Raw genomic sequence first — 53,983 nt, forward strand, 5'->3', positions numbered from 1 at the left:
CCGGCGGCGTCGGTGACCACGACGGCGTCGCCGCCGATCACGGGCAGGCCCTTGTAGGTGCGCTCGTAGGCGACGTAGAACATGTCGCCGGCGCCGGGGGTGACTCTGAGGCGGCTGTAGGCCTCGTCGGGGCCTCTGCTGAGGTTGTCGAGCTGGCTGGAGACCGCCCGGTCGGCGACCGCCGCGGCGACCGCTGCGGCGACCGCTGCGGGGTCTGCCGCCGCTGATGCGGTGGCGCCGAGGTCTTGTCCGGGGGTGACTCCGGGCGGGGCGGCGCTGACGGGAGACGCGGGGAGCGTCAGGGTCGCGGCCGTGGCCAGGCCGGCGACCGCCGCGAGTAAGGCTTTGCGTTTCACGCTGTGGTGCTCCTTTCGGCAGGCTCCCTTCGGGCCGTTGCCGCCTTTGGGCGTGCGCGGGTCACCACGCGGTCAGGGGTCTCCTGGGTCGCGGGAGGTGAAAGGGGGCATGGGGGGGTGATAAAGGGTGACGGAAACAGCAAGCGAACCGTTTCGCCTTGTGCCGCCAGACGCTAAGCGCTCGTTGACTGCTCGAAAATACGTATGTTCATCGGTAGGTATACCGACATTTCTGTTACCGCTGGTCACACCCATCCACATGCAAGAATCGGCCGTCAGGCCGGACAATCGGGCAGGGAAAGTCCGGCATTCCGGGCCCACTGAAGGGCGAATCGGCCGGCGGCGACCGACTCGGCGACGCCCGATAGGGGCGGCGGCGTCACCGCCATTCGGCGGGACCGGAACCTGCGTCGGCGCATCCGCCCGCGTCCCCGTGACCCCCGTCTCACCGGCACCGGACGGAAACGTCACGCCCAGGATGCATTCGGCACGGCCCGGGTGTTCAGTGCGGTTCCGGGGCGAGACAGCTGCCGCTCTCATGGACCTGGTCCTGCGGCGGCGGCTCGACGGGCACGTCGTTGCCCCAGTCGGTGAAGTCGATCTCGGTCACGCTGCTCCTGGGCACGCCCTCCCCGGCCGAGGGGTCGGCCGTGACGAGACGGACCCGGCGGGGAAGCCGGTCCGGCCCGACCCACAACTGCCACGAGACCCGTGCCGAGCGGTACCGCTCCCGCAGCACTTCCGCCTTGCCGGCGGGAACGTCCCTCCGGTCGGCTCGCTGACGTTCTTCAGGTCTTCGGGGACGTCGGTCCGGTGGAAGGTCGTGGTCAGATCGGAGGCGGCCGTACCGAGGCGCAGGATCCCGGTGGTCCGGCTCTCGCTGTACTCACCGATGCCGACCGGCACGATGAGGTCCTCCGCCGCCCAAGGCGCGTCAGAGAAGGCGGGAACGGCGAGGCAACCTGATCGCGCCGGCACCGCGTCAGTACGTGTGTGCCAGACAGGAAGCTCTTTGACGACTTCGTGGCCTCGCGGTCCGACCGGTTGCTGCGGACGGCGTACCTGCTGACCCGCGACTGGGGAACGGCCGAGGACCTGCTCCAGGAGTGCCTGGCCAAGGCGTGGTTCGCCTGGTCGCGCATCGAGGAGCCCGAGGCGTACGTGCGACGGGTCCTCGTGACGACCTGCACCTCGTGGTGGCGGCGCCGATGGCGCGGCGAGGTGCCGAGCGGCACGCTGCCCGACGAGGGGACGCCCGATGCCGAGCGGTCCGGACGGGAGGAGCTGTGGGAGGCGGTGGGAAGGCTGCCCGCCAGACAGCGCGCGGTGATCGTGCTGCGGTTCTACGAGGACCTGTCGGTGCAGGAGGTGGCCAGGATCCTGGGCTGCCATGACGGCACGGTCAAGAGCCAGACCGCCAAGGCGCTGGCCAAGCTGCGCGTGGACGAGTCGATCGTGAAGGAGTGCCGATGAGCGTGCAGGACCTGCGTGAGATGTTGCGGGAGCGGGCGCAGGGCCCCGCGCCCGCGATCCCGGACCGCCACGAGCTCGTCCGCCGCCGGGTGCGGCGTATCCGGCGGCGCAGGGTCCTGGCGTCCGCAGCCGCGACGGTGGCCGCGACGGTGGCCGCGGGCGCGGCCGTGCTCTCCCTGCTGCCCGGGGGCGCCGTGCCGCGGCACGAGCCCGCGACCTCGGCCTCCGCCGTCGCGCCCGCCCGGGAGCTGCCGGAACGCTTCACCGCCCGCGACGGCACCGGCTACCGGCGGCTGGCGACGGCGACGGTCAGGACGGACGGCGCGCGCAAGACGTCGGTCACGATCCCGGTCACCGGCAGGCCGCTGGACGTGGCCGCGCTGTGCGACGGCTCGTTCGGCGCCACGGCGCCGAGGATCTCCGTGCCGGGCCGCGCCGCCGGCGCCTCCCCGTCCTTCTCCCCCTGCCCGAAGGGCATGGAGCTGGTCCCGCTGCTGGTGCCCGCGGGGGCCGGCCAGGTCACGGTGACGTTCGACACGACCACCAGGGGCGGGGGGTGTACGCGTGCGGAGAAGGGGGCGCCGTGCGTGACCCCGGAGCCCGTCGAGGCGGTCTGGAGCCTGGCCGTCTACGAATGGACGCCTCCCGCGCGGCCGGTCGATCCCCAACCTCTCAGAGCCTTCCCCGAGCGGCTGGCGAGCTGGGAGCTGGCCGGCGCGACGCGGGACCGGATCTGGCCGCAGGACGGGACGGCCACGGTCACGGTCCGGGGCGACGGCCGCAGGATGGGCGTCGAGGCGCTCTGCGCCGGTGACCTGGCCAGGCGGATGTGGTTCACGTACCGGATCGAGGGCGGCGACGAGGGGACGGTCACCTGCGGCCAGTGGACGAGCGGCCCGTACCCGATGGCGATGACCGAGCTGGCCGTGCCGGAGGGCAGGCGGGTCACCGTCACCGTCCGGGCGGGCATCTGGGGCGAGGACGCCAACCGCCCGGTCCGCTGGGCCATGGCCGTCTACCGCAAGCGCTCCTGATCGCCGCCCCCGGGTCGGCGGCCGGCCGTCGTCGCCGATGCAGCCTCCCGGCCCGATGACGACGGCTCCTCTGCCCCCCAGGTCACCCCGAGGACTGCGACGGGCCCAGATCGTTGAAGAAGCACGCGTCGGAGATCTCGGTCAGGTGCCCGAGCTTGTCCTTCGTCACCGCCTGCCGGTACGTGTCGACGTCGTCGGCGCGAAGCGCCTTGAGCGCCTTCCCGGCGGTGTCGATGTCGTTCTGGAGCGCGGCCTTGAGCGCCGGGCGAACCGCCTTGGCCAGGTTGGCCTGCTGCAGATCGAGGATCTCGTTGAGGAGGTTCTCGGTCGGCGGCAGCGGCACCGTTCCGCTGACCGGGACCTGCGTCCACTTCTCCATGACGCCGGTCTGGTTCTCACACCCCGGCGGCATCCCCTGGCCTTTCGTGCCGGGCTGCTCGGCGGCGGACGCCGTCCGCTCCGCCGCCCCGGACGAGCCCGCCTGCGGGGTCTGACCGCCCTCTCCCGAGGTGGCCACGACGACGGCGACCGCGGCGATCGCCACGGCGAGCCCGGCGCCGCCCGCGATGAGCAGTTTGCGGTTCCGCGGCCCGCGCGGCTGGTCGGGCAAGGCGGGCGCCTGCTCCTGCAACGTGGGCGGCGGCGGAGGCGGGACGTTCTCGGTGCGCGCCGATGGGCCGGCCGGAGCGGAACCGGTGTCCGGGAAGGGCTGCCGCGGCGGCACGGAGCGGGGGCCGGCCGGGGGCGGAGGGGTGTCCGGCACGCGAGGCTGCCCGAGGGCGTCGATCATCGCCAGGGCCTCGGCGGCGGTGGGACGGTTGGCCGGGGTCTTGTCCAGCAGGCGGGTGATCAGCGTCCCGAGGCCGCCGGCGTCGCGGGGCACGGGCGGCTCCCCCAGCAGCACCGCGGTGAGCGTCTCCGTCGGGGTGTCCCGGTGGAACGGGGACACCCCCTCCAGCGCCTGGTACAGCGTCACCCCGAGCGAGTACAGGTCGCCGGCGCCGCCGCCGTCCACGCCGTTGAACCGTTCCGGCGCGATGTACTCCAGCGAGCCCATCAGCCCGCCGCTCCCGGTGAGGGCGGTGTCGCCCTGTTGCACGGCGATGCCGAAGTCGGTGAGCAGCACGCGGCCGTCCCGGGCGATCAGCACGTTTGCCGGTTTCACGTCCCGGTGCACGATGCCGGAGGCGTGCGCCGTGCCCAGGGCGTCCAGCAGGCCCCTGGCGGCCGACGTGACGGCGCCGGGCGGCAGGGGGCCGTCCCGGGCGATCAGTTCGGCGAGGGTGCCGCCGTCGACCAGTTCCATGACGATCCACGGCGCCTGGTCCTCGATCACCACGTCGTGGACGGTGACGATGTGCGGGTGCGAGCGCAGCCGGGCGGCGTTGCGCGCCTCCCGCTCGGCGCGGCGCAGCCGCTGCGCGTGCTCCTCGTCGGAGGTGGCCGACGGGAGCCGGACCTCCTTCACCGCCACGGACACGTCGAGCGACTCGTCGTGCGCCTTCCAGACCCGTCCGAAGCCTCCGCCGCCCAGGACGGACTCCAGCCGGTACCGTCCGCCGATCACACGCCCTGGTTGTGTCTGCGCGGCCACCATGCTCCCTCGTCGGTGATCAAGTTGTGGCAGCCTATCCATGCGTGCTCGGGCGTATCTGCCGAATGTCCAGACTCGTGATCCGTTCGCCCGCCGCCGGAGCGGGCGACGCGCCCGTCACCCGTCCCGCTCGGCCGCTGGCTATCCTGTGGCAGGTCGAGCCGGGCACGGCTCCCCCACCACGAGCCCACCGGAAGGCGACGACCGACCGTGACAGCCCCTCTGCGCCGGAGCGCCTGGCCGGCCACGACGGTGGCGGCGCACGCGGTCCCGGCGCTCCTGACGGTGATCATCCTGGTGGGCGCCTGGTATCTGGGCGCGGCCTGGTGGCAGGTCCTGGCCGCGGCGGGCGCCGCCGTCCTGCTCCACGCGGGGGCGGGGGTGGCCGCCGGGCGGCCGTGGGCGGGGTACGCGATCGGCGCGCTGGCCATGCTCGTCCTGGTGCTGACGCCCTCCCCGGGATGGTCGCTGCACCTGCTGCCCTCGGCGGTGTGCTTCCCCTTCGCGTTGTGGCGCCTGACCGGCCTGGTCCCGGTCAGGTCCTCGGTGACGGCGTTGGCGGTCGCGGCGTTCGGGATCGTCCTGAGCGAGGTGGTGGGGTGGGCGCGGCTGCCCGCCGGCCCGCTGTGGGCCCGCCTGGCCGAGGGCGGGCCGCTGATGCTCGTGGTCGGCGGGGTGTGGCTCGCGGCCCTGCTGGTCCGGCGCAGGCGGGAGGCCGCCCGACGGGCCGAGGGCGAACGGCTGGCCGCGGCGCTCGCCGGCGAACGGGCCGGCATCCGACGCGACCTGCACGACGTGATCGCCCACACGGTCACCGTCATGGTCGCCCGGATCGAGGCCGCGGCGGTGACGACGGCGGATGCGGCGACCCGGCGCGAACTCGGCGACATCGCCGAGACCGGCCGGGACGCCCACCAGGGTCTGCGCGCGATGCTGGCCACCCTGGGCCCGTCCGCCGTGGGCCCGTCCGCCGTGGGCGCGGCGTCGCGCGCCGGGTCCCGGCCCGGCCGGGTGCCGATCTCGCTCGACGTGCTGCCCGACCTGGTGGCCTCGGCGGCGAGCCCGCTGCACGCGGTGACGCTGGCCGAGGCGGGCGAGCGGCGGCCGCTGAGCCTCAGCGCCGAGGTCGCGGCGGTGCGGACCGTGCAGGAGGGCATCACCAACGCGCTGCGCCACCTGGAACCGCCGGTTGCGGTGAGCGTCAGCCTGCGCTGGAGCCCGGCCGAGATGGTGGTGGAGGTCCGCGACGACGGCGGCAGCGCGCTTCGCGGCGCCCGCGGCCAGGGGACCGGCTTGATGGGCATCGAGGAACGGGTGCGCACCGCGGGCGGCACGCTGTCGATCGACGACGGGGACGACGGATGGGTGCTGCGGGCGCGGCTCCCCACGAAGGAGGGGGCATGAACGCGATCCGGGTCATGCTCGTCGACGATCAGGAGCTGCTGCGGGCCTCGCTGCGCACGGTCCTGTCGGCCGACGAACGCATCGAGGTCACCCACGACGTCGCCGACGGCGGCCAGGCGGTCGAGGTCGTCCGGCGGCACCGCCTCGACGTGGTGCTGATGGACATCCGCATGCCGCGCCTGGACGGCGTCGCCGCCACGGCGGAGATCGTGCGGATCGCTCCGGCGACCCGGGTGCTCATGCTGACGACGTTCGACGACGACGAGCTGGTCGTGGCGGCCGTCCGGGCCGGCGCCAGCGGCTACCTGACCAAGGACGTCCGGCCCGCCGCGCTGGCCCAGGCGGTGTGCGACGTCGCGTCCGGCACGGCGGCGCTGGCCCCGGGGGTGGCCGCGACGATCCTGGGCCTGCTGCGGCAGACGCCGATGCGCAGGACGGCGGCCCTGGACGGCCTCACCCCGCGCGAGGTCGAGATCTTCGGCCTGCTGGCCCGCGGCAGGTCCAACGCCGAGATCCGCGCGGAGCTGGTGCTGAGCGAGAACACGGTGAAGTCGCACGTCCGGGCCGTCCTGCAGAAGCTGGGCCTGCGCGACCGCGTGCACGCGGTGATCCACGCCTACGAGAACGGGCTCGTGGGCCGCGACGATCTGCCCGGCTGAGATCCCGCCCCGATGGTCTTCTCCCCCGCCACCTGCGGGGATGACCGCGCCGGCGGCCGGGCGGGCGCGGCGTCAGGGCCGGTATCCGATGTGGTCCAGCAGAGCCCGCAACCGGCGCTCGATCTGTGCGGCGGTCACGTCGTCGGCGTGCTGGAGCAGGACGGATCCGATCGAGCCGGCCAGGATGTCCTGGACGATGCCCGGGTCGGTGCCCGCCGGAAGGTGACCGGCCTCGACGGCCTGCCGGGCGACCTGGGCCACGGCGTCCAGGCGTGGCCGCAGGTAGCGCTCGGTGTAGGCGGCCACGAGCTTCGGGTAGTCGACCGAGGCGCCGATGACGCGGGCCATCAGCGCGCGGAAGCGGGGACGGCTGAGCAGCTCGGCGACGGAGCGGACCAGTTCGTCGATCGACCGCCCGGCCGGGGCGGCGTCGATGTCGGGGGCGCGGGCGTGCTCCAGGGCGGCCATCAGGAGGTCCTCCTTGGCCCGCCAGCGCCGGTAGACGGTCAGTTTCGCCACGCCGGCGCGCTGGGCGACCGCTTCCATGCTGGTGCCCGCCGCGCCGCGTTCGATCAGCAGGTCCAGCGCCGCCTCCAGGATGGCGGCGTCGTTTCCCGGATCGCGGGGACGGCCGTGGCGTTCTACGCCGGCCACAGCACCTGGTTCAGCCATGTGGTCAGTCTGTCGGGTGCCGGATGGTGACGCCAACCGATGTGCCCGTCGGGGCGGATCAGCGTCACGTCGGGCGAGCCGGGCTCCACCGGCGTGAGCGCGAGGACCAGGTCGGCGCCCAGTCGCGCCGCGGCGGCCTCGGCGTGGCGGGCGGCGACGTGCCGATCGTCGGCGAGCACGACCCAGCGTCCGCGGATGGCGGCGTGCAGGGTGGTGCCGCTGCCGTCCGGACGCCGGCAGGCGAGGTCGGGCATCCGGTCGCCGGGACGCAGTCCGGGCGACCACCGGTGCTCGGCGGCGGCCAGCGGTCCTCCCCGGTAGCTGACGCCGAGCTGGGAGGCGGCCAGCCACAGCCGGCGCTGCACGGCGGGCAGCCGCACGACCGGCAGGACGACGTGGTCGCGCAGCAGACGTTTCCAGGGGGCGTTCGGCAGCATGATGCCCACGGCGGTGCTGGTGGCGCGCAGGACCTTGCGGGCCAGCGGCCGGCGTTCGCCTTCGTAGGTGTCGAGCAGCCGCCGGCCGGCGCGGCCCCGGGCGACCAGCACCAGCTTCCAGGCCAGGTTCTCGGCGTCGCCGAGCCCGGTGTTCTGTCCCTGGCCGCCGGTGGGGCTCTGGATGTGCGCCGCGTCGCCGGCCAGGAGGATCCGGCCGCGCCGGTAGGCGTCGGCCAGCCGCCGGTGGATGCGGAACTCCGAGGCCCAGCGGATGTCGGTGACCGTGTCGAGGCCGATCCCGCTGCGGCGGGAGAACTCGCTCAGCACCCGGTCGCCGATCTCGCGTTCGGACAGCTGGTCCGGCAGCTGCGACGGCGGTTCGGTGAACACCCGCCAGGTGTCGTCGGGCAGCGCGGTGACCGACAGCATGTGACCGGCCTCCATCCAGGTCGTGCTGCCGTTCCCGTCCAGCGGCCACCGGGCCCGCACGTCGACCATCAGCAGGCGTTCGAGGAGTTTGCGGCCGGGGAAGCCGATGCCGGCGAGCCCGCGTACGGTGCTGTGCGCGCCGTCACAGCCGATCAGCCAGTGGGTCCGGATCGGGCGCTCGGCGCCGCCGGCCGGGCGGACGGTGGCGGTGACGCCGGCGTCGTCCTGCCGGGCCGCGACCAGGCGGGTGTCCCACTCCACCTGGCCGCCCAGTTCGGCCAGACGTCGCCGCAGCGTGCCCTCGACCTCGGCCTGCGAGATCAGCAGCGCCTGCTTCGGCTGGTCGGCGACGGCCTGGCCGACGTGGAGGCGCAGCACGGTGCGCCTGCCCTCGTTGTAGGACATGGTGAGCGAGGACCGGGAGCGCTGGGGCAGGTCGCCGAGCGCGCCGATGCGTTCCAGGACCTCCATGCCGCGTGGTTGCAGGCCGAGGGCGCGGGAGGTGGTGGCGGGGGCGGGGGCGGCGTCGATGACGCGGACGGGGATGTCGTGCAGGGCCAGGTGGACGGCCAGGGCCAGCCCGGTGGGGCCGGCGCCCGCGATGAGCACGGTGTCAGTCACTTAGTAAACGATACGGTACCGATTACTAAGTCGTGGTGGGCTCGGTCGGCGTCCGCGCTCGGTGATCCAGCCCTCACCATGGCACGGGCGTACCGTCCCAGGACAGGAACTGCCCGGAGGGCCCGTCGTCGGCCAGCAGCGCCAGCCGTACCGCGCCCGCCGCGGCCTCGGCGGGATCGCCGCCGCCCGCCGCCGTGGCGTTGAGGTCGGTGCGGCGCAGGCCCGGCGCCAGCGCGTTCACCTTGACGCCGTCGCCGGCCAGGGCGTGGGCGTAGAACACGGTCAGCGCGTTCAGCGCGGACTTGGACGAGCGGTAGGCGGCGTAGGCGCCCTGGTGCGGGAACTGCGGCCCGGTGGCCCAGGTCAGCGAGCCCGTACCGGAGGAGATGTTCACGATCCGGGGGTGCGCGGAGCGGCGCAGCGCCGGCAGGAAGGCGTTGGTGACCGCGACGACCCCGAAGACGTTGGTCTCGTAGATGCGGCGGAAGGTGGCGATATCCTCCAGATCGGGCGTTCTGTCCTCGCCGGAGATGCCGGCGTTGTTGACCAGGATGTCCAGCGTGTCCACCTGGCTCGCGGCGTCGGCGATGCTCGCGGGGTCCGTCACGTCGAGGACGAGCGGGCGGGCGCCGCCGCCGATCTCCTCCACGGCGCGCTCACCGCGCGCGGCGTCGCGCGAGCCGAGGTAAACGGTGAGACCCGCGCCCGCGAGCAGGCGCGCGATCTCCTTGCCGATGCCCTTGTTGGCGCCGGTGACCAGTGCGATCGAGTTGTCCATGCCATCGAGGGTGCCCGCGGGCGGGCCGGTCGATCCAGGCACAATCGATACCAGGGAGGTACAGAATGGCAAGAGGCGAACTGGCCCGGTTCCTGCGCGACCGCCGGGAGGCACTGCGCCCCGACGGCGTCGGCCTGCCCGCCGGACCCCGTCGCCGCACGCCGGGCCTGCGCCGCGAGGAGGTCGCCGACCTGGCCGGCATGTCGGTCGACTACTACGTACGGCTGGAGCAGGCCCGCGGGCCACGCCCGTCGCCGCGCATCCTGGAGTCCCTGGCCGGCGCGCTGCGGCTCGCGCCCGCCGAGCGGACACACCTGTTCCGCCTGGCCGGCGTGACCCCGCAGCCGCCCGCCGCACCGCCGCGCACGGTCCGTCCGTACGTGGCCGGCCTGTTGCACCGCCTCCCGCAGACCGGCGTCGTCGTCACCGCGGCCACCTACGACGTGATCGCCTGGAACCCGCTCGCGGAAGCACTGCTCGGCAACCTCCGTGACCGGCCCAACCTGGCCCGGCGGCGCTTCCTGCTCCGCGAGGAGGTGCTGACCACGGGCCACGAGGAGTTCGGCGAGTACGCGGTGGCCCGATTGCGCGCCGCCGCCGACCGCTACCCTCGCGACCGCGCCCTGGCCGCCCTGCTGGCCGAGCTCAGGGCGGGCAGCGCCGAGTTCGACCAGATCTGGGCCACCAATCCGGTACGCGCCCCCGGCCACCGTACGAAGACCATGATCCACCCCGAACTCGGCCCGCTGCGCATCAACTGCGACGTCCTCCCCATCCCGGACGACGACCAGCAGGTCGTCTTCATGACCGCCGACCCGGACACCCCGACCGCCCGCGCCCTGCGCCACCTGTCCGCCCTGCTCCCGGCCTGAGGTCACCGTGCACGCTCCGGGCTCCAGGAAGCTGACACCACGTACACGCGGGCGCGTTGAGCTTGGTCAGTGCGTACGGCGGCGGGTTTGACGTGGCGGCATGGCGGTGCGGGGGTTCTCGTGGCGGGTCCTGCCCATTCTGAGCCGCAGCGGGATCTCGGCGTCGCCAGCGGCGCTGCGGCGCAGCCCGCCGCGGCGCCGCTGCGGGCCCGACTCCCGTTGAGCCCGGCGGCCGGTGCCCGGCCCTCGTCACGGGCGCCGGCCAGGGGCTCGACTACGGAAGGTCGCCCGCCTCGTCGACGATGCCGACGGACACCCGGGCCCTGGAGGTGATCACCTCACCCTCGGGCAACCCGCTGTAGTACGGGTCGGGCGACGTGGCCCCGCCGACGTAGACGCGGCGCGCCCCGAGCAGGTCGAAGGTGGTCGGGTCGATGATGACCTCCTGACGGACCCCGTCGTCGTCGCGGGTGTAGATCGCCACGCCCTGCCGGCCCAGCAGATCGCGCACCGTCTCCACGCCGACGTCGTCCAGCCGGGACAGGACGGTGTAGAGGGCGGCCCGCAGGCGAGCCGCCGGAGCGCCCTCCTCCAGGATGCTCAGGATCTGACGGGACACCGCCCGCGCCGGCGGCAGAGCGATCTCGCTGGTGTCCTTCTTCAGGCGTTCGGCCAGGGCGGACGGCTCCAGCGGCAGCGAGCGCAGGTAGGCGGGGTCGAACCGCAGACGGGGGTCCGCCCCGCCCCGGCGCCGTTCGATCGTCTTGCTGCCTTCGGTCCGCATCGCCCGTTCCTGGCCGTCGCCCCGCGTCCATCTCTCGACGGTCTCCCGCGACTCTGTCCGGCCTGCGCCCCCGGGTGGCGTGGCGGCTTTGGCCGTCAGCTTGGGCGAGGTGTAGGTGTCCCATTTGACGTAGAGCCACTGGTCGGCTCGCGGGTAGACGTCGGGCTGCCCGGCGGCCGCCGCCGTCGCGTGCTCGGCCAGGGTCTGCGCGTTCGCCACCGGCAGCCACGCCGGGGGGCCGGTGGTCTCCGTCCCCCGTCCGTCCGTGGCGAGGCTCTGCACCACCGTGACGCCCGCCGCGATCGTGACGCCGAACGCGCCCACCGCGGCCACCCGCAGCACCATACGCCGGACCCGGCGGGCCGGCGGCTCCGGAGCCAGCGCGGCCAGCATCCGCCGCCGGGCGTCACGCAGATCGCCTGCCTCGCTCTGCCGCACCTCCGAGCGCAGGTCGCGGACCATGTCCAGATCGTTCATCAGACCTCCTCGATCACGTCAGTGGGGTTGCTGCCGCCCAGGGCGTGGGCGATCTTGCGGCGGGCGCGCGATAGCCGGGATCGCACGGTGCCGATGGGCACGTTCAGCGCCTGCGCCGTCTCCTCGTAGCTGAGGTCGCCCCAGGAGACCAGCAGCAGGACGTCGCGCTCGCCCTTGCCCAGCGCGGCCAGGGCGGCCGCGAGCGGTCGGCGGGTCTCCGAGGCGGAGACGCGGGCGACCACCCGCTCGTCGAAGGCCACCGCCACGGGGTCCTCCCCGGTGCGGGCGAGTGCCCGGTATCCGCGCGTCTCGGCCCTTCGATGGGTGCCGATGATGTTCGTGGCGATGCCGTACAGCCAGGGCAGGGCGTCCTGGCGGTCCAGGGCGTACTTGTGGCGCTTCTCGAACGCTCTGGTGAACGTCTCGGCCACCACGTCCTCGGCCTGATCGGGCCCGAGCCGCCGGACGACGTAACGATGCAGGACGGCGGCATGCCGCTCGAACAGCTCGGCGAAACGCTCCGGCTCGGCCAGCGACGCCTCGATGACCGCCGAGTCCTGCGCGGGCACTTCGAGGACGGTTTCGAGGACGGTTTCGACGGCTGTTCCGAGGACTGTGGGGACCTTCGGCTGGACCGGTGCCGGGACGTCCGCCCGGAGCGGCGCTCGCGCGTCCGCCGGAGGACCTGCCAGGACGGGTTCATCGTGTGGAAGGGATGTCACGACGGTACTTATCCGCATGCGGGAGAAAGGTTCCATGCGAGGTTTTGGTCCCCTCCCCCGGGCCGCCTTCGGGCGCGGCCCCCGGAGGAGGTTACTGCCGGCGGTGGATCAGGTCGCCGCCCAGCCGGGTGAGCCGGTGGATGACCATGTTGGCGTGCCGGGTGCTGGTGATGAGCCCGGCCCGTTGCAGGACCTGGGCGTGCGCGCCGGCCGACGACGATGGGCGGCAGGCTGGGGTCGGCCATCGCGACCTGGCGCGCTCACGTCCCAGGGTGTCCTCCATGGCGGTACGGCGCGAGCCGAAGGCGACCTGGCAGTACCGCTCGCTCAGCCGGGCCAGGCCGCGGATGGAGCGCCGGTCGCCGCGGGCCAGGTCGTCCAGCGTCGCGGGCACGTACGGACGCAACCGTTCAACCTCGTGCCGCACCCGCGCCGACGAGGTGTCGGCCAGGACGTCCAGGCCCTGCCGGAACCCGCTCAGCAGGACACGGGGCAGCGCCGCTTCGGGCTGATTTGTGCGAACTATCACATTGATCACGAGTCGCGTGTAGCAGAAGTGAGCCGGTGGTACTCAAGATCACAACACTGGGCAATCGAAGGGATCTTCGTGCGAGCACGCAAGCTGGCGATCCTCCTGGCCGCCGCGGCCCTGACCGCCACCACGACCCTGGCGGCGACCGCCGGCCCGGCCGCCGCGGCCGGACCCTGCGGCAGCGGCTACACCCGGGTCGGCGTCTACAACATCGGCATCGAGAAGTACGGCTACCGCACCGGCATCCTGGAGGTGTACTACAGCTCCGCCACCGGCAAGAACTGCGCACTCACCTACGGCGACGGCCCCTACGCCAACACCACGAGCTGGAAGGGCGTCGTGATCTCCAGGGGCGACGGCAGCGGCAAGGACAGCGACGCCGGAAACTACCAGTACTACGCCGGCCCCGTGTACGTCTCGGCGGCCGGGCAGTGCATCGACGTCGAGGGCATCTCGCCGTCGTGGACGAGCGTCAAGCTCAACAACGTGCACTGCGGCTGAGACCAGCCTGACCGGCGGGCCCGCCTCGTTGAGCGGCGCCCCGCGGACGGCGCCCGGTTGACCCGCCACCACTCCCGCCAAGCACGCCACCGGTCCGTTGAAGGACGGCGAGGGCGTGCCCCCAGCAGGGGGTTCGAGAAGAGCCCGCACCCCAGAATCGAGGGCACTGGCGTGCACCATGGGCTCTGACGGCTCAGTGCGTCATCACCGATGTCCGCGTCGATGACGCACTGAGCACCGCACCACACATAGACGCGGCTCATGGCTCCAGTCGTTGATCGGCCGGCCCGGGAGCTTGGGAGCCTCCATAAACGCGCAACTCAGGCATATTCGGGCATCAAGCTTGAAAGCACGCCTCCCGCCTGATGCCGCGATCGAAGGGTTATCTCCAGAGAGACCCACCATCGATTCCCCTTCAGGAAGGGAGCCGGGAGCGGGGATCCTGGATAGCATGATGAGACTTTCATGGTCGAGGCTGGAGCGATGATACGACGCCCGCGAGTACCGAAGCCCCGGCGGGTCCGGGATGCTTCTACACGAAAGCCAACCAAGCCGGGCAAGGCCAACCGGAAAGAGAAGAAGTCGGGTACGAGCTTTTGGGGAATAGCGGGAGGCATTGCAGCCGCCGTAGTGGGCGCAATACTGATCGGCTGGCTGACAAAGTTCGGAATCATCCCAAAAACCGATGAAAAGACAGCCACTCCCACCCCCACACAAAGGCCGGCTCAGGTACCGACTCCACAGAAAACAGCATCCGCCCCGTTCACGGTTTCCGTAGGCAACCTGGCCGCCGACTGCACCGATTGGATCGCGCACCGCACTCCCGTCGAGCTACGCCACGTCCCCATTGAAAGCGTACGCGAATGGGTGACAGCGAACGCGGGAGGCATTTCAAACAATCCCATTGAGTTCACGATACAAGGGACGTCGGCGGCGGCAGTAACCTTGCTGGACATGCGCGCCAAGGTCACTCTGCGCAAGCCTCTTCCACCTGCGAGCGCAATCGTGCAGATGGAATGCAACGGCGGACCTCCCGCATTCCGCTGGATGACCCTGAATCTGGACAGGCAGCCGCCGAAGTTGACGGCGGAGGTGCCCACCGAAAAGGCCGTGCTCGACTTCTTCAACACGAAGGAGATCACACCCATCAGATTTCCCTACAAGGTGTCCGTCAGCAAGCCGGAGAGCTTCATGTTGATGCCGCAAACGCTTGACTGCGACTGCCTGTGGGAGATCTACGTCGACTGGACATCGGAAGGGAAGCGCGGCTCGCTGAAGATTGACAACAACGGAAAGCCGTTCCGTACCATCGCGGACAGGGGCGTCAGGTGGCGATGTTCCGTCTACGGGCAATGGAATTGCCAGGAATTCACGCCTACCACGAAGCCTTGATCCAGATTCCTTGTGACCGATGAACAAGGCGGTCCGTGGCGGTAGGACGCCATTGCAGGCCCCCCTTGCCCCCGTGCTTCCTACTCGAAGAAGCGGACCCCTGGACCTGGGCCGGCCATTCCAGGTCGACGACATCCGCCAGTTCGTCGCAAGTGGCGATCGTGTGCCCTCGTCGCCTGCTTCACGGATATGGGCGGGGATGTCGTTGCCGGAGGATTCTGCCTCCCTGACCTTGATCAGCCTGGCGGGCTGCCCTCGTCGCGTCGGCCGCACGGCGAGTCAGTCCAGCGGTGTCCCGCCCACGGCCGCGAGCAACAGGACGGGGAACTCCGGATCGGCCTGACCGACGGCGAGCGCGACCCATCGGTCCGCGTCCGGCCGGCGCCAGACGAGCATCGTGCTGGTGAGCGGGCCGAGCTCGTCCAGCGGCGGGACGGGCGCTGCGGCCTCGCCTTCCGCGTACGGCCACAGATCGACCTCCCGAGGGGAACCCCAGCGCGTCGTCAGGACGGTCGCCAGCTCCTGGAGGGCGGCGTCGATCTCCGCCTGGGCCGCCTCGACGACCTCCTCGCCACGGTCGTCCCAGAAGTCACGGCTGGCCATCACATAGCACACGTGGTGGTGCGGCCCGCTGGAACGGTATCCCTCCCACGCCTCCCGGGACGCGCCCTCCCGTTCCGTCGTCTCCGGGAAGGGGCGGGCCAGAAGGGCGTCCACGACGGCGAGCCGATCACGCAGAGCCATCCCATGAGGATAGAGGCGACCGCGACCCGTGAGCTCACGCGCTCCGGCGGAGTTCACTTGTAGTACTGCACCCAGTACTCGACCGTGTGCTTCTTGTCGAGGGAGAAGGTCGCCCAGTACTGCGAGTGGCCGGCGTTGCTGATGCGGACGATGCCGTACTTGCCGTTGCAGCGCCACCTGCCGGACTTGGCGACCTTCTCGCCACCGCCCCAGCGGCGCAGGAACCACAGGTCGACCTTGATCCCCGTGTCGTTGCCCCAGCAGCGGGCCTTGACCTGCATCACGCGCACGCCCGAGGGCCGCTTCCACTCCGCGGTCGAGAAATATCCCTTGTACGGGCCCAGCGCCTCGTGCCGCAGGGTGTGCCAGCTCGCCAGGGCGGTCCTGGCCTCGGCGGTGCTCGCCTGGGACGTGACCTGGCTGCGCGCGGCCGGCGCGGCGACGGCGGGAGCGGCCGTCAGCACGGCCAGGCTGGAGACGGTGGCCGCGAGGGCGAGGGCGGTTCTCGTGGGACGCATCAGCGCCTGCCTTTCGAGGTCGAATCAGGTGTTCTGCTCGAACGCGAAGGTATGACCGCAGGTGTTGAGAATGCGTTGAGCGCACGTTGAACCGGCTCGCGACGATCATCCGGCCAGGCGGCGTCGCCGTCAGCCGGCGTGCGGGGAGCCGTTCAGGAGGGCCTGGCCGAGCGGCGTCAGGGTGTGCAGGACCGAGCTGCCCGTACGGACGGTCGAGACGAGCCCGGCGTTGCGCAGGACCGTGGTGTGCTGGCTGGCCGAGCCGAGGGAGACACCGACGCGTTCGGCCACGACCGTGGTGGTGGCCGGGCTGCGCAACGTGGCCAGCACCGCCGCACGGGTACGGCCCAGCAGAGGCACCAGCACGTCGTCCGCGCCGGCGGAGCGGCCCGTGGCGCAGATCGGGTACACCAGCACCGTGGGCGCGTCCGGCCGGTCCATCACCATCGGGCGGGGCGCGAAGTAGGACGGGATCAGCAGCAGCCCCTGCCCGCGCAGCGCGATGTCGTGATCGCCGTCGACCGGGATGTGCAGGGTCGGCGGCCGCCAACGGCACCCGGGGTGCAGCGTGGCCAGCAGGGCGTCCACCCCGCCGCGCAGCAGGGTCTCCGAGCGCAGGGCCCGGTCGGCGCCGGCCTCCGCCTGGATCTGCGACCACAAGGGCTCCACCGACGAGCCGAAGAAGCTGCGCAGGTCGTCGGCGAGGGTCTGGCGCGCCCCGCGGCTGCCGCCGGCCAGTTCCCGCGCCCAGCGCCCCGCCCGCTGGGCGGGCGACAAAGCGCCCAGGTCGACCTCCAGGTAGGAGCTCGGCGTGCGACTGGCCAGCTCGACGCCGGCGGCGAAGTCACCGGCGTCCGGCTGGAGCAGGAACGCCGGCACCGAACTCCGCGGCGGGACCAGAGGGGCCAGCACCCCGGCCCGCTCGGCCAGGCTTCCTCCCACCTGCCGCAACAGCCGGCGCACTGCGGGCCGCGTCCAGCTCCTGCTCGTCGGCGCGCCGAGCAGGAGGCGCACACTCAGCACCGTCTCCCACAAGGCGTTGGGGGCCGGGGCGAACGTGATCTTGCGCAGGTCGGCGTCGGAGAAGTGCACACGGATCATGACGATGGATTCTCACCGAGCCGGCTCCCTCCAGCCAAGGAGACCGCCTCCCCGGCGGGCGCGTTGTCGTCAGATCGGGCCGTCCGGGTAGGGACTCGGCCGGCCTGTACGCACAGCACGAAAGGAGAGCAGTGCTCTTGACCTGGAGCACGTATCTGCGAGAGCATTGCTCTCATAACGGAGCAACGCCCCGCAGTCGAAGGCGTCGCCCCAACCCGAACCCCCTGGGGAAACACATGAAGCTCGCACCGCACCTGCACCGCCTCGGCAACGACGTCGTGGCCTGCTACCTCGTCGACACCGACGAAGGGATCACCCTCATCGACGCGGGACTCCCCGGCCACTGGCAGGACCTGCAAGCCGAACTCCGCACCCTGGGCAAAACCGCCGACGACATCCGCGGACTCGTCCTGACCCACGGCGACTCCGACCACATCGGCTTCGCCGAACGCCTGCGCAGCGAACACGGCGTCCCCGTCTTCGTGCACGCCGGCGACGCCGACCGCACCCGCACCGGAGACAAGCCCAAAACCGCACTCGGCCCCATGCGCCTCGGCCCGACCCTCGGCTTCTTCGCCTACTCCCTGCGCAAGAACGGCCTGCGCACCCGCTACGTCCGCGAAGTCACCGAGATCGCCGACGGCGACGTCCTGGACCTGCCCGGCAAGCCGATGATCGTCGGCATGCCGGGACACTCACCGGGCAGCGTCGCGGTCCACGTACCCCTCGCCGACGCGATCTTCGTCGGCGACGCGCTGACCACCCGCCACGTCCTCACCGGACGCGAAGGCCCCCAACCCGCCCCCTTCACCGACGACCCCGCCACCGCCCTGTCCTCCCTCGACCGGCTCGCCGGACTGTCCGCCTCCTGGGTGCTCCCCGGCCACGGCGCCCCCTGGCGCACCTCACCAGCCCAGGTGAGCCAAGCCGTCAGAAAGAGCTGACAGCGGCCGCCCGCGACCGGGCCTCGGCAGCCCAATGCGGGGCGTTCCACCGCTCCGCGACGACGGCGGCCCGGGCGAAGTGAGCGGCGGCCCCAGGACGGCCCAGGAAGACAGCCAGCTCACCAAGGGTGTGAGCCACCGGGCGCAGCGCCATCGACAGACTCTCCGCACCCGCCGGAGGACCGTCACGGTGCACGAGCAGCACCTCGTAGACCTCCTCGGCGGCATCCCGGTCACCCAAGGCCACGACGGCCATCGCGCGCAACGAGGTGAGGAACGTGAAGAAGAAATCCCGACGAATCGGGCCAGGCGGCGTGCGAACCTCCCGGGCCTCGGCATCCAACCCATTGGCGTGCAACGCCAGCGCCAGCAGATCCGACGTCATGGAACCCAGCACGGCGTGCAGCGCACGCACCTCCTCCAGATGCCCACCCAGCGTGCCCTCGTTCAGCCAGATCGTGGCCAACGCCAGCTGAACAAAACCCGTCGCGTGCACCGACCCGATCCGCCGCATCCCCTCCCCCGCCTCCACAAAAAGAGCCTCGGCATCGGCGAACCGGCCCTCGATGAGCGCCAGACCCGCCAACGTGATCTCCGCGACGGCGATCGCCTCACGCATCCGATACGCGCGCGCAAGCTCCAGAGCCTCCCCGATCACCCGACGCATCGTCACAGGATCATTGGCCGCAGCGGCGACACCGGCATGATTGAGCAGCCCCGAGACACGATAAACCGGCAGGTCGTGCTCGACCCCGATCTCCACCAGCTCCCGGCACAGCCCCGCATCACCCAGAACCTCAGCCAGGATCTCCAAAGCCGCCGCCCGCAACCGGGGTTCCGTGGCCAGATCGAGCGCCTCCCGCGCCGCCTCCACCACCGACGGATCATCCTCGCCGACCAACTCCTGCGCATACGCCGACAACAGCCGCGACCGCACCGAAGGAACCAGCTCACCCTTCAACAACCGACTCAGGCGATCGACCACAGGCCGATCCACCGTGCCGTACGTACGAGCTTGCCACGGCGTCGGCTCCGTCCACGCCGTGAACGCCGCGATCATCAGATCCTCGCGCCCCAAGGACTCCGCGTACTCCACAGCCGCACGCCGCGTCTCACGCGCCGCAGCCACGGCCCCCGCCCGGATCTGCGCCCGCAACAACCTGCCCAGCAACTCCACGCGTTCCTCCGGCCCAGCCGCATGAGCCACCGCGTCGGCCAGGAGACCGGCCGCCACATCATGGGCGTAACGCGCCTCGGCAAGCTCGGCCGCCCGCACACAGTAGCCCACAGCCTTCGGCGACCCCGCCCGCGCGAAATGATGGGCCAGCGCCGCGACGTCATCGCTCCCCTCAAGAGCGGCGCCGATCCGGGCATGCATCCGGGTGGCACGCAACCTGCTCAGATCGGCGAGCAGCGTGTCCCTCACCAGGGCGTGCACGAAACGAACCAGGCCAGGGCGCGGCTCGTCCAGGAGCCCGGCGATGACACCCGCGTCCAGCGCATCCAACACCCCGTCCTCATCGACGTCAGCGGCCTTGACCAGGACGTCCACCGAACTCTCCCGGCCCGCCACCGCGGCCAGCCGCAAAACCGACACCCCACCCTCCGGCAGACGCGCGAGCCGACGACGCAGCACGTCCCGAACCCCTTCGGGCACCTCCGACAACGCCACCAGCGCACCCTCACCGCTCAGCAACCGGGCACTCTCCCGCACATAGAACGGATTGCCACCGGTACGCTCCGCGATCCCCGCGACCGTCTCGTCATCGGCCTCGCACTCAGCCCGCACCAGCCGCGCCACGGCCTCCTCGTCCAACCCCGGCAACGCCACCCGCACAGGCGCCACCCGCGCCAGAGAAGCCAACGTCTCACCCAGACGCCCACCCTCGTCCGCACGGTACGCCACCACCACCAAGATCGGCGCCCGCAACCCCAGACAACCACCAAGCAGCTCCAGCGTGGCGGCATCCGCCCCATGCAGGTCATCCAGCACAACCGCGACCGGACGCTCCGAGGCGACCTCCGCAAGCCACCGCCACACGGCCCGCCGCAGACGGAACCGTCCAGCAGTGGCGTCAACCTCCACCGGCCCCGCATCAGCCAGCAACGGCGCCAGATCGCGCGCGAACTCACCCGCAGACGCGGACGCGGCAACAGCACCCAGCACCTCGGTCCACGCCCACGCGGGCGGCGCACCCTCAACCTCCGGACAGCGGCCGACGGCCACCAGCCACCCCTCACGTTCCAGCCGCCGGCCGAAATGATCCAGCAACGTCGACTTGCCGAGCCCCGCCTCACCGGTGACACACGCGACCCGGACACCATCGGTCACGGCCTCCGCAGCCGCCGAGACCAGCGCCGACAGCTGCGCCTCACGCCCGACGAACGACGCCCCGACCACCGAACCCGTTCCCCCAGGAGCGGGCACCGACGGGAGCGGCGCTGCCGGCGAAACCGGCGAAACCGGCGAAGGCACAGTCGCACGCAGAACCTCCATGCGCCGGTTGAGAATCGCCTCCTCCAACGCCACCAGCTCAGGACCGGGATCAAGCCCCAACTCCTCCGCCAGAATGCCGCGAGCACGGCGCAGCGTCGCCAGCGCGTCCGCCTGACGGCCGCTGCTCCACAACGCCAACGCGTGCAACCGCCAGCCCTCCTCACGAAGCGGCTCCTCACGAGTGAGCCGCTCGGCCTCGGCCACCACCACAGCGGGATCACCCACACGCAGACCCGCCGCCACATGCAGCTCCGCGGCCACCGAACGCAGCTCGTTCAACCGCGCCGTCTCGGCCGCCGCCCACGGCTCGTCCGCCACCTCGGCGAACGCCGGCCCCAGCCACAACCCCAGCGCCTCACCGAGCAGAGCCCGCGCGACGCCCGCGTCACCATCCGCACGCGCCCGATCCAGCAACCCCTCGAACCGCCAAGCGTCCACCGCCTCCGACGGCAACCGCAACGCATAACCCGGCGCCGCACTCACCAGCAACCGAGCCGGCGAACGCGGCGGACGCCCAGGCTCCAGCAACCGCCGCAGATTCGACACGTACGCCTGCAACGACAACAACGCCCGAGCAGGCGGCTCCCCACCCCACAGATCCTCGATCAGCCGATCGACCGACACCACCTGACCGCGCGCCGCCACCAGCAACGCCAGCACACCCCGCTGCCGCGGCCCGCCCAAGGGAACCGGCTCGCCGCCGACCTGAGCCGCGAGAGCGCCCAGAACCCGGATGAAAACCATGATCTGCACATCGTATGCGGACGTTCCGAATGACCTCCAAATCCCTTCCCAATACCCAGGGGCAGGCTGAACCGGCCAAGCAACGCGCCCAGGACACGCTCGTCACGACCACCGGACTACTGATCTCCGCGAAACCCGACAGACCGCGCGGGCCCGGGACCCGTACAACGTGTTCCGGGCGAACTAGCTCGAACGCGTTTCCGGTTGATGAGTACGGGCGAAGCCCGTGCCTTTGTCAGGGGTGGGATTTTTGCACCGACCCACCGCCTTTACAATGTAGATCACATCCGGCATGGCCTGGGCAGGGGCTCGTTACACGTGCGACGGCCACAGTTTTCCCGCCCGCCGGTCGTGATCGAGTGACTCCTCCGCCCAGTTGATCGCGCGCATGCTTCTGATCACGACCACCCCATCCCGGACGGACAGGAGAACGCCATGCCAAGAACACCCGGCATGGCGCGCACCGACGTCACGGCCACGGACGTGCGGCTCCTCGCGGCGCCCATCGACGCCTGGCCCGGCACGATCACCTTCACCGGCACGCGTCAGGACGCCTGCCTGCTGTCCGGTCTGCGGCTGATAGACGGGCTGATCACGATCGACCGGTGCACGGTGACCAAGCAGACCGTCATGGTGCGCAGCACCGGCTCGGCGATCCGCAACAGCACGCTCACCGGCGGGAGCCTCACGGTCAGCGCGACCGACCGGGGCACCTTCACCCGCAACGTCTTCGACGCCTTCCCCATGGGCCTGTCGAACGACAGCCGCCGCAACCTCGTGCAGGCCAACGTCTTCAGGAACTCGGCCACAGCGGGGCTCGGCGCCGCGGAGACCTTCCTGCCGCAGGACGCGAACATCATCGAGGACAACGCGTTCACCGGCAACGACGTCGGCCTGTCCGCCAGCTCCATGCTGCGGCACATCATCGTGCGCAGGAACGTCTTCAGCGGCAACAAGACCGTCGGCATCCTCGTGGACAACCCGTGGGGGCCTGACCGGGCCGGCCCGGACCCCGTCTCCGACAACGTGTTCGTTCGCAACGGCCTCCACCCCAGCGGCCTGGTCGACGCCCAGGGGCACACGGTCCAGGGCGGCATCCACCTGAGCTCCCGCGCGACTCTGAGCCCGCCGGTCACCTTGCGGAACAACGTCGGCAGCGGCAACGCCGGCCACCTCATCTGGGCGCCCCCGGGCACGGTCGCCGACGGCGGCGGCAACCAGGGCCCCTGTGGCCCCACCCCCAACCCCGACCTGACCTGCTGGTGAGACCACCGGCCCGGTAGCCCAGGGCCGACCGAGGTCACCAGCGAGCGCGCCCGGGTCAGGTCCGGCGCCTGTTCTCCTGCGCGTGACCGACGCCGGGGTGGGGCCGTCGGCGCGGGGGCGTGCCGCCGTACTCCGGGTGGTGCTCGAAGTGCCACCACTCGTTGTCGAACATGCGGTAGAGGTCGTAGCGGGCGCCGTGCTCCTCCAGCCAGCGTGCGCCTTCGTGCGGACGTACGTCCAGGGCGATGCCCTTGACGTGGTTGGACTCCGTCGGCGGCAGGACGAGCATGCGCGCCAGGGCCGGGGAGCCGGTGCGGCGCACCTCTTCCTCGAACATCCGGAGCTGCACGAGCGGATCGCGGTATCCCGAGGTGAGGCCGAGGAGCTGGCCGTGGCGCCACAGCGCCTCGGTGCGCGCCGCGGTGAACGCCGCCAGGGCGTCGTCGGTGAGCCCGGTCAGGTCCTCGGCGGGGAACCGCATCCGTAACGCCCACTGGCAGGCCAGCTCGCGGGCCCGGCCCGGGTGGCGGACGAGCGCCGCGGGCACTAGGAGCACGGCGAGCACCAGCGTCACCACGGCGAACAGCCGATCTCGGGGCCGAGCTGGGATGGTGCGTGGTTCGTTCATGACGAACTACGATTGGCGCCGAATGTGAGTGGGTCGTCTGCCGAATGTCACCGTTTGTCGACGGCCGCCACCCCGGCACCACCGTGACACAACGATGACATGGCGCTGACAAGACGGGGACATCACCGGCCGACAGTGGACGGAGTTGACCGGCGAGCGAGATTACGGAGCGTGCTGTGGTACTCGGCGGCGTGTCGCGAGTGTTGTTGATCGAGGACGACCCGGCCGTGCGGGAGGGCCTTGAGCTGGCCCTGACCCGGCACGGGCATCGGGTGGGCGCCGTGGAGTCCGGCGAGGAGGGGCTGGAGCGGCTGCGCGCCGACCGTCCCGACGTCGTCGTGCTCGACCTGATGTTGCCCGGCATGAACGGGTTCGAGGTCTGCCGCCGCATCCGGGCCGTCGGCGAGGTGCCGATCATCATGCTGACCGCGCGCGGCGACGACATCGACGTGGTGGCGGGGCTGGAGGCGGGCGCCGACGACTACGTGGTCAAACCGGTGCAGCCCAGGGTGCTCGAAGCGCGTATTCGCGCCGTGCTCCGGCGGATCGGCCGCGACCAGGCGGAACTGGAGCGGCACGGCGAGCTGACCATCGATCGGGCCGGGCTGGTGGTCACCAAGCGCGGCGCCACGATCGGGCTCACCCCGGCCGAGCTGCGCCTGCTGCTGGAGCTCTCGGGCACGCCGGGCCGGGTGCACAGCCGCCAGCAGCTGCTGGACTCGGTGTGGGAGCACGGGTACTTCGGCGACTCGCGGCTGGTGGACGCGTGCGTGCAGCGGCTGCGCGCGAAGATCGAGGACGACTCGGCGTCCCCCGTCTACGTGCAGACGGTGCGGGGGTTCGGTTACCGGTTCGGGCCGGTGTGAACCGGCGGTGACGCCTGTGCCGAGCCCGGGGCTGCGTGCCCGGCTGTTGTTCGCCTTCGCGCTGCTGTGCGTGGTCACCACGGCGGCGGTGACCGGCGGGCTCTACGTGCAGGCCCGCACCGACATCCTGCAGCGGGCCCAGGACGCCGCGCTGCAGGCGACGAGAGCGCGCCTGGAGACGCTCTTCCCGCTGCGCACCCCGGCTCCGGACCGGACCGAGCTCGGCAGGATCGCCGCCACCATGGCCGAACGGGACAGCTACGCGCTGGCCGTCTACCGCGGGCTGTACGCGCAGGCCGGCCCGCCGTCCGACCGGGCGCCCGGCCTGCTGCGGAACCCGCCGCCGGGCAGCGGGGGGCACGACGAGAACGCGCCGGCCCTGGAGGCCGAGGACCTGAGGCCCCAGGCCCTCTCCGTGAGCCTGCGCAGGACAGTGGCCGACGGCGAGATGGCGTGGCAGCGGGTGGTGCGGGACGGCAGGCCCTTCCTGATCATCGGCGCGCCGTTGCTGATCTCCGAGGGGGACCGGTGGCGGGTGTCCGGCATCGAGGTCTACACCACGCGCAGTCTGCTTCCCGAGCAGCGCAGCATCGACTGGCTCGCCACCCGCGCCTGGCTCAGCGGCGGGGCGGCCATGGCGTTCGCGGTGGTCGTGGCGTTGCTGGCCACCCGCAGCGTGCTGCGCCCGGTGCGCGAGCTCGGCCGGGCGGCCCGCCTGCTGGGCGAGGGCGAGCTGCGGACCAGGGTCACGGTCCGCGGCTCCGACGAGCTGGCCGATGTGGCGCGTACCTTCAACGAGACCGCCGCCGAGCTGGAACGGCACGTCATGCAGCTGCGGGCGATGGAGGCCGACGCCCGCCGCTTCGTGGCCGACGTCTCGCACGAGCTGCGCACTCCCCTGGCCGCGCTCGCCGCCGTCGCCGAGGTCCTCGACGACGAGGCGGCCGAGCTGCCCGACGCCGCCGGCCGGGCGGCCAAGCTGGTCAGCCAGGAGACGCTCAACCTGACCGCGCTGGTGAACGACCTCATCGAGATCAGCAGGTTCGACTCCGGCGTCGCGGCCCTGTCGCTGAACGAGGTGGACGTGGCCGAGCTGGTGCCCGCGACCCTGCGCGTCCGGGGCTGGTCGGACGCGGTGCGCACCGAGCTTCCCGCCTCGGTGACGGCGAGGCTGGACCCGCGCCGCGTGGACGTCATCCTGGCCAACCTGGTCGGCAACGCCCTGCGGCACGGCGAGCCGCCGGTGTCGGTGCGGTTGTCGGCCGACCCGCAGTGGATCACTGTCGAGGTCCGCGACCACGGTCCGGGGCTGGACGAGGCGGTGCTGCCGCACGCGTTCGACCGGTTCTACAAGGCCAGCGCGGCGCGGGCCAGGTCCGAGGGCAGCGGCCTGGGCCTGGCCATCGCGCTGGAGAACGCGCGCCTGCACCGGGGCGACCTCACCGTCGCCAACGCCCCCGACGGCGGCGCCGTCTTCACGCTGCGCCTGCCACGCAGGGCCCCCGAGCAGGACGGAGCAGCCGAGTGAGGGCCGCACTCCCCCGCCGCGCGCTCGCCACAGGTCTGGCGGCGCTGGTCGCCGTGGCGGGCTGCGGCGTGCGTCCCAGTGACGTCATCGCCGTCGGCGAGCCGCCGAAGGGGCCGGTCGCGCTGACCACGACGATCATCCTCTACCTGGTGCAGGACGGGCGGCTCAGTGCCGTGACGCGGCCGAGCGCCCGCCCGCTGTTCCGGACCGAGAGGCTCGCGCTGCTGGCGGCCGGGCCCACCGAGGAGGAGCGGGCGCGCGGGCTCAGCACCGAGGTGCCGCCGGAGGCCGATCCCTTCCTGGTGACCGTCAAGGCGAGCGGCCGCATGGTGCTGACCGCGTCCGCTCCGGGCGGCGACCTGTCTCCGCTGGCCGTGCAGCAGATCGTGTGCACGGCCGCCGCGTTGCCGGGCAGCCCCGCCCGCATCTCCGTCGCGGGGGCGCGCACGAGCGTCGACCCCCGCGACTGCCCGGCCTGACCGCCGCCGTCCCGGACGGCCTGAGCAACCGGCAGGCGAACGGCGGCGGGACGTGACTGCGGTCAGCTCTTGGCGGGGATGCGCTTGCCGAGGTTGACGAAGAACAGGATCAGCCCGACCGTCAGCACGATGTGCCCCAGCCCCGCCATCCCGGTGATCGCCGGGCTGGTCTCGGCGCCCAGCACCGTCTGGGTGCCGTGCACCAGCATCATCGCCACGGTCAGCGCCAGGCCGCCGTTGTAGACCCAGAAGAACCAGGTGAACAGCTTGCCGCCGGCGCTCAGCGTGAACACCTTCTCCAGCACCAGCACGATCAGGAAGAACAGCATGCCGAGAGCGAGCAGGTGGGTGTGCACCACACCGAGCTGGGTGTCGCCGGTGAAGTCGTTGAGCTTGGTGATCTCGCGATAGTAGAGGCCGGTGATGACGCCGACGATCATATAGATGTGCGCCGCATGGTAGATCTTTCTCACGGTTGAGACCTTAGAGGGTCGTTTGCCACCATTCGTACCGGCACTCCCCCGACGTCCCGCCGCCGGACGGGCTCAGCCCTGCCAGGCCCGGCGGAAGCTCGCCCGGGCCCGGTGCAGCCGGGACTTGACCGTGCCCGACGGCACCCGCAACATCCGCGCCGCGACGTCCTCCGGCACCCCCTCCAGGTCGCGCAGCACCAGCACCGCCCGATGCTCCGGCGACAGGCGTTCCAGCACGTCCCGGACGTCCACGGCCCGCTCGACGTCGTGCGGCGAGGGCACGCCGGCCAGTTCCGCCGGGCTGGAACGCCCGTCGCGCCGGGCGATCCGGACGGCCTCGCGCACGGCTATCGCCCGCGCCCAGCCGAGCAGGGCCTCGGGTTCGCGCAGGTCACGCAGATGCCGGAAGATCGCGATCAGGGCCTCCTGCACGGCATCCGGCCCACTGTCCAACGCGATGGGCCCGCAGATCCGGCCCAGGTACGGCGTCAGCTCGGCGAGCAGGTCGTTCATGGCCATCGTGTCGCCCCGCTGGGCGGCCAGCACCCGGGCCGCGCACCCCGCCCGTCTGCGCGACCAGCGTCCCCTCCGGCACGGCGGTCGCGGCCAGGCCGACGAGCAGGAACCGGCTCTGCATCCAGCACCACCCCGGCCGCAGGTCGACGTCGAACCGGGCGCGCATGCCGTATCGGCTGCGGGCTCTGGCGACGAGACGGCCGTCGTCCGAGGCGGCGGACTCGACGGTGAGATGCCGCATGTCGGGTTCGAACGTGCCGAACTCCTTATGACGACGTAGCGGGGATCGACGTCGTCCGGCCACAGCGCAGCCACCTCCGGGTCGCCGCCCGCGATCGTGGCGTCGACCAGCTCCTTGAGCAAGGCCCGCTTGTTCGGCCGCTTGACATCGCCCATGGCTAGAGTCTATCTCTAGATTCAGTCACTAGAAGTCAACTCCAGAGAGAAGGTCCAGCCATGACGGTCATCAGCCTCACCCGCTTCCAGGCCGACCCCGCGGACGCCGAGGAGGTTCAGGCCCGGCACGCCGCCCTGGTCACCGCCATCAGAGCCACCGAGCCCGGCCTCACCGAGGCCCGCCTCGGCCGCCTGGACGACGACACGTGGGTCGGCGTCTGGCGCTGGAACTCGGCCGCCGCCCTGCAGGCGGCCCGTCAGGCCGCGCCCGGCACCCCCGCGGCCGTCGCGGCGTTCGAGGTGGTCCGCGACGTCACGGCGCAGGACATCGAGGTCCTGGCCGAGCTCTGACGACCCACCCCGGCCCCGAGGCCGCGGGCCGGGGACGGCGCCTGGGGCCCGCCGCCCGGGCCGGAGGGCCGGGCGGCGGGTGACCGGTCAGGGGCCGACCCGCCGGACGGTGATCTCGTACTGGTCCACGGCGCCCTCCCACCGGGCCACCAGCGCGCCGACCTCTTCCCTGGCCGTGCGCATGTCCTGACGGCACAGGGCCAGCTCGTCGGAGCCGGGGTCGCAGAACGCGCGCAGGTGCGCCCGGAGCCCGGCGTGCTGCACTGCCGCGACGGCCGCCGCCGTCTCCGGGTCGCCCCCTTCGTACGGCACCAGGCTGTCGAAGCCGTCGCCGATGCCGGTGGCGACCCGGAGGGCGTCGAGGAGCGTGCCGTCCGAGGCGATGGTGGCGCTCGTCACGGACCAGGCCCCGGCCGGCGGGCCGACCCCGTGGCGGGCCGTCAGGCGCACCAGCTCGGCGCCGCCGACCTGGGGCCAGCGGTCGGAACCGGCGAGCTTGACGGCCGCCAGCTCGTCCCCGAAGCCGGCCGGCAACCCCGCCGCGGCGTCGATCTCGAACACCGACCGGCTCGGGTCGAACCGCAGCTCGGGGTAGCCGACCTCGTCGAGCAGCAGCAGGTGCTCGCTGGAGATCGTCGCGCGGCCGGCGAGGGCGGCCGGCTCCAGCCACGCCGGATCCCTGTTGAACCCCGACTCGTCGAGCCAGTTGCCGCTGTAGCAGGCCGCGTACTCGGCCTCGGGGTCGAAGCCGGAGAGCGGATGGCCCAGCAGGACGCCGAAGGCCTGCCTCAGCGACGACTCCCAGTCGTCACCGATGGTGGGGGCGGACGTCACGTTCGCGCCTTTCGTCAGTGGGGGGATCGTGGCGCGCGGCGCGCCCGCCGTCTGGCGTCACTTCTCATGATCAATTATAGAGTGAGGCATTCGTCCCCCTCCCCTTTCGGGAAGCGTCCTGTGTTACGTCGTCACCGTTCGGCCGTGCCCGCCCTGCTTCTCACCGTTCTGTACGGTGCCGCGCTGACGGTCGCCGCCGTCGTCGCCCTGGTCTCCGGTGAGCTCGGCCCGTTGTGGGGGCTGACGCTGTTCTCGGCCCCGGCCGAAGGCGTCACGGCCACCGGGCCGAACCTGTTCCTCCTGGTCCTGGCCGGCCTGTCCTGGTCCTGGGGGATCTGGCAGATCCTGCGCGGGCCGCCCGCGGGGCCGCCGCCCCCGCAGAACCCCGACACCCTGCGGTTGCGCCTGGCGTTGTACGTCTCGGTGGCCACGGCGTTCCTGCTCCACCTCACCGCGTCGATGTGGGCCGACACGACGGTGGTCGACTCCGCGGTGACGTGCGTGCTCGTGGTGCTGTTCATGCGGGTACTGGGCCGCGCCCGGCCGTACATGCGGGGCGCCGGGCTGCTGGGGTACGGCGGGTTCACCGTCATCGGCGTGCTCGGCCTCCTCGGACAGCCCGTCCCGGAGGGGGTGGAGCTGGTCTGCGCCCTGGCCGGTCTGGTCTGGACGGCGCTGGTCCTGCGGGCCCAGGGCTCCGACGACCGCTGGGGGACGGCGACCGTCGCGTACGGCGTCGCCGGCCTGGTGACGCCGCTGGTCCTGCTGCTGGCGGCGTTGCCGTTCACCGGCGAGGAAGGCGCGGTCGAGGCGCTCGGCGTGGTGTCGAGCGTCCTGATGATGATCTGGCTGGCCCGCTCCGCCCACGACCTCGCCGCCCCGCCCCACCGACCGGCCCGACCGGCCCGACCGGCCCCCGAGGCCACGCCGGAGGCCTGAGCTCGGGGCGGGCCGGTGAAACGGGGCCTGTGAACCGGGGCTCAGCGTCTGCGCTGCCTGGTCCTCTCGGTCCTGTTGGCCGCGGGGGTCTCCCGCGGCAACGACGGCACAGCCAGGGGCGACAGCGCCGGACCCTGCCACTGCCGGGGCAGCGGCCGCGCCGCCCCCGACCCTGTTCCCTTGTCGTCGCCTGGATTCCCGCCGTCGATGGACAGGATGCGGCCCCGGAACTTGGGGTGCCTGGTCTCCCAGTACCGCCAGCCCTCCACCCTGGCCGGCACGCTGGCTATCCCCGAGCCGACCTCGAACTGCTTGCAGGTGCCGAGGACCGACCAAGCCGACCAGCCGATGCGGTAGCCGAAAACGCGGTACCACATATTGCCGTACATCCCTTTAGTGATAGTCCGGCTGTATTCATGGCCGCTGAAGACCATATGCCGCTCTTCGAGATGCGGCACGCCCATCTTGCGTAGATTGCGCACCAGATCTCCGGTCGTGATCGAGAACTGCTGCTCGTTCTCCGTCTCCCGGAACGCCCTCACCTCGTATTCCCGGGTCACCGTCACCGTGATGGTGCCGCCGGGGCCGTCAATGTAGCGGGTGCGGGGAATGAAGAAGTTTCTCGGCGAGAGCGAACGGATTTTGAGGAAGGTGTGCGGGTCGCACCGCCCGTCGCCGTCCGCGTGCGCGGCCGGGGCCACGGCGGGGATCATGGCCAGGACGAGGGCCGTCGAGAGCGAGCCGCGCACGGCCCCTCGTGTCATGGTCCGCCCAAGACGAGGCGCCGTCGGCCGGGTGGGGTTGCTGAGGGCATTTGCTCGTATTTTGGGTGAGAACATGTACCGTTCCTTTCGGAATGCAGCCCGTAGTCGCTATCCGAACCCATAGACCGGAATGCGGCCCTTCCGCACGCCGATCAGGGCATCTGGACCGGTACGATGTTTACACTTGCCACGAATCACTCATCGACGCCACACCGAAACCGCATTCCCGGTGACCGGCAAGATTCAGTTGTCGGAATGCCATGGCTCAGGAGCATCGCTCGGCGAAATCGTTCCCTCCGGACCCGGGACCCGCGACCGCGTGAAGTCCCGGATCCGTTCGGCGACGACCTCGGGGGCGTTCAGGTCGGGGGCGTTGTGGTCGAGCCCGGCGATGATCTCGTGCCGGGCGTCGGGCATGAGGCGGGCCAGGCGAGCCGGCACATCGGTGAGGTAACCGGGGGACCTGTCGCCGCCGAACAGCAACGCCGGGGAGCCGACACCGGCGTACCTGGCGCCGTCGGAGTCCAGGCGGACGATCTCGCCGATCTCGGCGGGGGTGGTCGCCATCATCGCCCGTGTGTCGCGCCCCTCCACGCCGCGCAGCATCAGGAACGCCAGCGCGCGGAACACCAGTGAGGGCGCGTCGCCGACCGGAACCAGGCGGGTGGCCTTGAGGAAGGCCGCCATCGCCGCGGCATGCCTGCCCTGCGCCAGCAGCCGCTCGAACGCCGGCAGCCACCGGGCGGGGAAGGAGCCGTCGATGCTCACGCCCGGCTCGTAGACCATGAGCGCGGCCACCCTGCGCCGCAACCCCAGGTGCAGGGCGACGAGACCGCCGTAGCTGTGCCCGAAGACCAGGCGCGCGCCCGTGCGGTCCATGACGGCCAGCGCGTCGTCGACCTCGGTGTCCACGCTGTACGCCGGGCCCTGCGGGCCGCTGCCGCCGCGTCCGCGCCGTTCGATCACGTGCACGCTGTGCGTGCCGGACAGTGCTCGCGCCAGCGCCCCGTAGTGGTGGGCGCGCCGGTTGTTCCCGGGGATCACCAGCAGCCCAGGCCCCCGCCCCGCGCTGAGCACGGCGATCGTCGTGCCGTCCTTCGAGGTCACGTCCGCGCTTCGCCACCGCGTCGACTTCTCGCCGCCCATCAAGCCCTGCCTTCACGTTGGTGGAGACAGCAGCCTGGCCGCCGGGGCTGTCACCCGGCTGGCGGAACGCTGGCACCGGCACCCGGCAGGAGAATGCTCAGTCCCAGTGGTCGCCGTCGGGCAGCCGCAGGTACGTGTTCGGTTCCGTGAGCGAGCGGGCGTCGGCTGGGCGCAGCCCCGCGCCGGCGAAGCAGTACGCCTCGGCGCACCCGTCGTACAGGTACTTGCGCAGGATCTCCTCCGGCGGGTCCTCCGGGGAGGCGTCGCCGCCGCCCGGATGGGTGTCCCATTCCTCGACCTCGCCGTCGCGGTAGACCGTGCCCTGGTTGCCGCTCTTGGGATTGGCGTACATGCCGTAGGCGACCGTGCCCGCCGACAGCGCCTTCATGACGCCGGGCGTGGCGGCCATGTACCCCCACTCCTGGAAGACGACGCAGCCGCCGGGCACGTCGGTGACGCCGACGAACCGCATGGCGTCGTCGTCGAACGGATCCTCCTCGACCTCTTCGAGCTCCTCCTCCGTGGCGGGTTCGGCGGCCAGCAGGCGCGCCGCCTCGGCCGCCCCGACACCGCGCACGCACGTCAGGCTGAAACCGTCGCCGTCGAGGCCCTCCAGGACGCCGACCAGGCGCGCGGCCTCCGCCACGGCCGCCGTCTCGGCCTCGGTGAGCCGGGCGTGGCCGGGCGGGAACGGGAAGAACAGGCCGGGCGTCGGACCGGCCAGGCTGAGCCGGCCGGGCGACCAGCCGCCCATCATCGGCCGCCACGGGTCGGCTCCGGCGGAGACCAGCGCACGGGCGTTGTCCGGCCGGTCGCGGAAGACCGCCTCCCAGAGCGCGGTGCGGCCCTCGCACTCGGCGTCGACGTCGGCGACCCGGCCGGCCAGCTCGGCGACCACCTCCGGCGAACCGCGCTCGGCCGCGACGTGCAGGGGACGCTCGTAGAAGCACGCGCCTTCGTCGGGGTCGGCGCCCGCGGCCAGCCTGGCGCGGGCCAGGGCGAGGTTCGTCCAGGAGTCCCACCCCAGATCGGACCAGCCGGGGGTTTCCTGTGCGGTCATGACAGCTCCTTCAAGATCCGTTATGCGGAGACGAGCGGGTGTCAGCATGGCGCAGGGCACGGACAATTTTCGAAGATCATCCAGACGGCCACACCTCCGGGACGCCCGCACAGGCAACCCCTTGTCCCCGGCGCCCCACCGAGGACAAGGGCGGGGCCGGATCAGGGCTGGGCGTCGAGCCATTCCTGGAAGGTCGGGCCGGCGAGCGTCGCGTGCGGGCCGGGCAGGAACGCGCCGGCGGCGGCCGGCCCGGCATCGGGCATGCCCGCGCCGTCGACGCCCACGACCTCGACACCCCGGCGGGCGCCCAGGAGCCGGGCCGCCTCCGCCAGCGTCTCCCTGCGCGGACCGGCGATCTCGGGGATCGGCGTGCCCGGCACGGTGGCGGCGACGGCCAGGTCGGCCAGCTCCTCGGCCACGACGCGGCAGGCCACGAGCTGGGTGGGCAGCTCCGGGACGTAAGCCACCTCACCGGGCTGCCAGTCCAGCAACTGCCCCACGAACTCGTGGAACTGCGCCGCCCGCAGCACGCGCACGGGAAGCGGCCCGGCCAGCAGCAGCTCCTCGTGCACCTTCTTGGCGGCCAGGAAGCCGGCGGTGGCCTTGTCGGCCCCGATGATGGAGGCCACGGCGATCCGCGCGACCCCGGCCGCGCGGCCGTACTCGTGCAGGTTGCGGGCCGAGGCACGGAAGAACTCCGTCGCCGCCTCCTGGTCGGAGGAGTGCCAGGAGGCGACGTCGATGACGACCTGCGCCCCGGTCAGCGCCTCGGCGAGCCCCTGACCGGTGACGACGTCCACACCGGTGGCGCGGGACATCGGCACGACCCGGTGCCCCCTCTCGGTCAGGACGTCGACGACGTGGCGGCCCAGCCGGCCGGTCGCCCCGGCCACCGCGAACGTGGTGATGCTCATGTCAGACGCCTTTCTCACTCGCTGTAGTTCTGACCGGGCGGCATGCCGGGGATCGGCTTGGCGATGAGGGCCGCCGGGGTGAAGAAGCCGATGTGGGCGATCGCCATGACCAGCGACCACATCGCCCTGTCGTCGTGCAGCGCCGACGCCCTGGCGTACAGCTCGTCACTGACGCGCTCCCCTGACGGGTTCGGCGTGAGGACCGCCTCCACCAGCTCCAGCGCGACGCGTTCCGCCTCGGTGAAACAGGTGGCGTCCCGCCAGGTGGCCACGGCGGTGATGCGCTCCTCCGGCTCCCCCAGCCCGCGCAGGACGGCGGTCTCCCTGACGGTGAAGTACGTGCTGCCGAGCAGCTGCCCGGCGCGCAGCTGCAGCAGGGCGATGGTCACCGGGGGGATCACCCCGTTCCGCAGGGCCTGGTGCAGCCCCTCGCCGACCACCGCCAGCTCGGGGAGGAAGGGGAGGGGGCTGGGCATACGCGACCGCCGGCCGGTCGTCGTGGACATGGACATGAGGAAGACTTCCCTTCGCACTCTCGACTCGTCGTCGCGCCGCGCGGATCGTCCGCGCGGCGTCCTGACGACCACGAGACGCCGCCGCCCCGGCCCCCGTAACACCGGCGCCCGTGTGACGTAGGCCACCGTCCGGACGTGTTACGCGGCGGCGCAAAGCGGCGTCATGTGCGTGTGGCAGAGCGCAGAACGGACAGGCAGGAGCGGGACATGACCGATCGGAACGAACACGCCGGGCCGCCCGACCCCGCCACCCAGGTGTTCGTCGCCCACCGCAACCTGCTGTTCACCGTCGCCTACGAGATGCTCGGCTCGGCCGCCGACGCCGAGGACGTCCTGCAGGAGACCTGGCTGCGATGGGCGGACGTCGACCTCGCCGCCGTCCGGGAGGAGCGCGCCTACCTGGTCCGGATCGTCACCCGGCAGGCGCTCGACCGGCTGCGCGCACTCGGCCGGCGCAAGGAGTCCTACGTCGGGCCGTGGCTGCCCGAGCCGCTGCTGACCGCCCCCGACGTGGCCGAGGACGTCGAGCTCGCCGAGAGCGTCTCCATGGCGATGCTGCTGGTGCTGGAGACGCTCCAGCCGACCGAACGGGCGGTGTTCGTGCTGCGCGAGGTGTTCCGGCTGGACTACGACGAGATCGCCGAAGCCGTCGGCAGGAGCCCGTCGGCGGTCCGCCAGATCGCCTACCGGGCGCGGGCGCACGTCGCCGCCCGCCGGCCGCGCGGCAACACCTCACCGGCCGAGACGCGGGCCGCGCTCCAGGCCTTCCAGCGGGCGGTCGAGACCGGCGAGCTGCAGAGCCTGCTCGACGTCCTCGCGCCGGACGTCGTCGCCCTGAGCGACGGCGGCGGCCTCCGGCACGCCCTGCCGCGGCCCGTCGTGGGCATCGACAACGTGGCCCGCCTGCTGGCCGCCGGCTGGTGGAAGCATGACGCGGACAGATCGGTCGAGCTGGTGCAGATCAACGGCGGGCCCGGGCTGCTCGTGCGGATCGACGGCGAGATCGACGGAGTCGTGGCGGTACGCGTGGAGAACGGCTACGTCACCGGCGCCTACCACGTGCGCAACCCCGACAAGCTAGCGCGGATGGGACGGCAGACCACCGTGACCCGCTGAGCGCCTCCCGGGTCAGCGCGGGGCGCCCAGGACGCAGAACTCGTTGCCCTCCGGATCGGCCATCACGACCCACGGCACGTCGCCCTGCCCCACGTCGGCGAACGTCGCGCCGAGCCCCTCCAGCCGCGCCACCTCCACCGCCTGATCGGCGCCGCGGTGCGGCAACAGGTCGATGTGCACCCGGTTCCACACGGTCTTCGGGCCGGGCGTCGCGCGAAGGAACTCCAGATAGGGCCCGGCACCCTCGGGCGCACGCAGCCGCGCGTGATCGTCGCTCGCCTCGTGCACGGTCCAGCCCGCCGCCTCGCCCCAGAACCGGGCCATCGCCCGCGGGTCGCAACAGTCGACCACCACCGCGGCGATCGGCCCGGTGTCCCGATAGACCTCCCGGGGCTCCAGCACGCAGAACACGTTGCCCTCCGGATCGGCCATCACGACCCACGGCACGTCACCCTGCCCCACGTCGGCGGGCTTCGCGCCGAGCCCCTCCAGCCGGGCGACCAGCTCCGCCTGATGGGCCTCCGACGTGGTGGCCAGATCGAGGTGCACCCGGTACCTCACCGTCTCGGGGTCGGGGACGGTGACCACGTCGACGCAGACCGCGCTGGGATCGGGCCAGGCGAAACCCACGGGCTCGACATTGGTCACGCCGGGGCCCTCGCTGGAGACGTCCCAGCCCAGCGCGTCCGCCCAGAACCGGCCGAGCGCCGCGTCGTCCGAAGCCTTGAAGTTCACCTGAACCAGCCGCAATGCCATGCCGAGCACCCTATGCCGCTGCACGCCCTTCAATCGGCGAGCAGCACGTCCAGAAGCCGTTCCGGCGCGCGCAACGGCAGGTAGTGGTCGGCCCCGGCGATGATCTCCAGACGCGCGCCGGGAATGCCCGCGGCGAGCCGGCGGGCGATCACGCCGATCTCCGGGTGGTCGTGGTCGCCGGCCACCACGGTCGTGGGCACCGCGACCCGGCCGAGGAGCTCGACGGCGCCCACCTCCGCGAACAGGGCATGGCCCTTCTCCGCGGCCACCCGCAGCCCGGCGTTCTCGGTCACCATGTCGCGGATCGCCGCGTATCCCGGTGCCCGGTCGCCCAGCGAGGCCCAGAGCGTGAGCTCCATCTCGGCCAGGCGGCCGGGGTCGTCCCCTCGGTCGGCCGCCGCATAGGCGTCCAGCTCGGGAGAGCGCGGCCAGTCGTGGCCACCGGCCGACGCCGCGACCAAGGTCAAGGAGCGCACCCGTTCCGGGTGCTCCAAGGTGAAGTCGAGCGCGACCTCGCCGCCCATGCTCAGTCCCATCAGCGCGGCACGCTCCACGCCGAAGTGGTCGAGGACCGCGAGCAGGTCGTCCTCGTAACGGAACGGCGCGGTCGGCGGCGTCGAACGGCCCAGGCCCCGCGCGTCGTACCGGATCACGGTGCGGTGGCGGGCGAGTTCGGGGAAGACGCCGTCCCAGAGGCGGCTGTCGTGCACGGAGCCGTGCAGCAGGACCATGGGAGGTCCGTCGCCGGCTCGCTCGGCCCACAGGCGGCCGTCACCGGAGACGGGGACGCACTCGATCGTCATGGGAACGATTCGACCACACTCCCCCCACGGGGAAGACCGCTTCCTGTCGCCCGAACAGCATCCACGCCAAGCCCCCTACTGGCTGCTGTACGTCTCGTAGACCAGGTGCCGGCGGGCGGAGTCCTGCCGGACGAGAGCCTGGAACAGGCCGTCCTGCGGGAGGTCGCGGAGGAGACCGGCCTGACCGACGTCACCGTCGTCGGGCCCATCGCGGTCGACCACAAACCTCGCGAGGACAACGGCCAGCCCCGGCACACGACGTTCTTCCACCTCACCGCCGCCCCCGACAGCGCCGACGCCTGGAACCACCGGGTCCATGGCGACGGCACGGACGCCGGCATGGAGTTCGCGTGCCGCTTCGTCCCGTTACCGCTGGCAGAAAAGCTGGCCGACACCCAGGACGCCTGGCTGGATCGCATCGAGGCATGAGGATGGACACCGGCCAGGGCATCTGACACGATCGCCGTCCGTCTCCCACCCCGCGGTGAGCGGAACCCGTGCTCCGACCCGTCGCCATCGTGACGGCGCACGCGCTCGGCCTGTCCAGCGCCGCCGCCGCGTTCCTCTCCGGAGCCACCGGGTCAGGCTGACCACCGCACTCAGGAGGACCGGGGCGCGACGGGCGTACGGCGGCGCGCGGTCGCCAGGTGGTGGAGCAGCGCCACTGTCGTGACGCCCGCGGCCGGCAGCCCCAACGCGGCGGGCGGGACGGCGAACCACTCCTGGGCCAGCCCGCCCAGACCGCCGCCGAGAGCCATCCCGAGGTAGATGGCCGAGGAGTTGAGGCCGAGCAGGACCGGCGCCGCGGCCGGCCCGAGCGCGATGAGCCGATGCTGCTGGGGCACGACGACGACGCCCAGGGCCACACCCCAGACCGCGGCCCATGCCGAGGTCGACACGAACGTGCCGGTCGCCACCGGCGTGAGGGCCAGCGCGACGACGGCGACGGCGAGGGGCCCGGTCAGCACGTGCGCGGGGTCGTACCGGTCGACCAGCCGTCCGGCGACGAGGTTCCCGGCCAGGACCCCGACACCCCAGGCCAGCAGGACGGCGGCGAACAGCGGTTCGGAGCCGCCCGTCGCCTCCCGCAGGACCGGCCCGATGTAGGTGTAGAGGGTATAGGCGCCGAGGAAGACCAGCGTGGTGACGACCAGCAACGCCACGACCCGGCCCTCCTTCAGCGGACGCAGCCGCTCACCCAGCGAGGCGGCGGGCAACCGCACCTCGGGCAGCCCGGCGGCGATCCCGACGGCCGCGACCAGGCCGACCCCGGCGACCGCCCACAGGGTGACGCGCCAGTCGGCCCGGCCGATCAGCGTGCCGAGCGGAAGACCCAACGCCGTCGCCGCCGTCAGCCCGCCCAGCACGAAAGCCAGAGCCCTGCCCCGACGTTCCGCAGGCGCGATGGCCCCCGCGGTGCTGGACGCAGCGGAGTTGATCATCCCCGCGCCCACCGCGGTGACGACGCGGGCGATCATCACCACCTCGTAACCGGCGCCCAGGGCGGTGACGGCGTTGCCGGCCACGAAGACGCCCAAGGCGATCAGCAGCGCGGTCCGCCTGTCCAGCCCGCCGGTGAGCGCGCCCATGATCGGCGCCGACAGGGCCATCACCAGGGCGAACACCGTCACCAACTGCCCGGCGGCGGGAGTGGAGACCCGCAGGTCGGCGGCGATGGCCGGGAGCAGGCCCGCGATCACGTAGCTGTCGGTGCCCACGGCGAAGGTCGCCAGGGCCAGAGGGAGAAGCCGTCGCAACACCGGACGGTGCCACCTTTCCATAGGGACCTCGGACGTATCGAGGGGAACCCTAGGGAATACATTGACGCTTGTCCATATATCCATCAATTGGTAGCGTGACAGCCGTACGGAACACAGGGGGCGACCATGCGTGAGGTGTCACAACCGGCCACCGAGGCCATCCGGCTGGTGGAGGTGCTACGCGCCCTGGCCGACCCCGTGCGCCTCGACCTCGTCCAGCGGCTCGACCGGATGGGCGAGGACTACTGCAACGCCATCGGCGCCGACATCGACGTGCACCAGACCACGCTGTCGCACCACTACCGGGTGCTGCGCGAGGCCGGCGTGACATGGACGAAGGTGCAGGGCCGCTCCCGGCTGGTCCGGCTGCGCCGGGAGGACCTCGACACCCTCTTCCCCGGCCTGCTCGACTCCGTGCTCGCCGCACAACGCCGCACCCCCGAGCCCTAAGGGCACAACGCAGAGGTCAACAGGGTCATGGCCGCCTGATGAGGGTCGCCGGAGAACGGGGTGATCGACAACGTGACCTGCCGCGAACCGTCCGCCGAGCTGAACGCCACCGTCAGGTAGCCCGGCGCACCGCCGCCGTGGCCGAACGCCGTGCCACAGGGAAGAGGCGCCAGCTCCAGCCCCAGCCCATACCCCCCGGTCGTACCGGGATCCTTCATCTCCTTCAGCAGATCAGGGCGGAGCAGCTTCCCCTGGAACAGGGCGCGGTAGAACCGGTTGATGTCCCCAGTGGTGGAGATGATCTCCCCCGCCGCACCGGCCATCGTGGGATTGAACCGTGTGACGTCGACAGGGACGACCTGGCCACCCCTGGTGACCGGCACATATGCGTGGGCGTGCGGGCCGCGCACCTCCGGCGAGGCTCCCGGCAGGCTGGTGTGCCGCAGCCCGAGCGGCCGCAGGATCCGCTCCCTGATCTCCGTCGCGTACGGCCTGCCGGTGACCCTCTCGATCAGCAGGCCGAGCACGACGTAGTTGGTGTTGGAGTACCCGTACGCGGACCCGGGCGGGAAGGCGCGCGGGAGCCGCTCCGCCCTTTCCACCAGTTCGCGCGCCGACCAGGTGCGGAAGCGCTCCTTGGGGATGCCCGCCTCGTCCAACATGCCCGTCGAGTACTCGGCAAGGCCGCTGGTGTGCTGGAGAAGATGCCTGATCGTGATGTCGGCGCCCCCGTCCACGAGCTCTGGCAGCCACTGCTCCACACTGTCGGACAGGTGCAGCCGTCCCTCCCCCACCAGTTGAAGCACCACACTCGCCGTGAACGACTTGGTCACGCTCCCGGCCCGGAATCGCCCGTCCACCGGCGCCGGCCGGGCACTGTTCATCGTCGCCTTGCCGCCGGCGGCCCGCCAGGTCCTGTCCCCGTCGCGAACCTCGGCGATCGCGGCCACCGCGCCGCCCGCGACGACCTTGTCCAGCATCGCCGGCAAACCCGGGCTCGCGCCCGTCGCCGCGGTGGCGGTCACGGCCGGCGTCGCCGCCAACGACACGGTCAAGCACGCCACGACGGCCGCGCTGATGCGTCTTCCCCTCACGTTGCTCCTCCGATACGGCGGAGTCCGGCCCTCGGCCTCCGCCGTACCAAGATCCGGCATTAGAGGGCGGTACGGCGTCGGAGTAATCCCCTACGGAAACCCTGATTCCCCACCGACGATCTCCGCCCCGGGAAGGACGCCTGGTTGGCCTTCTGGCCAGCCAGCAGAGCTACGACCCGAGCAGCAACCCCAGATACCAGGACACCTCGGCCTGCTCCTCGACCAACGCGACGGCCACCCCAGTGACGACACCGACGATGAACGGCCCCCGGCGGGCCTTCTCGTGAACCGGGTCAGCCGCGCGCCATAGCGGCTCAGCCTCTCCGGTCCCACCAGATCGACGACGACCGCCGCGCCGGACACGAACGAGAGGATCTTGCCGAAGCGGCCCCACCAGATCATCGGCAGGCCGAGCAGATCGTTGCCGCGCGTGGACCTGCCGTGCAGCCACAACCCCCACGCGCCGAGGTAGCTGATGTCCGTCACGAACGGAGCATGGAAGCGGGCTCCGGCGCCGCTCAGGCTTGTCGTTGCCTGGATTTTGCTTGACGGATTCGTGTGAGCGAATCCGGGCGACCGCCTTTACGTTGTAGATTCGGTAAGAGTGCCGGCGCTGAGCCGGACGCACAGGTCCCACACCGCGTTCTGGTTGCGTTCGTCGAGGGCGCCGGCCGGCAGCGGCTTGCGGCGGCACCGGTGGTCGAAGTAGGCGCCGGTCAGGCCCTCCACCTCCGCGCTCGCGGCCACATGGATGCTGGAGCGGGCCGATCGGGTCAGGTCCGACAGGAAGAGCGGCGCGACCACCTTCAGCACCAGGGGCGCGATCGGCCGGTAGAGCCTCGGGCACGCGCCGATCGGGGTCGCCCTGTTCATCGGCGTGTAGCCGTGCCCGGGACAGACCACGTTGGCCGTCACCCCCGTGCCGCGTAGTTCCCGGGCGAGCCGGGCGGTGAGCGCCATCGTCATGGTCTTGGTGTGGTTGTAGTGGCTGAACGTCCACCCGATGAAGCGCCGCTCCCCCAGCAGGTTGTCATGGTCGATGGGGACGCCGGTGTCAGCGCGAGATCAGTTCTTGTGTGAGCTCATGGAGGCGCAGGGCGTCGTCCCGGTCGAAGGCGCGCCCGTCCAGCGGCAGCCGGCGCCTGCCCCAGTAGGCGGTGAAGGGCTCGGCCGGCGGGTCGTCCAGGAGCGCGGTCATGGGCTCGGTCGCCTTCGGCACCGACGTGGCGAACACGGCGAGGAACGCCCGTGTCGCCGCACGTAGCGGCTGCGGCAGGCTCGCGGGCATGCCGGTGGAGACCACGCCGGGGTTGTAGCCGACATAGGAGACGCCGCTGCCGGCGTGCAGGACGCCGAAGGCGACGCCGAGCAGGTCGTTGGCCCGGAAGGACTGCAGGGTGGCCTTGGTTCCGCTGTAGGCCCGGGTCAGCTGCAGGTCGTCCCAGTGGATGCGGCCCAGCGGCACGCCGGGCGTGCCCACGTTCATGACGACCGGGCGCCGCGCGGCCCGCAGCACGTCGTGCAGGCCGTGGCTCAGCACGAAACGGCTGAGGTAGGCCAGCGCGAAGCTGTGCTCGAAGCCTTCGCCGGTGGTCGCGCGGCCGCCGAGCAGCCGGTAGCGCTGGGCGCAGAGGATCAGCCTGTCCACGACCGGATGGTCGGCGGCGAGGCGTTCGACGACGCCCCGGCAGACGGCCGGGGAGGTGAGGTCGGCGCGTACGAACGTGGCCCGCCCCGCCAGCGCCTCGGCCTCCGCGAGCAGAGCCTCTCCCTTTCCTGCGGTGCTGCCGATGGCCACCACGTGAGCGCCCTGCCGGAGGTGGTGCAGGGCCAGCCCCTTGCCGAGCCCGTCGGTGCCGCCAGTGATGATCACGGTCTGCATGGTCACCCGCTCTCGTCGGCACATCCACCGAAGTGGATATGACATATCCGCTTACGTCGTGGAGCCTAACACGAAGCGGATATGATGTATCCAGTTAGCCGATGGACGGGATGCCATGAGCGAAGAGACACCGGCGCTGCGCCGCGACGCCGAGCACAACCGGCAGCGCACCCTCGCGGCGGCGCGGGAGGTGTTCGCCGCGCGCGGGCTGCAGGCCACGCTCAACGACGTCGCCCACCACGCGGGGCTCGGCGTCGGCACCGTCTACCGGCGGTTCCCCAACAAGGAGGCCCTGGCCGAGGCCGTCTACGCCGGCAAGCTCGACGACATCCGCGCCGCCGCACAGGCCGCGCAGACGGCACAGGACGCCTACCAGGCCCTCAGTGCCTTCATCGAACACGCCCTGGAACAGGCCGCGACCGACCGCGGGCTGCGCGAGCTGATGCGGCGGGGCGCGGGCGAGAGCGAGCTGATCGAGCGCGCCAGGGAAGGCATCGCCGAGTCCTGCGGCCGCCTCATCGACCGCGCCAAGCAACAGGGCACGCTGCGCGCCGACATCACGGTGGGCGACATCGCGCCCATCGTCTCGATGATCGACTCGGTGATGGACCTGCCGTCCTCCGGCGCCGCGCAACCGTGGCGCCGCTACCTCGCGCTCATCCTCGACGGCCTGAAGGCCGGGCTAAGGAAGCCGCCACAACCTTAAGGACGTCCCACAAGTGTTTCCCAAGTCTCCTGGCACATCGTGACGGCAGAACGCCGTTCGCTGAGGAGAAGAGCAAACATGAGCATTCGACGTCTGACCGCGGCCGCCCTCGTCGCAGGCGGGCTCGCTCTCGGCGCCGTCACCGGCTCCGCCGTGCCTGCGTCCGCCGTGTCCGGGTCGTGGCACCTGACGGGGTACTACCAGTACCGCGACCAGTGCGTGCGGGCCGGTTTCAGCGCCGTCACCAGCGGGGGCATCGTCCAGGATTTCCGGTGCGAGGTGTCCGGCTCGCGCTTCGCGCTCAGCCTCTTCTACTGATCGACCTGACGGCGGCGTTCCAGCGCGGTCTCCAGCACGGCCAGGAAGTGGTCGACCGGCCCGATGCAGGCCAGGTGAGCCGGTTGGCCCGCCACATGGTGTGCTGCAACCGCGGCCACGGCAGCCGCAGGTCGTCGAGCAGCGCCGCGCAGCGGGCCGCCGCCAGGTCGGCGCCGGCCAGGTCGTGCAGCTCCAGCCGGTGGTGGGTGTCCATCATGTGGGCGAGCAGCTCGAGGCCCGGCGTCCGGGTCCGCGCGGCCAGGACGTGCAGCTCCTCGGCGATCTCCATGAGCTCGGCGAGGTGGGTCGCCTGCGGCACGGACAACGCGCGCGCGTTCAGCGCCCGCATGAGCAGGTGCGGGTCCGCGATCCGGCGGGCCATCGCGACGGCCTCGACCGACAGCGACAGGCCTCGCGGGTCGTCGTCGCTGCCGTTGTACAGTTCCTGCGCCAGGCCGCCGAGCAGCAGCGTCCGCTCGACGCCGTCGGTCTCGGGCAGCGCGCCCAGCGTGGCCTCGAACTGCTCGGCCAGCCGCAGTTCAGTCCCGGGCGGGACGCGGGCGTCTGCAACTTCCGCGGCAGTCGATGTCCACCCCCGGTTTGATGCGCCGGGGGTGGTGCCGGGGTTAGCGTGACGGGTGCCCTTCACCGCCCCGTCCATCGTCCGGCGGGTGTTCGCGGTCCACCCGCTGCTGCTCGACGGCGCCGTGGCCCTGACGCTCGTCGTCGGCACCTGGCTGTGGGAGATGTTCGAGCCGGGCCGGGGCCGGCCGGGCGACGCCCTGTCGATGACCTTGACCCTGCTGGTCAACGCGCCGCTGGCGCTGCGCAGGGTGACGCCCGTGACGGTGCTGCTGGTGTCGGTGGGCGCCTCGCTGCTCTACCACGTGCTGGGCTACCACCTCGGGCTCAACAGCATCGGGCCGCTGGTGGCGCTCTACTCCGTCGCCGCCCACCGGTCGTGGGCGTGGTGCGCGGGCGGTGCGGTGCTGATCGTCTTCGAGTGGACCTACGCCTCGGCGCAGCAGCCCGGCGTCGCGCTGTGGTCGGCCGCCGCGCAGTCGTGCATCGTGGCGGCCTGCGGGGCGGGCGCGGGCACCAGCGTGCGGCTGCTGTCGGAGCGCACCGCGCAGCTCGCCGACCTGGCCGCGCAGCTGCGCGCGGAGCAGGGCGCCGCCGCCCGGCGGGCGGTCACCCGCGAACGGGTGCGCATCGCCCGCGAGCTGCACGACGTCGTCGCCCACCACATGTCGGTCATCTCCGTACAGGCCGGGCTGGGGCGCTACGTGGCGCTGAGCGACCCGGCCACCGCCCACGCCACGCTGGGCGTCATCGCCGACACCAGCCACGAGGCGCTGACCGAGATGCGCCGGCTGCTGTCGATCCTGCGCATCGAGGCCCACGACGACGACGAGGGCCTCTACGCCACCGCGCCGGGCCTGCTGGCCCTCGATCCGCTGGTCGAGCGCATGCGCGGGGCGGGCGTTGCCACCGAGCTCGTGGTCGAGGGCCGGGCCCGGCCGCTGCCGTCCGGCCTCGACCTGTGCGCCTACCGCATCGTCCAGGAGTCGCTGACGAACGTGCTCAAGCATGCCGCCCCCGGCCGGGTCGAGATCCACATCGGCTACGGTCCGGCCACGCTGACGTTACGCGTCAGCAACGACGGCCCCGCCGTCCAGGCGGAGGACGGGCCGTCCGGCGGCCACGGGTTGATCGGCATGACTGAACGTGTCAGGCTCTACCAGGGGTCGATCACCGCCGGGCCGCTGCCCGGGGGCGGGTTCGAGGTGCTGGCGAGCTTCCCGATCCCCGTGCCCGGCGCCGACGACCGGCCGCCGTGACGACCGTGAAGCAGGTGCGAGATCAAAGTCCTCGTCGTCGACGACCAGGTGCTCATCCGTGCGGGTCTGGCCGCGCTGCTGCGCGCCGCGGGCCTGGAGGTCGTGGGCGAGGCCGCCGACGGTGAGGAGGCCGTGCGCCTGGCCGCCACGCTGCGGCCCGACGTGATCCTCATGGACATCAGGATGCCCGGCATCAACGGCCTGACGGCGACCGAGCGCATCCTGGCCGCCGCGCACGACCCGCCGCCCAAGGTGCTCATCCTGACCACGTTCGACCTCGACGAGTACGTCTACAACGCGCTGCGCCTGGGCGCCGGCGGGTTCCTGCTCAAGGACACCCCGCCCGAACGCCTGATCGCCGCCATCCACACGGTCGCGGCGGGCGACATCCTGCTGGCCCCGGCCGCGACCAGACGGCTGATCGAGGCGTTCACCGAGCCGCCGGCTCCGCTCCCCTCCCCCGCCCTCGACCGGCTCACCGGCCGCGAGACGGAGGTGCTGCGGCTGGTCGGCCACGCGCTGTCGAACAAGGAGATCGCCGAGCGGCTGTCGGTGAGCGAGGGCACGGTCAAGACGCATCTCAACCGGCTGATGGCCAAGCTGGGGCTGAGCAGCCGGGCGCAGGTGGTGGTGGTGTCGTACGACGCCGGTCTCGTCCGCCCCGGCCACCCCCGGCCCCGCCCGGCGGCCGCCGACGACCAGGGCTAGCGCAGGGTGGCCCCGCGGTCAGCGGTCGGGCGTGAGCAGGGGCTTGACGTCGAGGATCGGGGTCGCGTCGAGCGCCTCCAGGTTGCGGACGTGCACCCGCCGGCCCTCGACGGCCAGGATGTGCACGGTGTGCAGGCCGATCGGGTTGGGCCGGTCGGGGGCGCGGGTGGCGAAGACGCCGGTGAGCGGCCGGGCGGCGTCGCCACGCGGGTGGACGGCGAGGGTGTCGCGGTCGGCCCGGTCGAGCCAGGTGAGCAGCAGGACGTCGGTGCCCGGGGTCAGGCCGTCGAGGGCGGGGGCGTACCGGTCGTCGAAGACCAGCCAGGCGTCGGGGGCTCCCTCGTCGGGCTGCCGGGGCGCCGCCGTGCGATCGGTCAGTGTCGACTCGACGCGCCCGACCGGGCGCAGCGTGGGTTCGGTCACGAGTCCTGGATCTTTCCCCGTGCGGGCACGCCGGTCAAGACCGCCGCTCGCCCGAACCCCCGCCGGAGGGGCCGGCGGCTGCCACGGGCTCATTCGTCGAGCGTGAGATCGGTGAGCTGGCCGCGGGCGGTGACGCCCAGCTTGGGGAAGGCCTTGTACAGGTGCTGGCCCACCGTGCGCGGGCTCAGGAACAGGTGCGCGGCGATGTCCCGGTTGGACAGCCCCGTGGCGGCCAGCTGCACGATCTGCCGTTCCTGCGGGGTGAGCCGCGCGAACCGGTCCGCGCCGGTGCGGCGGGGCGCGCTCCAGCCCGTGGCGCCGAGTTCGGTACGCGCCCGCTCGGCCCAGGGTTCGGCGCCGAGCCGTTCGAACACCTCCAGCGCGGCCCGCAACCGTTCCTGGGCCTCGCCGGTGTGGCGGGCCCTGCGCAGCCACTCCCCGTACAGGAGTTCGGTGCGCGCGCGGTCGAAGGGCCGCTCGTGCGCGGCCAGCGCGGCGCGGAAGTGCGCGCCGGGGTCGCCGGTGGTGTCCAGCAGGGCCCGGCAGCGCAGCACCAGGGCGTCGGCCCAGCGCTGGCCCAGCGTCGCCGCCCACGACTCCAGCCGGGCGAACGGCTCCGCGGCGCGGGCGATCCTGCCGCTGCGCAGCGCGGCCTCGACCAGGTCGGGCACGTGGTGCATGGCGTCGATGCGGTTGCGGGAGCGCCCGTAGACCAGCGACTCCAGGCTGAGCAGGGCCTGCTCGGAACGTCCTGCACCGAGGTCCAGCAGGGCGAGCGCGCCCGGGTGGGCGGTGGCCGGGTCGAGCGCCTCGCCGCGGACGGCCGCGAACCGGTCCAGCAGCCCGGCGGCCTGGCGCGCCCACGCGGGCTGGCCGGTGTCGGCGGAGATGGCCACGGCCTCGGTGGCCAGGCTGCGCGCCTCGGCGTGCCGGCCGCGCGCGTACTCGACCCGGGAGAGGAACGTCAGCGCCTGCGGCAGCAGGCCGATCATGCCCTCGGCCCGGATCGTGGCGGTGGCCGCGGCGGCCAGCATGTGGGTGCGGGCGTCGTACTCGGCCAGGCCCAGGCCGCCGATCAGCAGCAGCCCGCGGCGGTCGGCCTTCGCCAGCGCGCGGGCCGACTCCGCCACCTCGGCCAGGGGCGGCAGCCCGTCGGCCGGACGGCCGAGCGCCATGGCGATGAACCAGCGCGACAGCCGGTGCACCGGGACGACCTCGTCGTCCGGCGGCAGCTGGAGCGCGTCGAGCTGCTCGGCGGTGCGCCAGGCCATGTCGCGGTCGCCGTCGAACCAGATCATGGACGCGGCGTCGAGCAGCAGCCAGGCGGCCGAGCGCGGATCGGTGACCGCCAGGTGGTCGACGCCCGCCGACAACATCGCGTGCGCGCCGGCGAGATGCCCTTCTCCGTAGTCGGAGCAGGCGCGCACCCGGATCAGCCGGGAGGTCAGCCCGGCGCCGGGATCGCCGGCGTCCTCGGCCAGGGTCCTGGCCCGGTCGAAGCGGCCGCTGAACTCGGTCGCCTCGGCGGCGAGCGTGAGCCTGCGCGCGCGGTCCCCGAGCTCCGGGCTCAGCGCGGCGGCGCGCTCGTAGGCCGCCGCGGCGGCCGCGTACCCGCTGCGGGAGCGTGCGCGGTCGGCGGCCGACTCCAGCCGGGCCGCGACCCGCTCGTCGGCGGCCAGCGTGGCGGCGGCCAGGTGCCAGGCGCTGCGGTCGGCGTCCGCGGTGCGGTCCAGGGCCTGGCTGAGCGCGTGGTGCACGGTCAGCTGCCGGGCCAGTGGCGTGCGCTGCCGGACGGCCGCGCGCACGAGGGGGTGGCGGAACCTCAGCCGCTTGCCCTCGCCCCAGACGACCAGCCCGGCGGCGAGCACGTGCTCCAGGTCCTCCGGGGTGCTGCCCAGCGTCCCGGCGGCGGCCAGGACGACGCCCGGCTCGCCGGTGCCGTCGACGGCGGCGACCTGGAGCAGGACCTTGGCGCTGGCCGGCAGCCCGTCGGCCTGGGCGGCGAAGGCCACCTCCAGACGGGCGGTGAGTGAGGGCTCGCCGGCGGGGCCATGCGACTTGGGCAGCTCGATGAGCGCCAGCGGGTTGCCGGCCGCCTCGGTGAGGATCCGGCGGCGGGCCGCGTCGGGCAGGGCCGGGCCGGCGGAGTCGAGCAGTGCGGCGGACGCCGGCTCGTCCAGGCCGGACAGTTCCAGCACGGGCAGCCCCTTGGCCTCGAAACCGGGCCGCGCGGCGAACACCATGACCACGCCCTCGGCCGCCAGCCTGCGCGCCGCGATCAGCAGCGCCTCGGCCGAGGCGTGGTCCAGCCACTGGGCGTCGTCTACCAGGCAGACCACCGGCCCGTTCTCGGCCAGCTCCGACAGCAGCGACAGGACCGCCAGCCCGATGAGGAACCGGTCCCCCGCGCCGTTCTCGCCCAGCCCGAAGGCGCCGCGCAGGGCGGCCGCCTGCCGGTCCGGGATGTGCTCCAACCGGCCGAGCACCGGCCTGAGCAGCAGGTGCAGGGCGCTGAACGGCAACTCCGCCTCGGCCTCGATGCCCGTCGTCCGCAGGACGTGCGCGTCGCTCACGTCGGCGTGGCCGAGCAGCGCGGTCTTGCCGATGCCCGGCTCCCCCAGGACGACCAGGGCGCCGCTGACCGCCTCCCGGGCGCCGTCCAGCAGTCCGTCGATGATCGTCAACTCGTGTTCCCGCCCCCGCAACATGGGCCAGACATTACCTATGCGATGACTCATGCTGATCTTTCGGGCGCTCTCTACCGTTGGTCGACATGAAGCCGTACAGCGTGAACATTCCTCAGGCCGACCTCGAGGACCTGCACGAACGCCTGCGCCGCACCCGGTGGGCCCGGGAGATCGCCGGGCAGGGCTGGAGCCGCGGCGTGCCCCTGGACTACCTCAAGGGCCTGGCCGACTACTGGCTCAACGACTTCGACTGGCGCGCGGCGGAGGCCGAGTACAACCGGCATCCGCAGTTCGTCACCGAGATCGACGGGCAGGACGTCCACTTCTTCCACATCAGGTCGAGCTCCGGCGCCGCCCTGCCGCTGCTGCTCCTGCCCGACAATCCGGGCGGCACGATCGGCTTCCTCGACGTGCTCGACGAGTTGTCGCGCGACTTCCACCTCGTGGTGCCGTCCTGCCCGGGGGTCGGCCTGTCCGGCTACGTCACCGGGCCCGGCTGGACGGTCCCGCGCACGGCGGCGGCCTTCGCCGAGCTGATGTCCCGGCTCGGCTACGACCGGTACGGCGCGCAGGGCGGCGGCGGAGGCGCCAACCTCGCCCTGGAGCTGGCCCGCCAGGCGCCCGAGCGGATGGTCGGCGTGCACGTCAACGCCTGGGTCGCCGTCCCCTCGCCGGACGAGGGCGCATTCACCGCCGACGAGCAGCGCCGCCTGGGCATCATGCAGACCTTCATGCAGGAGGGCCTGGGGTTCAACCAGATCATGTCGACCCGCCCGCAGACCCTCGCTTACGGGCTGACCGACTCGCCCGTGGGCCAGCTCGCCTGGATCGTGGAGAAGTTCAAGGAGTGGACCGACTCCCGCGCCGAGCTGCCCGAGGACGCCTTCTCCCGCGACCGGGTGCTGACCGACGTGAGCCTCATGTGGTTCACCGCGACCGCGGGGTCGGTCGCCAACCTCTACTACGAGCTCGGCCACGACCCGGGCGCCTACGCCCCCAAGCCGCGGGTGACCGTCCCCACGGCCGTGCTGCTGGCCAAGGACGACGTGACGATCCGCCGCTTCGCCGAGCGGGACGCCGACGTCCGGCGCTGGACCGAGCTCGACCGCGGCGGCGCTTACCTGGCGCTGGAGGTGCCGGAGCTGCTGGTGGCGGACGTGCGGGCGTTCTTCGGCCCGCTGGCGGCCGCCTGACCGGCGGGCCTGCAGGATTCATGGGCCGCCTGATGACATCCGCATCTGGTGGGCGGCCCGTCCGGGGGGCAAATTGGGACCGGCATTTCGCCGGCGGCGTGTCGAGAACGCGGCGCCGGCTCCGTCCTGGGAACATCGGCGGCCGGCGAGCGGCCGCGTTTGACGAAGGAGGCCCGGCGTGGCGATCCAGCGGATGGACAACGTGCTCATCGTCGTCGAAGACCTTGACGCGGTGATCGCGTTCTTCCTCGAACTCGGCATGGAGCTGGAGGGCAGGGGGCCGATCGAGGGGCGCTGGGCGGAGCGGGTCATCGGGCTCGACGGCGTCCGGCAGGAGGTCGCGATGTTGCGGATCCCGGGCGCCGCCGGCGGGATCGAGCTGGCCATGTTCCACACGCCGAAGCCGATCCGTCCCGAGCCGGCGGACCCGCCGGCGAACACGCTGGGCATCCGCCGCGTCATGTTCGCCGTCGACGACGTCGAGGACGTCGTCGCCCGCCTGCGCCGGCACGGCGCCGAGCTCGTCGGCACGCTGGAGCGGTTCGAGGACAGCTACCTGCTGTGCTACGTCCGCGGCCCCGAGGGCATCGTCGTCGGCCTGGCCCAGCAGCTCGGCCGGTGACCGGGCGCCCGGCGCGTCCGTGCCGTCAGGGCCGCCGGACCGCGGCCAGGTCGAGCTCCAGCGCCACCTTCCTGGCGACGAGCCCGGCGGCGGCGTTCCACTTCACGCCCCAGTCGGCGCGGTCGATCGTGACGCCGTCCTTGAGCTGCAGCCGGAGGTCGTCCCCGTCGCCGGTCAGCTCCAGCTCCAGGGTGATCGGGTTGCGCACGCCGCGGATGCTCAGGTCCCCGGTGACCTGGAAGGCCGTCTCGCCGGTCCGCTCCACCCGGGTGGAGGTGAAGGTGATCAGCGGGTGGTCGGCGTCCTTGAGGTACTTGCCGCGCAGGTACCGGTCGCGCTGCGGGTTGCGGGTCTGGACGCTGCCCGCCTGGACGGTGAGCTCGATGCGCGACCTGGACGGGTCGTCGCCGTCCAGGTGGCCGCTTCCCGCGAACCGGTCGAACTGCCCGCGTACGGCGGGGCCGACGGTGTGCCGGGCGACGAAGCCGATCCGGGTGCGGGCCTGGTCGAGGACGTAGTCGCCGGTCAGGGCGCGAAGGCTGGTCGTCATGCCGGGCGCTCCTGGTCGCCGGCGGGGGCCGAGCCCGGCAGCGGGCTGGCGTCGAGGTACCTGACCTCGTAGACGCGTTCGGCGAACTTCCAGCCGTCTCCGGTGCGCTCGTAGCGGTCGTGGTAGAGGGCGTGGTTGGCGTGCGAGCCGCCGTCGCGCAGCCGCCCGAACTCGTGGATGTAGGCCCGGCCGGTCGCGGTGTCGCCGTCGATCCGGATGACGCCCGGATGGACGTTCTGCACGAAGAACTCCCAGAGGCCCTGCCCCCACTCGATCCCGGCGCGGATCGCCTCCCGGCCGGCGAACTCCCTGCCGATGTGCGGCCATCGCATGACGCCGCCGGGCGTGAACAGGGATTCGACGCGGTCGTAGTCGCGGGTCATCACCGCGTCGGTGAGCTCGCCGCGCAGCGCCTCGATCTCGACGCGGTCGGCCACGGCTTGCAGGTCGGTCATGTGGATCTCCTCTCGCTCAGGTGGTGCGTCCAGCATCGAGGCAGGTCGGAGGCCGAACAAGGTAGGGTTCGTGGGGCGATCCATAACATGGGGGTTATCCGTGGAGCTGAGGGACATCGAGATCTTCCTGACGCTCGCCGAGGAACTGCACTTCGGCCGTACCGCCGAGCGGCTGCGCGTCTCGCAGGCGCGCGTGAGCCAGGCCATCAGCAGGCAGGAACGGCGTCTCGGCGTGGCGCTGTTCGACCGCACCAGCCGGCGCGTGGCCCTGACCCCGGTCGGCCGCCGCCTGCGCGAGGATCTGCGGCAGGCCTACGACCTGCTCCAGGAGGGGCTGGCCCGGGCCGAGGCCGCGGGGGTGGGCGCGGGCCGCACGCTGCGCCTGGGCGTGTTCGGCCACGCCGGCTACGAGCTGCGCCCGCTCGTCGACGCCTTCCGCGCCCGCCATCCCGGCGCCGACGTGCGGTTCAGCGAGGTCACCGGCGGCGATCCGTTCGCCGCCCTGCGCGCCGGGGACGCCGACGCGCACGTGTTGTGGTTGCCGGTGGCCGAACCCGACCTCACCGTCGGCCCCACCGTGCTCGAAACCGGGCGGGTGCTGGCGGTGTCGGCCGGGCATCCGCTCGCCGGGCGGGGCGGCGCGTCGCTGGAGGACCTGGCCGACGAGCATGTCGTCGATCTGGGCCCCGCCGCCCCGGAGTACTGGGTGGCGTCCATGGTGCCCACCCGCACGCCGCTGGGCCGCCGCATCCCGCGCGGGCCCGTCGCGCGGACGTTCCACGAGATCCTGGCCCTGGTCGCCGCCGGGCAGTGCGTCCATCCGCTGGGCGAGATCGCCGCCCGTTACAACCGGCCGCCGGGCGTCGTCTTCGTGCCGCTGCACGACGCCCCGGCGCTCCGGTTCGCCCTGGTCTGGTCGTCCACCGCCGACGGTCCCGCCGTCCGCGCGCTGGCCAGGACCGCCGCCGACCTCGGCCCGCTCTCGCTGGACGGGAGCGGCGGGCCGGGCTGACGGCTGCGCCAGCGCCCTACGCGGTGGTGGGCGCGCCCGCGACGCGGCGTTCGCCGCCGTTGCGCTCCTGCCAGAACCGGTACACCTCGACGGCGTCCGCGCGCGGCTCGTGGCGCATCGGCAGCCGGCGCTGCTGCCAGGGCTTGGCGAACTCGTCGTAGAAGGTGCCCAGCTCGAAGTACTTGCGGTCGTCCACGTAGTGGGGCTCGTAGGCGTCGCGGGTGGTGAGGAAGACGACCTCGGCCGGGGAGCAGTAGTACAGCGCCCCCAGGCACATCGGGCAGGGGTGGGCCAGCACGTAGATGGTGGCGTCGGTCAGGTGCTCGGTGCCGAGCCTGGTGCAGGCGTCGCGGATGGCGAGGATCTCCGCGTGGGCGGTCGGGTCGCCGGTCTGGGCGACCTTGTTGGCGCTCTCCGCCAGGAGCTCGCCGTCCCTGACGATGACGGTCGCGAACGGACGGCCGCCCTCGGCGACGTTCTGGCGGGCGAGGTCGATGGTGCGCTGGACGAAGTCCATGAAGGTCCTCCGGAAGTGGCCGGGCGGTCAGAAGGGCTTGGTCGGCAGGTACTTGCCGTCCAGGGTGATGACGGCGCGCTCGCCGCCCTCGGGGTCGGCGACCTTCTTCACGTCGAGCCGGAAGTTGATCGCGGAGATGATGCCGTCGCCGAACTGCTCGTGGATCAGGGCCTTGAGGGTCGTCCCGTAGACCTGGAGCATCTCGTAGAAGCGGTACATGGTCGGGTCGGTCGGGATCCGGTCCGGCATCGAGCCGCGGATCGGGATGGTCTGCAGCAGCGTCGCCGCGTCCTCGCCGAGGTCCAGCAGGTCGGCCACGGCCCGGGCGGAGCTCTCCGGCAGCGGGTGCTGGCCGAGGACGGCGGCGGTGGTGAAGGCCACCGACAGGCCGGCGGCGTCGGCGATCTGCTGCCAGGACAGGTCCTTGCTGATCTTGGCCTCGACGGCGGCGGCGGCCAGGGCCTGGCGGGCGGTGGGGTCGAACTGTGCGTGCACCATGTGTCGGTACGTCCTTCTCTTCAGGTGGTGTCGGGCTCGTCAGGTGGTGTCGGACGAGAGTCGCGGGGCCCGGTCAGGCCGTGAGCGCGGCGCCCGCGGCGGTCAGGTCCTCGACGCGGCCGGTCGGGATGTCGTAGACCCAGCCGTGCAGGGTCACCTTCCCCGCCGCCAGCGCGCGGGCGACCGACGGGTGGGTGGCCAGGTTCGCCAGCTGGGCGAGCACGTTCTGCCGCACCAGGGCCGGCACGTCACCGCGGGCGGCGGTGCGGGCCCGGGCGGCGTCCGCGTGCCGCAGCCAGGCGGCGACGGTCGGGGCGCCGCTGAGGTCGTGCCCCTCGGCGAGCGCGGTCATCGCGCCGCACGCCGAATGGCCGCAGACGACGACGTCCCGCACGCCCAGTGCGGCGACCGCGTACTCGATGCTCGCGGCCACCCCGTCGGCCTCGGGACGGTAGGCGGGCACCAGGTTGCCGGCGGTGCGGATGACGAACAGGTCACCCGGCTCGGTGCCGGTGATCAGCTCGGGGACGACGCGGGCGTCGGAGCAGCCGATGAACAGCGTGTGCGGTGTGTGCTGCGTGGCCAGACGGGCGAAGAGCTCCGCCTTGGCCGGGAAGACGTCCCGCTGGAAA

59 protein-coding genes and 1 pseudogene (1 of these 60 cut by a window edge) are annotated in these 53,983 nt (G+C 72.3%); 24 read left to right on the forward strand and 36 right to left on the reverse strand.

The window, feature by feature from the left end; translation table 11 throughout:
- Together ABT158_RS44005 and ABT158_RS44010 are read right to left on the reverse strand one after the other, a co-directional pair.
- Positions 1–356 (reverse strand): annotated as a pseudogene (locus ABT158_RS44005) (hypothetical protein); the annotation flags it as partial.
- Positions 357–858: 502 nt separating this feature from the next.
- A complete protein-coding gene (locus tag ABT158_RS44010) occupies positions 859–1,095 on the reverse strand; it encodes a hypothetical protein (protein WP_352364178.1) in 237 nt (78 codons plus the stop codon).
- Between the two features lie 254 nt (positions 1,096–1,349).
- Between ABT158_RS44010 and ABT158_RS44015 the strand changes: the two genes are divergently transcribed.
- Both ABT158_RS44015 and ABT158_RS44020 read left to right on the forward strand, forming a co-directional pair.
- The gene (locus ABT158_RS44015) at positions 1,350–1,829 is read left to right on the forward strand and encodes a SigE family RNA polymerase sigma factor (RefSeq protein ID WP_352364180.1); all 480 of its coding nucleotides are present in this window, start codon (positions 1,350–1,352) and stop codon (positions 1,827–1,829) included.
- Complete coding sequence (locus ABT158_RS44020) at positions 1,826–2,863, forward strand: hypothetical protein (protein ID WP_352364182.1); 1,038 nt, start codon at positions 1,826–1,828, stop codon at positions 2,861–2,863. The genes ABT158_RS44015 and ABT158_RS44020 overlap by 4 nt, the downstream gene beginning before the upstream one ends.
- An 82-nt stretch (positions 2,864–2,945) precedes the next feature.
- On the opposite strand, the gene ABT158_RS44025 is transcribed toward ABT158_RS44020, so the two are convergent.
- Positions 2,946–4,430, reverse strand: coding sequence for a serine/threonine-protein kinase (locus ABT158_RS44025; RefSeq protein ID WP_352364184.1), 1,485 nt, complete (start codon positions 4,428–4,430; stop codon positions 2,946–2,948).
- A gap of 237 nt (positions 4,431–4,667) precedes the next feature.
- Between ABT158_RS44025 and ABT158_RS44030 the strand changes: the two genes are divergently transcribed.
- The gene (locus ABT158_RS44030) at positions 4,668–5,861 is read left to right on the forward strand and encodes a sensor histidine kinase (protein WP_352364186.1); all 1,194 of its coding nucleotides are present in this window, start codon (positions 4,668–4,670) and stop codon (positions 5,859–5,861) included.
- Complete coding sequence (locus ABT158_RS44035) at positions 5,858–6,520, forward strand: response regulator (protein ID WP_352364187.1); 663 nt, start codon at positions 5,858–5,860, stop codon at positions 6,518–6,520. Before ABT158_RS44030 ends, ABT158_RS44035 begins: the two co-directional genes overlap by 4 nt.
- A 72-nt stretch (positions 6,521–6,592) precedes the next feature.
- On the opposite strand, the gene ABT158_RS44040 is transcribed toward ABT158_RS44035, so the two are convergent.
- The 3 genes from ABT158_RS44040 to ABT158_RS44050 form a co-directional block, all read right to left on the reverse strand.
- Positions 6,593–7,192 carry a TetR/AcrR family transcriptional regulator gene (locus ABT158_RS44040; protein WP_352364189.1) on the reverse strand — a complete coding sequence of 200 codons (600 nt, stop codon included), beginning with the start codon at positions 7,190–7,192 and terminating at the stop codon, positions 6,593–6,595.
- Complete coding sequence (locus tag ABT158_RS44045) at positions 7,162–8,679, reverse strand: FAD-dependent monooxygenase (protein ID WP_352364191.1); 1,518 nt, start codon at positions 8,677–8,679, stop codon at positions 7,162–7,164. The genes ABT158_RS44040 and ABT158_RS44045 overlap by 31 nt, the downstream gene beginning before the upstream one ends.
- A gap of 73 nt (positions 8,680–8,752) precedes the next feature.
- Complete coding sequence (locus ABT158_RS44050) at positions 8,753–9,457, reverse strand: SDR family oxidoreductase (protein ID WP_352364193.1); 705 nt, start codon at positions 9,455–9,457, stop codon at positions 8,753–8,755.
- A gap of 65 nt (positions 9,458–9,522) precedes the next feature.
- On the opposite strand from ABT158_RS44050, the gene ABT158_RS44055 reads away from it, so the two are divergent.
- Positions 9,523–10,329 (forward strand): helix-turn-helix transcriptional regulator, encoded by an 807-nt coding sequence (locus tag ABT158_RS44055; protein ID WP_352364195.1) that lies wholly within the window; start codon positions 9,523–9,525, stop codon positions 10,327–10,329.
- Between the two features lie 274 nt (positions 10,330–10,603).
- Here the strand turns inward: ABT158_RS44055 and ABT158_RS44060 are convergent, their stop codons facing one another.
- The 3 genes from ABT158_RS44060 to ABT158_RS44070 form a co-directional block, all read right to left on the reverse strand.
- Positions 10,604–11,590: a CU044_5270 family protein gene (locus tag ABT158_RS44060; protein ID WP_352364197.1), complete on the reverse strand. Its 987-nt coding sequence runs from the start codon at positions 11,588–11,590 to the stop codon at positions 10,604–10,606.
- Positions 11,590–12,159, reverse strand: coding sequence for an RNA polymerase sigma factor (locus ABT158_RS44065; protein WP_352364199.1), 570 nt, complete (start codon positions 12,157–12,159; stop codon positions 11,590–11,592). The genes ABT158_RS44060 and ABT158_RS44065 overlap by 1 nt, the downstream gene beginning before the upstream one ends.
- A gap of 244 nt (positions 12,160–12,403) precedes the next feature.
- Complete coding sequence (locus ABT158_RS44070; protein WP_352364201.1) at positions 12,404–12,850, reverse strand: SPRY domain-containing protein; 447 nt, start codon at positions 12,848–12,850, stop codon at positions 12,404–12,406.
- A gap of 69 nt (positions 12,851–12,919) precedes the next feature.
- On the opposite strand from ABT158_RS44070, the gene ABT158_RS44075 reads away from it, so the two are divergent.
- On the forward strand, positions 12,920–13,345 hold the full coding sequence (locus ABT158_RS44075; RefSeq protein WP_352364203.1) for a spore-associated protein A: 426 nt from the start codon (positions 12,920–12,922) through the stop codon (positions 13,343–13,345).
- 465 nt (positions 13,346–13,810) lie between these two features.
- The gene (locus tag ABT158_RS44080; RefSeq protein WP_352364205.1) at positions 13,811–14,737 is read left to right on the forward strand and encodes a hypothetical protein; all 927 of its coding nucleotides are present in this window, start codon (positions 13,811–13,813) and stop codon (positions 14,735–14,737) included.
- Between the two features lie 279 nt (positions 14,738–15,016).
- Here ABT158_RS44080 and ABT158_RS44085 read toward each other — a convergent pair whose 3' ends face one another.
- The 3 genes from ABT158_RS44085 to ABT158_RS44095 form a co-directional block, all read right to left on the reverse strand.
- Entirely contained in the window at positions 15,017–15,481 is a 465-nt protein-coding gene (locus tag ABT158_RS44085; protein ID WP_352364207.1) for a hypothetical protein, read from the reverse strand.
- 53 nt (positions 15,482–15,534) lie between these two features.
- Positions 15,535–15,999: a hypothetical protein gene (locus ABT158_RS44090; RefSeq protein ID WP_352364209.1), complete on the reverse strand. Its 465-nt coding sequence runs from the start codon at positions 15,997–15,999 to the stop codon at positions 15,535–15,537.
- Between the two features lie 129 nt (positions 16,000–16,128).
- Complete coding sequence (locus ABT158_RS44095) at positions 16,129–17,100, reverse strand: ArsR/SmtB family transcription factor (RefSeq protein WP_352364211.1); 972 nt, start codon at positions 17,098–17,100, stop codon at positions 16,129–16,131.
- Positions 17,101–17,336: 236 nt separating this feature from the next.
- Here ABT158_RS44095 and ABT158_RS44100 point away from each other — a divergent pair, with 236 nt between their 5' ends.
- Positions 17,337–18,044 (forward strand): MBL fold metallo-hydrolase, encoded by a 708-nt coding sequence (locus ABT158_RS44100; protein WP_352364213.1) that lies wholly within the window; start codon positions 17,337–17,339, stop codon positions 18,042–18,044.
- Here ABT158_RS44100 and ABT158_RS44105 read toward each other — a convergent pair.
- Positions 18,031–21,285, reverse strand: coding sequence for an ATP-binding protein (locus ABT158_RS44105; protein WP_352364215.1), 3,255 nt, complete (start codon positions 21,283–21,285; stop codon positions 18,031–18,033). The two genes, ABT158_RS44100 and ABT158_RS44105, sit on opposite strands and share 14 nt — an antisense overlap.
- 435 nt (positions 21,286–21,720) lie before the next feature.
- On the opposite strand from ABT158_RS44105, the gene ABT158_RS44110 reads away from it, so the two are divergent.
- Entirely contained in the window at positions 21,721–22,551 is an 831-nt protein-coding gene (locus ABT158_RS44110; RefSeq protein WP_352364217.1) for a right-handed parallel beta-helix repeat-containing protein, read from the forward strand.
- A gap of 55 nt (positions 22,552–22,606) precedes the next feature.
- On the opposite strand, the gene vanY-N is transcribed toward ABT158_RS44110, so the two are convergent.
- Positions 22,607–23,179, reverse strand: coding sequence for a D,D-peptidase/D,D-carboxypeptidase VanY-N (gene vanY-N, locus ABT158_RS44115; protein ID WP_352364219.1), 573 nt, complete (start codon positions 23,177–23,179; stop codon positions 22,607–22,609).
- A gap of 191 nt (positions 23,180–23,370) precedes the next feature.
- On the opposite strand from vanY-N, the gene ABT158_RS44120 reads away from it, so the two are divergent.
- The 3 genes from ABT158_RS44120 to ABT158_RS44130 are packed head-to-tail and all read left to right on the forward strand — an operon-like array spanning position 23,371 to position 26,052.
- Positions 23,371–24,045 (forward strand): response regulator, encoded by a 675-nt coding sequence (locus ABT158_RS44120; protein ID WP_352364221.1) that lies wholly within the window; start codon positions 23,371–23,373, stop codon positions 24,043–24,045.
- Between the two features lie 7 nt (positions 24,046–24,052).
- Positions 24,053–25,573, forward strand: coding sequence for an ATP-binding protein (locus tag ABT158_RS44125; RefSeq protein ID WP_352364223.1), 1,521 nt, complete (start codon positions 24,053–24,055; stop codon positions 25,571–25,573).
- Positions 25,570–26,052 carry a GerMN domain-containing protein gene (locus ABT158_RS44130; RefSeq protein ID WP_352364225.1) on the forward strand — a complete coding sequence of 161 codons (483 nt, stop codon included), beginning with the start codon at positions 25,570–25,572 and terminating at the stop codon, positions 26,050–26,052. The genes ABT158_RS44125 and ABT158_RS44130 overlap by 4 nt, the downstream gene beginning before the upstream one ends.
- A 62-nt stretch (positions 26,053–26,114) precedes the next feature.
- Here ABT158_RS44130 and ABT158_RS44135 read toward each other — a convergent pair whose 3' ends face one another.
- Together ABT158_RS44135 and ABT158_RS44140 are read right to left on the reverse strand one after the other, a co-directional pair.
- Positions 26,115–26,525: a DUF2871 domain-containing protein gene (locus ABT158_RS44135; protein ID WP_352364227.1), complete on the reverse strand. Its 411-nt coding sequence runs from the start codon at positions 26,523–26,525 to the stop codon at positions 26,115–26,117.
- A gap of 72 nt (positions 26,526–26,597) precedes the next feature.
- Positions 26,598–27,071 (reverse strand): RNA polymerase sigma factor, encoded by a 474-nt coding sequence (locus ABT158_RS44140; protein ID WP_352364229.1) that lies wholly within the window; start codon positions 27,069–27,071, stop codon positions 26,598–26,600.
- 426 nt (positions 27,072–27,497) lie between these two features.
- Between ABT158_RS44140 and ABT158_RS44145 the strand changes: the two genes are divergently transcribed.
- A complete protein-coding gene (locus tag ABT158_RS44145; RefSeq protein ID WP_352364231.1) occupies positions 27,498–27,788 on the forward strand; it encodes an antibiotic biosynthesis monooxygenase in 291 nt (96 codons plus the stop codon).
- A gap of 87 nt (positions 27,789–27,875) precedes the next feature.
- On the opposite strand, the gene ABT158_RS44150 is transcribed toward ABT158_RS44145, so the two are convergent.
- Positions 27,876–28,622 carry a hypothetical protein gene (locus ABT158_RS44150; RefSeq protein WP_352364233.1) on the reverse strand — a complete coding sequence of 249 codons (747 nt, stop codon included), beginning with the start codon at positions 28,620–28,622 and terminating at the stop codon, positions 27,876–27,878.
- A 144-nt stretch (positions 28,623–28,766) separates the two neighbouring features.
- Between ABT158_RS44150 and ABT158_RS44155 the strand changes: the two genes are divergently transcribed.
- The gene (locus ABT158_RS44155) at positions 28,767–29,561 is read left to right on the forward strand and encodes a hypothetical protein (protein WP_352364235.1); all 795 of its coding nucleotides are present in this window, start codon (positions 28,767–28,769) and stop codon (positions 29,559–29,561) included.
- A 41-nt stretch (positions 29,562–29,602) separates the two neighbouring features.
- On the opposite strand, the gene ABT158_RS44160 is transcribed toward ABT158_RS44155, so the two are convergent.
- The 5 genes from ABT158_RS44160 to ABT158_RS44180 form a co-directional block, all read right to left on the reverse strand.
- Positions 29,603–30,310, reverse strand: a complete 708-nt coding sequence (locus ABT158_RS44160; protein WP_352364237.1) for a hypothetical protein — start codon at positions 30,308–30,310, stop codon at positions 29,603–29,605.
- Between the two features lie 258 nt (positions 30,311–30,568).
- Positions 30,569–31,432 carry an alpha/beta fold hydrolase gene (locus ABT158_RS44165; RefSeq protein ID WP_352364239.1) on the reverse strand — a complete coding sequence of 288 codons (864 nt, stop codon included), beginning with the start codon at positions 31,430–31,432 and terminating at the stop codon, positions 30,569–30,571.
- Positions 31,433–31,568: 136 nt separating this feature from the next.
- Positions 31,569–32,531, reverse strand: coding sequence for an ankyrin repeat domain-containing protein (locus tag ABT158_RS44170; protein ID WP_352364241.1), 963 nt, complete (start codon positions 32,529–32,531; stop codon positions 31,569–31,571).
- A 161-nt stretch (positions 32,532–32,692) separates the two neighbouring features.
- Entirely contained in the window at positions 32,693–33,445 is a 753-nt protein-coding gene (locus tag ABT158_RS44175; RefSeq protein ID WP_352364243.1) for an SDR family oxidoreductase, read from the reverse strand.
- A gap of 14 nt (positions 33,446–33,459) precedes the next feature.
- Positions 33,460–33,951, reverse strand: a complete 492-nt coding sequence (locus tag ABT158_RS44180) for a carboxymuconolactone decarboxylase family protein (RefSeq protein ID WP_352364245.1) — start codon at positions 33,949–33,951, stop codon at positions 33,460–33,462.
- A gap of 216 nt (positions 33,952–34,167) precedes the next feature.
- Here ABT158_RS44180 and ABT158_RS44185 point away from each other — a divergent pair, with 216 nt between their 5' ends.
- Entirely contained in the window at positions 34,168–35,076 is a 909-nt protein-coding gene (locus ABT158_RS44185; protein WP_352364247.1) for an RNA polymerase sigma-70 factor, read from the forward strand.
- Positions 35,077–35,088: 12 nt separating this feature from the next.
- Here the strand turns inward: ABT158_RS44185 and ABT158_RS44190 are convergent, their stop codons facing one another.
- Together ABT158_RS44190 and ABT158_RS44195 are read right to left on the reverse strand one after the other, a co-directional pair.
- A complete protein-coding gene (locus ABT158_RS44190; RefSeq protein ID WP_352364249.1) occupies positions 35,089–35,832 on the reverse strand; it encodes a VOC family protein in 744 nt (247 codons plus the stop codon).
- A gap of 29 nt (positions 35,833–35,861) precedes the next feature.
- Positions 35,862–36,635 carry an alpha/beta fold hydrolase gene (locus ABT158_RS44195; RefSeq protein WP_352364251.1) on the reverse strand — a complete coding sequence of 258 codons (774 nt, stop codon included), beginning with the start codon at positions 36,633–36,635 and terminating at the stop codon, positions 35,862–35,864.
- 105 nt (positions 36,636–36,740) lie between these two features.
- Between ABT158_RS44195 and ABT158_RS44200 the strand changes: the two genes are divergently transcribed.
- Positions 36,741–37,064 (forward strand): NUDIX domain-containing protein, encoded by a 324-nt coding sequence (locus ABT158_RS44200; protein WP_352364253.1) that lies wholly within the window; start codon positions 36,741–36,743, stop codon positions 37,062–37,064.
- A 170-nt stretch (positions 37,065–37,234) separates the two neighbouring features.
- Here ABT158_RS44200 and ABT158_RS44205 read toward each other — a convergent pair whose 3' ends face one another.
- On the reverse strand, positions 37,235–38,392 hold the full coding sequence (locus ABT158_RS44205; RefSeq protein WP_352364255.1) for an MFS transporter: 1,158 nt from the start codon (positions 38,390–38,392) through the stop codon (positions 37,235–37,237).
- 129 nt (positions 38,393–38,521) lie between these two features.
- On the opposite strand from ABT158_RS44205, the gene ABT158_RS44210 reads away from it, so the two are divergent.
- Positions 38,522–38,845, forward strand: a complete 324-nt coding sequence (locus ABT158_RS44210) for an ArsR/SmtB family transcription factor (RefSeq protein WP_352364257.1) — start codon at positions 38,522–38,524, stop codon at positions 38,843–38,845.
- Here the strand turns inward: ABT158_RS44210 and ABT158_RS44215 are convergent.
- The 3 genes from ABT158_RS44215 to ABT158_RS44225 form a co-directional block, all read right to left on the reverse strand.
- Positions 38,842–39,939, reverse strand: a complete 1,098-nt coding sequence (locus ABT158_RS44215; RefSeq protein WP_352364259.1) for a serine hydrolase domain-containing protein — start codon at positions 39,937–39,939, stop codon at positions 38,842–38,844. The two genes, ABT158_RS44210 and ABT158_RS44215, sit on opposite strands and share 4 nt — an antisense overlap.
- A 582-nt stretch (positions 39,940–40,521) precedes the next feature.
- Positions 40,522–40,905 carry a Rossmann-fold NAD(P)-binding domain-containing protein gene (locus tag ABT158_RS44220; protein ID WP_352364261.1) on the reverse strand — a complete coding sequence of 128 codons (384 nt, stop codon included), beginning with the start codon at positions 40,903–40,905 and terminating at the stop codon, positions 40,522–40,524.
- A gap of 88 nt (positions 40,906–40,993) precedes the next feature.
- The gene (locus tag ABT158_RS44225) at positions 40,994–41,821 is read right to left on the reverse strand and encodes an SDR family NAD(P)-dependent oxidoreductase (RefSeq protein WP_502911620.1); all 828 of its coding nucleotides are present in this window, start codon (positions 41,819–41,821) and stop codon (positions 40,994–40,996) included.
- A gap of 115 nt (positions 41,822–41,936) precedes the next feature.
- On the opposite strand from ABT158_RS44225, the gene ABT158_RS44230 reads away from it, so the two are divergent.
- Both ABT158_RS44230 and ABT158_RS44235 read left to right on the forward strand, forming a co-directional pair.
- Positions 41,937–42,527: a TetR/AcrR family transcriptional regulator gene (locus tag ABT158_RS44230; protein WP_352364265.1), complete on the forward strand. Its 591-nt coding sequence runs from the start codon at positions 41,937–41,939 to the stop codon at positions 42,525–42,527.
- Positions 42,528–42,605: 78 nt separating this feature from the next.
- Entirely contained in the window at positions 42,606–42,845 is a 240-nt protein-coding gene (locus ABT158_RS44235) for a hypothetical protein (RefSeq protein WP_352364267.1), read from the forward strand.
- Here the strand turns inward: ABT158_RS44235 and ABT158_RS44240 are convergent.
- Complete coding sequence (locus tag ABT158_RS44240; RefSeq protein ID WP_352364269.1) at positions 42,829–43,494, reverse strand: hypothetical protein; 666 nt, start codon at positions 43,492–43,494, stop codon at positions 42,829–42,831. The genes ABT158_RS44235 and ABT158_RS44240 overlap by 17 nt on opposite strands.
- On the opposite strand from ABT158_RS44240, the gene ABT158_RS44245 reads away from it, so the two are divergent.
- A complete protein-coding gene (locus ABT158_RS44245) occupies positions 43,484–44,686 on the forward strand; it encodes a sensor histidine kinase (RefSeq protein ID WP_352364271.1) in 1,203 nt (400 codons plus the stop codon). The two genes, ABT158_RS44240 and ABT158_RS44245, sit on opposite strands and share 11 nt — an antisense overlap.
- Positions 44,687–44,707: 21 nt before the next feature.
- Entirely contained in the window at positions 44,708–45,394 is a 687-nt protein-coding gene (locus tag ABT158_RS44250; RefSeq protein WP_352364360.1) for a response regulator, read from the forward strand.
- An 18-nt stretch (positions 45,395–45,412) separates the two neighbouring features.
- On the opposite strand, the gene tsaA is transcribed toward ABT158_RS44250, so the two are convergent.
- Positions 45,413–45,817, reverse strand: a complete 405-nt coding sequence (gene tsaA, locus ABT158_RS44255; protein ID WP_352364273.1) for a tRNA (N6-threonylcarbamoyladenosine(37)-N6)-methyltransferase TrmO — start codon at positions 45,815–45,817, stop codon at positions 45,413–45,415.
- Positions 45,818–45,906: 89 nt separating this feature from the next.
- Complete coding sequence (locus tag ABT158_RS44260; RefSeq protein WP_352364275.1) at positions 45,907–48,525, reverse strand: ATP-binding protein; 2,619 nt, start codon at positions 48,523–48,525, stop codon at positions 45,907–45,909.
- 65 nt (positions 48,526–48,590) lie between these two features.
- Here ABT158_RS44260 and ABT158_RS44265 point away from each other — a divergent pair, with 65 nt between their 5' ends.
- The gene (locus ABT158_RS44265) at positions 48,591–49,697 is read left to right on the forward strand and encodes an epoxide hydrolase family protein (protein ID WP_352364277.1); all 1,107 of its coding nucleotides are present in this window, start codon (positions 48,591–48,593) and stop codon (positions 49,695–49,697) included.
- 193 nt (positions 49,698–49,890) lie between these two features.
- Complete coding sequence (locus ABT158_RS44270) at positions 49,891–50,319, forward strand: VOC family protein (protein ID WP_352364362.1); 429 nt, start codon at positions 49,891–49,893, stop codon at positions 50,317–50,319.
- Positions 50,320–50,344: 25 nt separating this feature from the next.
- On the opposite strand, the gene ABT158_RS44275 is transcribed toward ABT158_RS44270, so the two are convergent.
- Positions 50,345–50,869 (reverse strand): YceI family protein, encoded by a 525-nt coding sequence (locus ABT158_RS44275; RefSeq protein WP_352364279.1) that lies wholly within the window; start codon positions 50,867–50,869, stop codon positions 50,345–50,347.
- Positions 50,866–51,324 (reverse strand): nuclear transport factor 2 family protein, encoded by a 459-nt coding sequence (locus ABT158_RS44280; RefSeq protein ID WP_352364281.1) that lies wholly within the window; start codon positions 51,322–51,324, stop codon positions 50,866–50,868. Before ABT158_RS44280 ends, ABT158_RS44275 begins: the two co-directional genes overlap by 4 nt.
- Positions 51,325–51,424: 100 nt before the next feature.
- On the opposite strand from ABT158_RS44280, the gene ABT158_RS44285 reads away from it, so the two are divergent.
- Positions 51,425–52,336, forward strand: a complete 912-nt coding sequence (locus ABT158_RS44285; RefSeq protein ID WP_352364283.1) for a LysR family transcriptional regulator — start codon at positions 51,425–51,427, stop codon at positions 52,334–52,336.
- 16 nt (positions 52,337–52,352) lie between these two features.
- Here ABT158_RS44285 and ABT158_RS44290 read toward each other — a convergent pair whose 3' ends face one another.
- The 3 genes from ABT158_RS44290 to ABT158_RS44300 form a co-directional block, all read right to left on the reverse strand.
- Positions 52,353–52,853, reverse strand: coding sequence for a nucleoside deaminase (locus tag ABT158_RS44290; RefSeq protein WP_352364285.1), 501 nt, complete (start codon positions 52,851–52,853; stop codon positions 52,353–52,355).
- 27 nt (positions 52,854–52,880) lie between these two features.
- Entirely contained in the window at positions 52,881–53,351 is a 471-nt protein-coding gene (gene cynS / locus ABT158_RS44295; RefSeq protein ID WP_352364287.1) for a cyanase, read from the reverse strand.
- A 73-nt stretch (positions 53,352–53,424) separates the two neighbouring features.
- Positions 53,425–53,983, reverse strand: partial view of a carbonic anhydrase gene (locus ABT158_RS44300; RefSeq protein ID WP_352364289.1) — the 3' portion only. The gene runs 29 nt beyond the window's last position; 559 of the gene's 588 nt are visible here — the last part of the coding sequence; the start codon falls outside the window, past its right edge — the gene reads right to left on this strand; it ends in the stop codon at positions 53,425–53,427.

It is taken from the genome of Nonomuraea sp. NPDC001636 (genome assembly GCF_040298265.1).
Taxonomy (GTDB): Bacteria; Actinomycetota; Actinomycetes; order Streptosporangiales; family Streptosporangiaceae; genus Nonomuraea.

What these genes read in the sequence shown, in the direction of transcription:
- ABT158_RS44020 (WP_352364182.1), top strand. Translation starts at nt 1,826, where the DNA reads ATGAGCGTGCAGGACCTGCGTGAGATGTTGCGGGAGCGGGCGCAGGGC.
- ABT158_RS44035 (WP_352364187.1), top strand. Translation starts at nt 5,858, where the DNA reads ATGAACGCGATCCGGGTCATGCTCGTCGACGATCAGGAGCTGCTGCGG.
- ABT158_RS44040 (WP_352364189.1), bottom strand. Translation starts at nt 7,192, where the DNA reads ATGGCTGAACCAGGTGCTGTGGCCGGCGTAGAACGCCACGGCCGTCCC.
- ABT158_RS44050 (WP_352364193.1), bottom strand. Translation starts at nt 9,457, where the DNA reads ATGGACAACTCGATCGCACTGGTCACCGGCGCCAACAAGGGCATCGGC.
- ABT158_RS44055 (WP_352364195.1), top strand. Translation starts at nt 9,523, where the DNA reads ATGGCAAGAGGCGAACTGGCCCGGTTCCTGCGCGACCGCCGGGAGGCA.
- ABT158_RS44060 (WP_352364197.1), bottom strand. Translation starts at nt 11,590, where the DNA reads ATGAACGATCTGGACATGGTCCGCGACCTGCGCTCGGAGGTGCGGCAG.
- ABT158_RS44080 (WP_352364205.1), top strand. Translation starts at nt 13,811, where the DNA reads ATGGTCGAGGCTGGAGCGATGATACGACGCCCGCGAGTACCGAAGCCC.
- ABT158_RS44085 (WP_352364207.1), bottom strand. Translation starts at nt 15,481, where the DNA reads ATGGCTCTGCGTGATCGGCTCGCCGTCGTGGACGCCCTTCTGGCCCGC.
- ABT158_RS44090 (WP_352364209.1), bottom strand. Translation starts at nt 15,999, where the DNA reads ATGCGTCCCACGAGAACCGCCCTCGCCCTCGCGGCCACCGTCTCCAGC.
- ABT158_RS44095 (WP_352364211.1), bottom strand. Translation starts at nt 17,100, where the DNA reads ATGATCCGTGTGCACTTCTCCGACGCCGACCTGCGCAAGATCACGTTC.
- ABT158_RS44100 (WP_352364213.1), top strand. Translation starts at nt 17,337, where the DNA reads ATGAAGCTCGCACCGCACCTGCACCGCCTCGGCAACGACGTCGTGGCC.
- ABT158_RS44105 (WP_352364215.1), bottom strand. Translation starts at nt 21,285, where the DNA reads ATGGTTTTCATCCGGGTTCTGGGCGCTCTCGCGGCTCAGGTCGGCGGC.
- ABT158_RS44110 (WP_352364217.1), top strand. Translation starts at nt 21,721, where the DNA reads ATGCCAAGAACACCCGGCATGGCGCGCACCGACGTCACGGCCACGGAC.
- vanY-N (WP_352364219.1), bottom strand. Translation starts at nt 23,179, where the DNA reads ATGAACGAACCACGCACCATCCCAGCTCGGCCCCGAGATCGGCTGTTC.
- ABT158_RS44145 (WP_352364231.1), top strand. Translation starts at nt 27,498, where the DNA reads ATGACGGTCATCAGCCTCACCCGCTTCCAGGCCGACCCCGCGGACGCC.
- ABT158_RS44170 (WP_352364241.1), bottom strand. Translation starts at nt 32,531, where the DNA reads ATGACCGCACAGGAAACCCCCGGCTGGTCCGATCTGGGGTGGGACTCC.
- ABT158_RS44175 (WP_352364243.1), bottom strand. Translation starts at nt 33,445, where the DNA reads ATGAGCATCACCACGTTCGCGGTGGCCGGGGCGACCGGCCGGCTGGGC.
- ABT158_RS44180 (WP_352364245.1), bottom strand. Translation starts at nt 33,951, where the DNA reads ATGTCCACGACGACCGGCCGGCGGTCGCGTATGCCCAGCCCCCTCCCC.
- ABT158_RS44185 (WP_352364247.1), top strand. Translation starts at nt 34,168, where the DNA reads ATGACCGATCGGAACGAACACGCCGGGCCGCCCGACCCCGCCACCCAG.
- ABT158_RS44190 (WP_352364249.1), bottom strand. Translation starts at nt 35,832, where the DNA reads ATGGCATTGCGGCTGGTTCAGGTGAACTTCAAGGCTTCGGACGACGCG.
- ABT158_RS44195 (WP_352364251.1), bottom strand. Translation starts at nt 36,635, where the DNA reads ATGACGATCGAGTGCGTCCCCGTCTCCGGTGACGGCCGCCTGTGGGCC.
- ABT158_RS44210 (WP_352364257.1), top strand. Translation starts at nt 38,522, where the DNA reads ATGCGTGAGGTGTCACAACCGGCCACCGAGGCCATCCGGCTGGTGGAG.
- ABT158_RS44220 (WP_352364261.1), bottom strand. Translation starts at nt 40,905, where the DNA reads ATGACGATGGCGCTCACCGCCCGGCTCGCCCGGGAACTACGCGGCACG.
- ABT158_RS44225 (WP_502911620.1), bottom strand. Translation starts at nt 41,821, where the DNA reads ATGCAGACCGTGATCATCACTGGCGGCACCGACGGGCTCGGCAAGGGG.
- ABT158_RS44230 (WP_352364265.1), top strand. Translation starts at nt 41,937, where the DNA reads ATGAGCGAAGAGACACCGGCGCTGCGCCGCGACGCCGAGCACAACCGG.
- ABT158_RS44235 (WP_352364267.1), top strand. Translation starts at nt 42,606, where the DNA reads ATGAGCATTCGACGTCTGACCGCGGCCGCCCTCGTCGCAGGCGGGCTC.
- ABT158_RS44260 (WP_352364275.1), bottom strand. Translation starts at nt 48,525, where the DNA reads ATGTTGCGGGGGCGGGAACACGAGTTGACGATCATCGACGGACTGCTG.
- ABT158_RS44265 (WP_352364277.1), top strand. Translation starts at nt 48,591, where the DNA reads ATGAAGCCGTACAGCGTGAACATTCCTCAGGCCGACCTCGAGGACCTG.
- ABT158_RS44270 (WP_352364362.1), top strand. Translation starts at nt 49,891, where the DNA reads ATGGACAACGTGCTCATCGTCGTCGAAGACCTTGACGCGGTGATCGCG.
- ABT158_RS44275 (WP_352364279.1), bottom strand. Translation starts at nt 50,869, where the DNA reads ATGACGACCAGCCTTCGCGCCCTGACCGGCGACTACGTCCTCGACCAG.
- ABT158_RS44280 (WP_352364281.1), bottom strand. Translation starts at nt 51,324, where the DNA reads ATGACCGACCTGCAAGCCGTGGCCGACCGCGTCGAGATCGAGGCGCTG.
- ABT158_RS44290 (WP_352364285.1), bottom strand. Translation starts at nt 52,853, where the DNA reads ATGGACTTCGTCCAGCGCACCATCGACCTCGCCCGCCAGAACGTCGCC.
- cynS (WP_352364287.1), bottom strand. Translation starts at nt 53,351, where the DNA reads ATGGTGCACGCACAGTTCGACCCCACCGCCCGCCAGGCCCTGGCCGCC.